The sequence below is a fragment of the Massilia sp. CCM 8734 genome (assembly GCF_011682155.1).
GTDB lineage: Bacteria > Pseudomonadota > Gammaproteobacteria > Burkholderiales > Burkholderiaceae_D > Telluria_A > Telluria_A rubra.
Genome location: NZ_WHJI01000026.1, coordinates 57,672 through 109,326 on the forward strand (window position 1 = coordinate 57,672; position 51,655 = coordinate 109,326).

The 51,655-nt window shown below is 63.1% G+C and carries 41 protein-coding genes (1 of these 41 running past the window's edge); 19 read left to right on the top strand and 22 right to left on the bottom strand.

The genetic code is table 11. The annotated features are described in order from the left end of the window. The 4 genes in view from argJ to F2P46_RS22245 are tightly spaced (at most 54 nt apart) and all read left to right on the top strand, a layout consistent with a single transcriptional unit that may run on beyond the window. Positions 1 to 881, top strand: the 3' portion of a protein-coding gene (gene argJ / locus F2P46_RS22230) for a bifunctional glutamate N-acetyltransferase/amino-acid acetyltransferase ArgJ (RefSeq protein WP_166894233.1). The gene continues 358 nt to the left of window position 1, outside the view; 881 of the gene's 1,239 nt are visible here — the last part of the coding sequence; its start codon lies beyond the left edge, outside the window; its stop codon occupies positions 879 to 881. 8 nt (positions 882 to 889) lie between these two features. After that, a complete protein-coding gene (locus tag F2P46_RS22235; RefSeq protein WP_166894234.1) occupies positions 890 to 1,768 on the top strand; it encodes an ATP-binding protein in 879 nt (292 codons plus the stop codon). After that, entirely contained in the window at positions 1,765 to 2,175 is a 411-nt protein-coding gene (locus tag F2P46_RS22240) for an NUDIX domain-containing protein (protein WP_166894236.1), read from the top strand. The genes F2P46_RS22235 and F2P46_RS22240 overlap by 4 nt, the downstream gene beginning before the upstream one ends. A gap of 54 nt (positions 2,176 to 2,229) precedes the next feature. Beyond that, positions 2,230 to 3,486 (top strand): D-amino acid dehydrogenase, encoded by a 1,257-nt coding sequence (locus F2P46_RS22245; protein WP_166894238.1) that lies wholly within the window; start codon positions 2,230 to 2,232, stop codon positions 3,484 to 3,486. A 19-nt stretch (positions 3,487 to 3,505) separates the two neighbouring features. Here the strand turns inward: F2P46_RS22245 and F2P46_RS22250 are convergent, their stop codons facing one another. The 10 genes from F2P46_RS22250 to uraH all read right to left on the bottom strand — a co-directional run bounded on the left by F2P46_RS22250 (position 3,506) and on the right by uraH (position 13,291). Beyond that, entirely contained in the window at positions 3,506 to 4,657 is a 1,152-nt protein-coding gene (locus F2P46_RS22250; RefSeq protein ID WP_166894240.1) for a HAMP domain-containing sensor histidine kinase, read from the bottom strand. 95 nt (positions 4,658 to 4,752) lie between these two features. After that, a complete protein-coding gene (gene yacG, locus F2P46_RS22255) occupies positions 4,753 to 4,938 on the bottom strand; it encodes a DNA gyrase inhibitor YacG (RefSeq protein ID WP_126074530.1) in 186 nt (61 codons plus the stop codon). A 15-nt stretch (positions 4,939 to 4,953) separates the two neighbouring features. Continuing rightward, the gene (gene zapD, locus F2P46_RS22260; RefSeq protein ID WP_166894242.1) at positions 4,954 to 5,709 is read right to left on the bottom strand and encodes a cell division protein ZapD; all 756 of its coding nucleotides are present in this window, start codon (positions 5,707 to 5,709) and stop codon (positions 4,954 to 4,956) included. Between the two features lie 79 nt (positions 5,710 to 5,788). Further along, entirely contained in the window at positions 5,789 to 6,445 is a 657-nt protein-coding gene (gene coaE / locus F2P46_RS22265; RefSeq protein WP_166894244.1) for a dephospho-CoA kinase, read from the bottom strand. Positions 6,446 to 6,447: 2 nt separating this feature from the next. After that, on the bottom strand, positions 6,448 to 7,341 hold the full coding sequence (locus F2P46_RS22270) for an A24 family peptidase (RefSeq protein ID WP_166894246.1): 894 nt from the start codon (positions 7,339 to 7,341) through the stop codon (positions 6,448 to 6,450). A gap of 315 nt (positions 7,342 to 7,656) precedes the next feature. Then, positions 7,657 to 8,877, bottom strand: coding sequence for a type II secretion system F family protein (locus F2P46_RS22275; RefSeq protein WP_166894248.1), 1,221 nt, complete (start codon positions 8,875 to 8,877; stop codon positions 7,657 to 7,659). 11 nt (positions 8,878 to 8,888) lie between these two features. Beyond that, on the bottom strand, positions 8,889 to 10,577 hold the full coding sequence (gene pilB, locus F2P46_RS22280; RefSeq protein WP_229509397.1) for a type IV-A pilus assembly ATPase PilB: 1,689 nt from the start codon (positions 10,575 to 10,577) through the stop codon (positions 8,889 to 8,891). A gap of 263 nt (positions 10,578 to 10,840) precedes the next feature. Continuing rightward, positions 10,841 to 12,121, bottom strand: coding sequence for an HlyC/CorC family transporter (locus F2P46_RS22285; protein ID WP_166894252.1), 1,281 nt, complete (start codon positions 12,119 to 12,121; stop codon positions 10,841 to 10,843). Between the two features lie 192 nt (positions 12,122 to 12,313). Further along, complete coding sequence (locus tag F2P46_RS22290; protein WP_166894254.1) at positions 12,314 to 12,874, bottom strand: ATP-dependent Clp protease proteolytic subunit; 561 nt, start codon at positions 12,872 to 12,874, stop codon at positions 12,314 to 12,316. Between the two features lie 63 nt (positions 12,875 to 12,937). Then, positions 12,938 to 13,291, bottom strand: a complete 354-nt coding sequence (gene uraH, locus F2P46_RS22295; RefSeq protein ID WP_166894256.1) for a hydroxyisourate hydrolase — start codon at positions 13,289 to 13,291, stop codon at positions 12,938 to 12,940. Between the two features lie 121 nt (positions 13,292 to 13,412). Between uraH and puuE the strand changes: the two genes are divergently transcribed. The 6 genes from puuE (at position 13,413) to F2P46_RS22325 (ending at position 22,254) form a co-directional block, all read left to right on the top strand. Then, positions 13,413 to 14,345: an allantoinase PuuE gene (puuE, locus tag F2P46_RS22300; RefSeq protein ID WP_166894258.1), complete on the top strand. Its 933-nt coding sequence runs from the start codon at positions 13,413 to 13,415 to the stop codon at positions 14,343 to 14,345. Positions 14,346 to 14,437: 92 nt separating this feature from the next. Next, on the top strand, positions 14,438 to 15,907 hold the full coding sequence (gene xdhA, locus F2P46_RS22305) for a xanthine dehydrogenase small subunit (protein WP_166894260.1): 1,470 nt from the start codon (positions 14,438 to 14,440) through the stop codon (positions 15,905 to 15,907). Positions 15,908 to 15,917: 10 nt separating this feature from the next. Further along, positions 15,918 to 18,254: a xanthine dehydrogenase molybdopterin binding subunit gene (gene xdhB / locus F2P46_RS22310; RefSeq protein ID WP_166894262.1), complete on the top strand. Its 2,337-nt coding sequence runs from the start codon at positions 15,918 to 15,920 to the stop codon at positions 18,252 to 18,254. Then, complete coding sequence (gene xdhC, locus F2P46_RS22315; RefSeq protein WP_166894264.1) at positions 18,254 to 19,273, top strand: xanthine dehydrogenase accessory protein XdhC; 1,020 nt, start codon at positions 18,254 to 18,256, stop codon at positions 19,271 to 19,273. Before xdhB ends, xdhC begins: the two co-directional genes overlap by 1 nt. After that, positions 19,273 to 20,601, top strand: a complete 1,329-nt coding sequence (guaD, locus tag F2P46_RS22320; protein WP_166894266.1) for a guanine deaminase — start codon at positions 19,273 to 19,275, stop codon at positions 20,599 to 20,601. The genes xdhC and guaD overlap by 1 nt, the downstream gene beginning before the upstream one ends. Before the next feature lie 138 nt (positions 20,602 to 20,739). Next, positions 20,740 to 22,254: an adenosine deaminase gene (locus tag F2P46_RS22325; RefSeq protein WP_166894268.1), complete on the top strand. Its 1,515-nt coding sequence runs from the start codon at positions 20,740 to 20,742 to the stop codon at positions 22,252 to 22,254. A gap of 17 nt (positions 22,255 to 22,271) precedes the next feature. On the opposite strand, the gene F2P46_RS22330 is transcribed toward F2P46_RS22325, so the two are convergent. The 6 genes from F2P46_RS22330 to F2P46_RS22355 form a co-directional block, all read right to left on the bottom strand. Beyond that, on the bottom strand, positions 22,272 to 23,357 hold the full coding sequence (locus F2P46_RS22330; RefSeq protein WP_166894270.1) for a polynucleotide adenylyltransferase PcnB: 1,086 nt from the start codon (positions 23,355 to 23,357) through the stop codon (positions 22,272 to 22,274). A 68-nt stretch (positions 23,358 to 23,425) separates the two neighbouring features. Further along, complete coding sequence (locus F2P46_RS22335; RefSeq protein ID WP_208296729.1) at positions 23,426 to 25,567, bottom strand: peptidase domain-containing ABC transporter; 2,142 nt, start codon at positions 25,565 to 25,567, stop codon at positions 23,426 to 23,428. A gap of 118 nt (positions 25,568 to 25,685) precedes the next feature. Beyond that, entirely contained in the window at positions 25,686 to 26,174 is a 489-nt protein-coding gene (locus tag F2P46_RS22340) for a hypothetical protein (RefSeq protein WP_166894274.1), read from the bottom strand. Between the two features lie 137 nt (positions 26,175 to 26,311). Continuing rightward, the gene (locus F2P46_RS22345) at positions 26,312 to 27,040 is read right to left on the bottom strand and encodes a hypothetical protein (protein ID WP_166894276.1); all 729 of its coding nucleotides are present in this window, start codon (positions 27,038 to 27,040) and stop codon (positions 26,312 to 26,314) included. Positions 27,041 to 27,059: 19 nt separating this feature from the next. Further along, entirely contained in the window at positions 27,060 to 28,307 is a 1,248-nt protein-coding gene (locus tag F2P46_RS22350; protein WP_166894278.1) for a Fic family protein, read from the bottom strand. Further along, the gene (locus tag F2P46_RS22355; RefSeq protein ID WP_166894280.1) at positions 28,307 to 29,647 is read right to left on the bottom strand and encodes an HlyD family efflux transporter periplasmic adaptor subunit; all 1,341 of its coding nucleotides are present in this window, start codon (positions 29,645 to 29,647) and stop codon (positions 28,307 to 28,309) included. Before F2P46_RS22355 ends, F2P46_RS22350 begins: the two co-directional genes overlap by 1 nt. Before the next feature lie 1,230 nt (positions 29,648 to 30,877). On the opposite strand from F2P46_RS22355, the gene F2P46_RS22360 reads away from it, so the two are divergent. From F2P46_RS22360 to F2P46_RS22380, 5 genes are all read left to right on the top strand, one after another. Further along, the gene (locus F2P46_RS22360; RefSeq protein WP_166894282.1) at positions 30,878 to 34,297 is read left to right on the top strand and encodes a TonB-dependent receptor; all 3,420 of its coding nucleotides are present in this window, start codon (positions 30,878 to 30,880) and stop codon (positions 34,295 to 34,297) included. Positions 34,298 to 34,603: 306 nt separating this feature from the next. After that, positions 34,604 to 36,292 carry a bifunctional metallophosphatase/5'-nucleotidase gene (locus tag F2P46_RS22365; RefSeq protein WP_166894284.1) on the top strand — a complete coding sequence of 563 codons (1,689 nt, stop codon included), beginning with the start codon at positions 34,604 to 34,606 and terminating at the stop codon, positions 36,290 to 36,292. Continuing rightward, a complete protein-coding gene (locus F2P46_RS22370; RefSeq protein WP_166894287.1) occupies positions 36,289 to 37,503 on the top strand; it encodes a phospholipase D-like domain-containing protein in 1,215 nt (404 codons plus the stop codon). The genes F2P46_RS22365 and F2P46_RS22370 overlap by 4 nt, the downstream gene beginning before the upstream one ends. Continuing rightward, entirely contained in the window at positions 37,500 to 38,555 is a 1,056-nt protein-coding gene (locus F2P46_RS22375) for a S1/P1 nuclease (protein WP_306667703.1), read from the top strand. The genes F2P46_RS22370 and F2P46_RS22375 overlap by 4 nt, the downstream gene beginning before the upstream one ends. Before the next feature lie 87 nt (positions 38,556 to 38,642). Continuing rightward, positions 38,643 to 39,473, top strand: coding sequence for a MipA/OmpV family protein (locus F2P46_RS22380; protein WP_166894288.1), 831 nt, complete (start codon positions 38,643 to 38,645; stop codon positions 39,471 to 39,473). Here F2P46_RS22380 and F2P46_RS22385 read toward each other — a convergent pair. The 6 genes from F2P46_RS22385 to tal form a co-directional block, all read right to left on the bottom strand. Then, positions 39,450 to 40,331 (bottom strand): alpha/beta hydrolase, encoded by an 882-nt coding sequence (locus tag F2P46_RS22385; RefSeq protein WP_166894290.1) that lies wholly within the window; start codon positions 40,329 to 40,331, stop codon positions 39,450 to 39,452. The two genes, F2P46_RS22380 and F2P46_RS22385, sit on opposite strands and share 24 nt — an antisense overlap. A gap of 16 nt (positions 40,332 to 40,347) precedes the next feature. Next, positions 40,348 to 41,316, bottom strand: coding sequence for an ABC transporter permease (locus F2P46_RS22390; protein WP_166894292.1), 969 nt, complete (start codon positions 41,314 to 41,316; stop codon positions 40,348 to 40,350). A 3-nt stretch (positions 41,317 to 41,319) separates the two neighbouring features. Continuing rightward, on the bottom strand, positions 41,320 to 42,402 hold the full coding sequence (locus F2P46_RS22395) for an ABC transporter permease (protein ID WP_166894293.1): 1,083 nt from the start codon (positions 42,400 to 42,402) through the stop codon (positions 41,320 to 41,322). Next, a complete protein-coding gene (locus F2P46_RS22400) occupies positions 42,399 to 43,928 on the bottom strand; it encodes an ABC transporter ATP-binding protein (protein ID WP_166894295.1) in 1,530 nt (509 codons plus the stop codon). The genes F2P46_RS22395 and F2P46_RS22400 overlap by 4 nt, the downstream gene beginning before the upstream one ends. Before the next feature lie 97 nt (positions 43,929 to 44,025). After that, positions 44,026 to 45,021: a BMP family ABC transporter substrate-binding protein gene (locus tag F2P46_RS22405; RefSeq protein WP_166894297.1), complete on the bottom strand. Its 996-nt coding sequence runs from the start codon at positions 45,019 to 45,021 to the stop codon at positions 44,026 to 44,028. A 79-nt stretch (positions 45,022 to 45,100) separates the two neighbouring features. Further along, positions 45,101 to 46,180 (bottom strand): transaldolase, encoded by a 1,080-nt coding sequence (tal, locus tag F2P46_RS22410; RefSeq protein WP_166894299.1) that lies wholly within the window; start codon positions 46,178 to 46,180, stop codon positions 45,101 to 45,103. A gap of 476 nt (positions 46,181 to 46,656) precedes the next feature. Between tal and F2P46_RS22415 the strand changes: the two genes are divergently transcribed. The 4 genes from F2P46_RS22415 (at position 46,657) to pcp (ending at position 51,407) form a co-directional block, all read left to right on the top strand. Beyond that, on the top strand, positions 46,657 to 48,948 hold the full coding sequence (locus F2P46_RS22415) for a TonB-dependent receptor (protein ID WP_229509398.1): 2,292 nt from the start codon (positions 46,657 to 46,659) through the stop codon (positions 48,946 to 48,948). Between the two features lie 169 nt (positions 48,949 to 49,117). Further along, entirely contained in the window at positions 49,118 to 49,810 is a 693-nt protein-coding gene (locus F2P46_RS22420) for a DUF969 domain-containing protein (RefSeq protein ID WP_166894301.1), read from the top strand. Further along, positions 49,807 to 50,766, top strand: coding sequence for a DUF979 domain-containing protein (locus F2P46_RS22425; protein WP_166894303.1), 960 nt, complete (start codon positions 49,807 to 49,809; stop codon positions 50,764 to 50,766). Before F2P46_RS22420 ends, F2P46_RS22425 begins: the two co-directional genes overlap by 4 nt. After that, positions 50,763 to 51,407: a pyroglutamyl-peptidase I gene (gene pcp, locus F2P46_RS22430; protein ID WP_166894304.1), complete on the top strand. Its 645-nt coding sequence runs from the start codon at positions 50,763 to 50,765 to the stop codon at positions 51,405 to 51,407. The genes F2P46_RS22425 and pcp overlap by 4 nt, the downstream gene beginning before the upstream one ends. Positions 51,408 to 51,655 lie beyond the last annotated feature (248 nt).

Genomic DNA, 51,655 nt, shown 5'->3' on the forward strand with positions numbered 1-51,655 from the left:
CGTTTTCGACCGGCGTGATCCTCGAGCCGCTCCCGGTCGACAAAGTCGTCGGCGCGCTGCCGGCGGCCATCGGGAACCTGAAAGCGGACAACTGGTTCAACGCCGCCGAGGCGATCATGACCACCGACACCCAGCCGAAAGCGGCCTCGCGCACGGTCGACATCTGCGGCCACAGCGTGACCATGACCGGCATCAGCAAAGGCGCCGGCATGATCCGCCCGAACATGGCCACCATGCTCGGCTACCTGGCGATCGACGCCAAAGTGTCGCAGGACGTCTTGAATGAACTGGTCAAGCATGCGGCCGACCATTCGTTCAACTGCATTACCATCGACGGCGACACCTCGACCAACGATTCGTTCATGCTGATCGCCACCGGCACCGGCAGCCTGGCCATCGCCAACACCGATTCGACCGAATACGCCGAACTGAAAACCGCGGTGACCGAGATCGCCCGTTCGCTGGCGCAGATGATCATCCGCGACGGCGAAGGCGCCACCAAGTTCATCACCGTCACGGTGGAAGAGGGCGGCAACATGGAAGAGTGCCGCAAGATCGCCTATTCGATCGCCCATTCGCCGCTGGTGAAAACCGCGTTCTTCGCGTCCGACCCGAACCTGGGCCGCATCCTGTGCGCGATCGGCTACGCCGGCGTGGACGACCTCGATGTCACCAAGCTCGATCTGTACCTCGACGACGTGCTGGTGGCCAAAAGCGGCGGGCGCAATCCGGCCTACCAGGAAGCCGACGGCCAGCGCGTGATGCAAAAGAGCGAAATCACGGTGCGCGTGCGCCTCGGACGCGGCGCCCACAGCGCCACCGTCTGGACCTGCGACCTGTCGCACGAGTACGTGACCATCAACGCCGACTACCGTTCCTGAGTCGCGCCTTGACGACGCCACTCGAACAATTCCTGCGCCGCGCCGAGGCGCTGTTGCAGCGGGTCGAGGCGGTGCTGCCGCCGGCCTATCCGCGCATGCCCGACTGGCGCTCGGGCACCGCGTTCCGCTGGCGCAAGCGCCCCGGCAGCACCGTCAATTACCTGCAGCCGGTGCTGCATGCGGCCACCATCGCCCTGTCTGACCTGCACAACGTGGGGACGCAAAAACAGCAGATCGAGCGCAATACGCGCCAGTTCGTGCAGGGGCGCCCGGCCAACAATGTGTTGCTGACCGGCGCGCGCGGGACCGGCAAGTCGTCGCTGATCAAGGCGTGCCTGAACCAGTTCGCCGCCGACGGCCTGCGCCTGATCGAAGTCGACAAGGCCGACCTGGCCGAACTGCCCGACATCGTCGACCTGGTGGCCGGACGCCCCGAACGCTTCATCATCTTTTGCGACGACCTCTCGTTCGAAGAAGGCGAGGCCGGTTACAAGGCGCTCAAGGTGGCGCTGGACGGCTCGATCGCGGCGCAGTCGGACAATGTGCTGATCTACGCCACCTCGAACCGGCGCCACCTGCTGCCGGAAAAAACCAGCGACAACGCCAGCTACAAGCACGGTGACGACGGCGACCTGCATCCCGGCGAAACGGTGGAAGAGCGCATTTCGCTGTCCGAGCGCTTCGGCCTGTGGCTGTCGTTCTATCCGTTCAAGCAGGACGACTACCTCGACATCGCGGCGCACTGGCTGGCCAGTTTCGGCTGCAGCGCGCAGCAGATCGAGCAAGCGCGCCCCGAGGCCTTGCAATGGGCCTTGCAGCGCGGTTCGCGTTCGGGCCGGGTGGCGTGGCAGTTCGCGCGCGATTACGCGGGAAGGCTGCCCGAATGACTGAATCGACCAGTAAAAAACCGATCGATGTCGCGGTCGGCATTTTGATGAAACCCAATGGCGACGTGCTGCTTGGCCAGCGTCCCGCCGGCAAACCGTACGACGGCTATTGGGAATTCCCGGGTGGGAAAGTGGAAACCGGCGAAGCCATACTCGACGCGCTCAAACGCGAATTCGTCGAGGAGCTTGGCGTTCATATCCTGAGCGCGAGCGAATGGTGCGGGGTCGAGCACGTGTACGAACACGCGCACGTGCGCCTGCACTTCTTTATCTGCCGCCAGTGGCGGGGCGAACCGCAAAGCCTCGAAGGGCAGGCCTTTGCGTGGCAGGGCGTGGTCGGCGTGTCGCCGCTGCTGCCGGCCACCATTCCGCTGCTCGCATGCCTCGACCAGGTGCGCTACCCGTAAGCTTTTTCACCTGTATTTGCCGCTTCGGCAAACCAACGCACCGCAAGGAAGTCCGTGAAAATTATCGTGCTCGGTAGTGGCGTGGTCGGTACCACGTCGGCCTATTTCCTGGCCAGGGCCGGCCATGAAGTGACCGTCATCGAGCGCCAGGACGGCGCCGCGCTGGAGACCAGTTTCGCCAACGCCGGCGAAGTCTCGTCGGGCATGGCCGCGCCGTGGGCCGCGCCGGGAATCCCGCTCAAGGCCTTGCGCTGGCTGGCCATGCGACACAGTCCGCTGGTGGTGCGCCCCTCGTTCGATCCGCGCATGTGGCGCTGGCTGTTGCAGATGCTGGGCAACTGCAATCCGGCCAGCTACGCCGTCAACAAGAGCCGCATGGTGCGCCTGGCCGAGTACAGCCGCGATTGCCTGATCGCGCTGCGCGAGGAGACCGGCATCGCCTACGACCATCGCAGCAAGGGCACCTTGCAGGTGTTCCGCAATCCGCGCCAGCTCGACGAAGCCCAGGACGACATCGCGGTGCTCAAGCGCTACGGCGTGCCGTATGCGCTGTTCGACGCCGCCGGCTGCGAAGCGGTGGAACCGGCCCTGGCGCGCGTGCGCGGCAAGATCGTCGGCGGCCTGCACCTGCCTTGTGACGAAACCGGCGACTGCTTCAAGTTCACCCAGGCGCTGGCGCAGATGGCGGCCGGCCTGGGCGTGGTTTTCCGTAACAAGGTCGAGATCCGGCGCCTGCTGCACGAAGGCGGCGCGGTCACGGCGGTCGACACCTCGCTGGGCGAATTAAGAGCGGACGCCTTTGTGATGGCGCTGGGGAGTTACTCGCCGCTGATGCTCGCGCCTTTGGGGATCAAGCTCCCGGTGTATCCGGTCAAAGGTTATTCGATCACCTTGCCGGTCATCGACCCGGCCAGCGCACCCGAATCGACCATCATGGAAGAGACCTACAAGGTCGGCATCACGCGCCTGGGCGAGCGGATCCGGGTGGGCGGCACGGCCGAAATCGCCGGCTACGACCTGCGCCTGCACGACGCGCGCCGCGCCACCCTGGTACATGCGGTGAGCGAGTTGTTTCCGGGCGGGGGCGATGTGCAGAAGGCGACGTTCTGGTGCGGGCTGCGTCCGATGACGCCGGACGGCACGCCGGTGATCGGGCCGACCCGCTATCGCAAGCTGTTTCTCAATACCGGGCACGGGACGCTGGGATGGACCATGTCGTGCGGTTCGGCGCGGGTGCTGGCCGATCTGGTGTCGGGACGCGCGCCCGAAATCGATACCGAGGGATTGTTCATGAGCCGCTACGGCGCTTGACGCGCGCGACGGCGCCTGCTCAGGCGTTGGCCAGCTGCGCCTTGGGCGCGCGCGGCAAGTGGGCCGTGAAGGTGGTGCCGCACTCCGCGCTGGAGGTGACGGTCAGGGTTCCGCCATGGGCCGCGGCGATTTCGCGCGCGACGAACAAACCCAGTCCCAGGCTGGTGCGCGGGCGTTCCTCGGCTTCGCCGTCGCCCGGCAACTGGATCAGCGGACTGAAAATACTCTCCAGCGCCGAGGGCGGAATCACCGGGCCGTCATTGGTCACGGCCACCGTCACCGCGTCTGGATGGGCGCGCGCGACGATGCGCACGGCGGCGCCGCGCGTGCCGTACTGGGCGGCGTTGACCATCAGGTTGGTCAATAACTGGTGCAGGCGCACGGCGTCATACTGGCCTTTGATCGCCTCGTCGGCCTCGATCTCGAAGCGCGTGGCCGGATGGGTGGCGTGGGCGTCGGCCAGCGCGGCGCGGCAGACGTCGCCCAGGTCGACCTCGCGCAGCACGGTCGGCATGCCGCCGCCGAGCTGGGTGCGGGTGTAGCCGATCAGGTCATCGACCATGCTGCTCATCAGGCGCGCACCGCGCTTGACCCTTCCGCCGATTTCGCCGGCCTGGGCGGCGTCGACCTGTTTGCGGCTGAGCAGCTCGCCCGCCATCGACATGCTCGACAGCGGCGCGCGCAGGTCGTGCCCGAGGATGGCCAGGAACAGTTCGCGCATGTGGTCGGCGCGCGCCGAATACGTCACCACCGATTCGGCCAGGGCCTGGTCGATGGCTTCGTTAAAGCGCACCATTTCGTCGGCCACGTCGGACGTCATGCGTTGTACCTGCGGCAGCCACAGGCGCAGCACGGTGGCGCGCAGGGCGCGGAATTCGGCGCTGAGCTGGAGCAGGGAAAAATTGCTGGCCTGGCGCAGCGCGCCGTGGATCGAGGCGGCGCTCTCGCCCTCGACCGTGTCGGGCCCGAGGCCCTGCGACTTGGCGATCTGCTGTTGCGGGTTCTGCGAGGTTTCGATGTCAAGCGCGATCGCCTGCAGGATCTGGCGCGCGTGGTCGCGCAGCGCCAGGTCGGTCATCTGGCTGGCGGCCGGCAGCAGGGTCTGCGCGAACGCCTCCCACTCCGTCAGGATTGCTTCCATGCGCTCTTTGATGAAACGGTCGAGTCTCATCGGTATGCCTGTGGCATTGACATGGCGTTGCATCCTTTGCAAGTGGGAAGGTTAGTCATTGTAAGCGTTTTGCCGCCGCAATGGCGGACACGACGCTACTGTGGCAGGTTGTCGTCGTCGAGCAAGGGGTCGGACGGGGCGGCGCCGGGAATGGTGTATTTTTCCTCGGCCCAGGCGCCCAGGTCGATCTGTTTGCAACGTTCGGAACAGAAGGGACGGAATTTGTTGGCCTCGGTCCATTCGACTTTCTTGGCGCAGGTGGGGCAGCTGACGACGGTCATGGCAACATCAAACAGTTAAAAATTACAGAGCGTGAGCTCGAACGGGACGTCTTCTTCCAGCGGCTTGGGCTTCAAATCCCCGCCCTGCGTGGTGAAACGGACCCACAACATGTACTTGTTGGCGGAAATCTCGGGGATCGCCCCCATCGACTCATCCATGGTCAGGCGCAACATCTGATAGACCTTGCCTTGGAGCATTTGCTGATAGCTGCCGGCGATGGCGATCATCTTGACCGGTCCGCCCGAGTCGCGCAGCAGGCGCAGCACCAGGGCCAGGGCGTCGAACAGGGGCGCCAGCGGGGCGAACCAGTTGACGATATCGTTGAAGCGCTGTTCGGCCGGGCGTTTTTGCCAGGCGTAGTAAGACGGCAGGTCGAATTCGCAGGCGCCGCCGGGAATGATGGTGCGCCCGCGGATGCTCATCAGCCATTCGTTGTCGCGCACGTTCTGGCCGGTCTTGCCCTGGGCCGCGACCAGCGCGGCGCTGACCGTTTCGACCTCGAGCAGGACGGCGTCGAGCATGTCGGCCGCCACGTTCGGATTCGACCGGTAGCTCAGCAAGCTTTGCTTCTGGCGTTCGAGTTCCTGCAGCAAGTCGCTCTTGAGATCGGCGCGGCCGGCCACTTCGAGCATGTCGAAAATGGTGGCCAGGGCAACGTGATGCTGCATTGCATGTTCCTGATGCACAAAGAACTTGAACTTCTCATACAGGTCTTCCAGCCGTAACAACGTGCGTATGCGCTCGTTGAAAGGGTATTCGTAGACGATCAAAATGACATCCCTTTACATGGCAGGAGAAGAATCCCGTGATTCTGAACCAAGCGAGGCAAAATTACAAACGCCGCACCGGTTATCGTGCCATTCTCCCGCAAAATGCCAGATATTGGGCATGCAATAGAGCAATTTGACGGTCCAGGGCCGCCAGGTCGTCATCGTTGGACAGCACATCGTCGGCTTGCGCCAGCCGTTCGGCGCGGCTGGCCTGGGTGGCCATGATGGCGCGCACCTGGGCTTCGCTCATGGCGTTGCGGCGCATTACGCGCGCGATTTGCATTTCTTCTGGGCAATCGATGACCAGCACGCGGTCGACCCGCTCGCGCCAGCCGCCGGACTCGACCAGCAGCGGTACCACGTAGATCAGATAGGGACCGCTGGCAACAAGCGCCGCCGCCGCGGTGGCGGCGCGGATGCGCGGATGCAGGATCGCTTCCAGGCGCGCCTTGGCGGGCGGCTCGGAAAACACCAGTTCGCGCATGCGCACGCGGTCGAGGGCGCCGTCGGCGGTCACGAAGGCCGCGCCGAATTCGTGTAGCAGGGCATCCATGGCGGCGCCGCCGGGGGCGGTGAGGGCGTGCGCGATGACGTCGGTATCGATGACGCTCGCGCCGAGCGCGGCGAACCGGTCCGACACGGCCGTCTTGCCGCAGCCGATGCCGCCGGTCAGGCCGACGCTGAACTTGCCGCGCTGTGCGGCGCTATGCGATGCCCCAGGCGACGCGCTAGTCATTGTTACTGGACCCAGTGTTTGATGACGACATCGGTCACGGCGGCGATTTGTTTGCCGTATACCATCACGATGAGGCCGGCCGCCGCCAGGTAGGGACCGAAGGGAATCTTAACGTTGCGCTCGCGCCCGCCGAACACGATCAGGCAGATCCCGACCACCGAGCCGACCGCCGACGAAATCAGGATCACGCTCGGCAGCATGCTCCAGCCCATCCAGGCGCCGAGCGCGGCCAGCAGCTTGAAGTCGCCATGGCCCATGCCAACCTGGCCGCGCAGCTTCTCGTACAGGGTCGCCACCGACCACAGCGCCAGATAGCCGACCGCAGCGCCGATGACGGCGTCCTGCAGCGGCACGAAGCGGCCCTGGATATTGAGCAACAGGCCGATCCACAGCAGCGGATAGGTCAGCTCGTCGGGCAGCAGTTGGGTGTCGGCGTCGATGAAGGTCATCGCGATCAGCAGGTACAGGAAGACCAAGGTGGCCAGCCCGGTATAGTCGCTGCCGAAGGTCCAGATCAGCAGGGCCGAGAGCAGGCCGCTGGCCAGTTCGATGAGCGGATAGCGCGGCGAAATGTTGGCCTTGCAGTCTTTGCACTTGCCGCCCAACATCAGGTAGCTGATCACCGGAATGTTTTCCAGCGCGCCGATTTTATGGCCGCAATGCGGGCAGGCCGAGCGCGGCACCATCAGGTTGAAGGTGTCGGTGTGCGCCTTGCGGGTGCCGCAGCCGCAGCCGTATTCGCCGGCCAGGTAATCGTTATAGTCGCGCTCCATCATCTTGGGAAGGCGGTAGATGACGACATTGAGGAAGCTGCCGATCAGCAGGCCGAACAGGCCGGCGACGAGGGCCGGGCCCAGGGAGCCGGGGGCGGCGAACAAAAGTGTTTCCGGTAGCATGATGCTCCACGTTATGAATTGATCAAGCAGTTCTGTACAACAATCTATTTTAGGGGGTTCAGCCGCTTTGGGGAAGGCCGATGGCCTTCTGACCCGGCGCCAGGCCAATGTTGTCGCATTTGGACCGCCGCCGGCGTCGCGCGCCATCTCGCATCGTCTGTAGCCGGACAATGGTGATGCATGCGCAAGCCAGCGGGAAGGACCGGGCATATGTGAAAACGGACCGCAGCTTGCTGCGATCCGTCATGCGATGTCACCGTCTCCGGGACCCGGTGAGCGCTCGGGAAGGCTGGCCTTCCCGACTTGGCCGGGCGATTACACCACCGCGCCCAGTTTGAAGATCGGCAGGTACATGGCAACGACCAGGCCGCCGATGATCACGCCCAGGATCACCATGATCAGCGGTTCCATCAGCGAAGCGAGCGAGGCCACCGCTTCGTCGACTTCATCTTCGAAGAAGCCGGCGACCTTGCCCAGCATCGAATCGAGCGCGCCCGATTCTTCCCCGATGGCGACCATCTGGGTGACCATCGGCGGGAACACATTGGCGTTCTGCATCGCCACCGTCAGGCTGGTGCCGGTGCTGACCTCGTTCTGGATTTTCTTGGTCGCTTCCAGGTACAGGGCATTGCCGGCCGCGCCGCCGACCGAGTCGAGCGCTTCGACCAGCGGCACGCCGGCCGCGAACATGGTGGCCAGGGTACGCGTCCAGCGCGCAATCGCCGCCTTGCGGACCACGGAACCGAAAATCGGCGCCTTGAGCAGGGCCAGGTCCATGAAGCGCTGCATCTTGGCCGAGCGTTGCCAGGCCTGGAAGAAGAAGTACAGGCCGGCGAACAGGGAGCCGAAAATCGCCCACCAGTACGAGACGAAGAAGTCCGAGATATCCATCACGATGACGGTCGGGGTCGGCAAGTTCGCGCCGAAGCTCTCGAACACCGTCTTAAATGCCGGCACCACCCAGATCATGATCACCGCCGTGACGATGAACGCGATCCCCAGGATCGACACCGGATAAATCAGCGCCGAGCGGATCTTGGCCTTGATGGCCAGGGTCTTTTCCTTGTAGATCGCCAGGCGCGTGAGCAAGTCTTCCAGAATACCGGCCTGTTCGCCCGCGCCGACCAGATTGCAGAACAGCGGGTCGAAATACAGCGGATACTTGCGGAAAGCATTGTTCAGGCTGGTACCGGTTTCGATATCGCCGCGCAGTTCCATGATCAGCTTGGACATCGACGGATTCGAGTGGCCCTTGCCGACGATGTCGAACGATTGCAGCAGCGGCACGCCGGCCTTCATCATTGTGGCCAGCTGGCGCGTGAACAGGGAAATATCCTTGTCGGTAATTTTCTTACCGCTGCGATAGCGCTTTTTCTTGACCTTGGTCACCATCACGCCCTGGCGCCGCAAGGTCACGTTGACCACGGCTTCGCCGCCGGCGCGCAGTTCGCCGCGAACTGTCTTGCCGGTCTTGTCCTTGCCTTCCCAGGCGTAGACCGACTCCTTGGCGGCGGTTTTGGTTTGAGCGAGTGCCATACTGTATTTTCCTATTCGTTGGTGCAGCCGAGAACTTCTTCAAGACTGGTCAAGCCTTGCTTTACTTTCATCAGGCCGGAGCGGCGCAGGGACTTGACGCCCTCCAGCTCCGATTGCGCGGCAATTTCCATCGAATTGCCGTGCGCCAGAATGATTTTTTCGATCGCCGGGGTGATCGGCATGATCTGGTAGATACCGACCCGTCCCTTGTAGCCGCCACCCATGCAGCGGTCGCAGCCGACCGGACCGTAGGGCTTCCAGCCGCCTTCCAGTTCGTCGTCCTTGAAGCCGGCCGCGAGCAAGATTTCGCGGCTGGTCTCGACCGGTTTCTTGCAGGTGCACAAGCGTCGCGCCAGGCGCTGCGCCGTGATCATGATCACCGACGAGGCGATGTTGAAGGGCGCCACGCCCATGTTCATCAGGCGCGTCAGGGTCGATGGCGCATCGTTGGTGTGCAGGGTCGAGAACACCATGTGGCCCGTTTGCGCGGCCTTGATGGCGATGTCGGCCGTTTCCAGGTCGCGGATCTCGCCGACCATGATGATGTCCGGATCCTGGCGCAGGAAGGACTTGAGCGCGACCGGGAAGGTCAGGCCGGAGCGGTCGTTGATGTTGACCTGGTTCACGCCGGGCAAGTTGATCTCGGCCGGGTCTTCCGCGGTCGAAATATTGATGCCTGGCTTGTTGATCACGTTCAGGCAGGTGTACAGCGACACCGTCTTGCCGGAACCGGTCGGGCCGGTCACCAGCACCATGCCGTACGGGCGCTGGATCGCTTCGAGCAGCAACTCTTTCTGGTCCGGATCGTAGCCGAGCGCGTCGATGCCCATCTGGGCTTGGGTGGCGTCCAGGATCCGCATCACGGTCTTTTCGCCGAACAGGGTAGGGCAGGTGCTGACCCGGAAGTCGATCGCCTTGGTGGGCGAGAGGATCAGGCGCATGCGGCCATCCTGCGGCACGCGTTTTTCGGAAATGTCGAGCTTGGAGAGCACCTTGATGCGCGAGACCAGCTTGTCGCGGATGGTGATCGGCGGCTGCGCATGCTCGCGCAGCATGCCATCCACGCGCAGGCGGATGCGGTAGAATTTTTCGAACGGTTCGAAGTGAATATCGGACGCGCCCAAGTTGATCGCGTCGGTCAGGATCTTGTTGAGGAACTTGACGATCGGTGCGTCTTCGATTTCGGCCGCGCCCGTGTCGATCACGGTGGTGGGCGCGTCGTCCTCGCCGAACTGGATTTCTTCCTGGTCGCCCACCATGTCGGCGAGACTGGTTTCGGCGTTGCGGCCCAGATTGGCCAGCAGCGCCAGCAGCACGTCGTGCAGCACGATCACCGGCTCGACCGAGGCTTCGCTCTGGAACTTGATCTGGTCCAGGGCCTGGATATTGGTCGGGTCGGAAATGGCCACCGACATCTTGTTGCCGCGCTTGGCCAGGGCGATCACGCGCTGGCTCTGCATCAGCTTGCCGTCGATGGCGTTGGCCGGCAGCACGTCGACATTAAAGCTCTGCAAGTCCATCAGCGGGTAGCCGAAGGTTTCCGCGCAAAAGGCGGCCAGCGTGCGCGAGTCGAAGGTGCCGGTCAGCAGCAGGGTATCGATGAAGGGGCTCTTGTCCGCCAGCGACTTCTTGTGCAGCGAATCGGCCTGCTGCGCACTGAGGCGGCCCGCCTGCATCAAGGCGCGGGCCAGGCCCGGCATCGGGGTTCCGGGGGTCGTATTGGGGAGGACTGCAGCCATATGCGCGCTTGGTTTAAAGAGTACGGGGGAACGACAAAGCGCCGTCCAGTAGTGACTGTTGCGGCGAACTGCCTTGGATCATGCCTCCGGGCATCACATTTGTAAAGTGTTTGCTGCATGGGGGAGGCAACCATACCACGTAGCCAAAATGGAACGTTATTTTGCGTTCTGGAACTTCTATGGTTGGAGTGGAATTGTTGGTGACAGTCTGATTAGGGACTGTCTCAGCGCGCCGGAGGGCGGGTCAGCTTGACCAGCTTGATCGCCTGGTTTTGCACCTGGATGACTTCGATCGCCACGTTGCCGATTTTCATGCTGATCGGGGCCTCGGGAATTTCCTGCAATTGCTCCAGCATGAGGCCGTTGACGGTCTTGGGACCGTCCAGTGGAAACGCCAGTCCCAGCCGTTTATTGATCTCGCGCAGGGGCGCCGTGCCTTCCAACAAACATTCGCCGCGCGCATCCCAGCAGACGTTGTCGCCGGGCGCCGCGCCGGGTGCCGAGGTGGTGAAGTCGCCGATCATTTCTTCGATGATATCGTCGAGGGTGACCAGGCCCTGCACTTCGCCGTACTCGTCGACAATGATGCCCAGGCGTTCTTTGTTTTCTTGAAAATATTGTAGCTGAGTAAAGACGCTGGTGTCTTGCGGGATGAAATACGGTGTTGTCAGCAAACCACGGAAATGCGCGATGGTCAGTTCCTCTTCCTCGTTGAGCAGGGCGATCGCATGGCGCACGTGCAAGATCCCGATGATGTGGTTGATCTCGCCTTCATACACGGGCAGCTTGTTGTGGTAGCACCTGGTCAGCTGGGCCTTGAGCTCGGCGACCGGGACGGCCAGGTTGAGCGCCTCGATCTGGGCGCGCGGGGTCATGATGTCTTCGATCGACGTGGTGTCGAGGTCGAACAGGTTGAGCAAGATGCTTTTATGCTTTTGCGGAATGAAATTGCCGCCTTCGAGCACGATGGCGCGCAATTCGTCGGGCGAGACACGGTTCTGGGCGGCGCTGTCGGCCGGCTTGACGCGCAAAATAGCCAAGAACAGGCGCACGAACAGGTTGACGAACCAGATCAGCGGCTTGGCCGCCGCCATCATCGGCTTGAGCAGGGTGCTGGCGACCAGCGAAATGGTTTCGGGATAGGTGGCGCCGATGAACTTGGGCGCGATTTCGGCGAACACGATCAGCACGAACACCAGCAGCGCGATGGCGATCGCAATCACGCTCTCTTCATAGCCGAACAGCAAAATCGCAATGGCGGTGGCCAGCACCGTCGCCATGGCGTTGACCAGGGTATTGGCGATGAGGATCAGCGAGAGCAGCTTGTCGGTGCGCTCGAGCAGCCACAGCGTAGTGATGGCGCCGCGGTGGCCGCGCTTGGCCAGGCTGCGCAGGCGGAATTTGTTGGCGGCCATGAGCGCCGTTTCCGCCATGGCGAAAAAGGCTGAACACAGGATCAGCAAGACCAGCGCGGCGACAAGCACCCAGGGTGACACGGTATCCAAGGGTCAGCGTGCGGCAGCGGTAGAAGAACAGGGGAGCATCGAAAGCGGGCCAAGCCCAGAATGGTGCGTCGCCGGAACGGCAACCGCAGAGCTGCTGATTTTAAGTCAAGGTCCGTTTCCGTGCAAGTTTGACCAGAATTATGTGCGTCACGTAGTGCGCCAACTATTCGCCCTGCATCAGCGCAGGTGCCGTCAGCCGTTCCACCAGTGCGAAGTGGTTCCCGCAGCCGGCAGGCGCGCCTGCACGGCCTTGTGGATGATGCCGGCCTCGAGCGCCTGGGTGGCGTCGTAGATGCGCGCGTTGCCGAACAGATTGGTGCGGATATTGTCCTGCACCCCGGCCGACCTGGTCGCTTCCTCGAAGATGCAGGCATAGCGTTCGGCATCGAAATCGAGGCAGTCGCGCCACTCGCTCACGCGCGAGTGGTCGGCGGCGACCAGGCTGCCGAAGCCCCAGTGCAGGGGATGGACCAGGAAACGCGTGCCGGGACAGGCATAGCGCTTGGCGCCGGCCAGGAAAATCACCACCCCGACCGATTCGACGCTGCCGATGTTATGGGTGGTCAGCGGCAGGGGCAGCGACTTGAGGAAGAAATACAGCGCGAAGCCGGCGGTCATGTTGCCGCCTTCGGTCGACATGTGCAGCTCGATCTCGCTGGCCCCGCTTTGCAGGGCTTGCAGGCAGAGGTTGCGGACCGCGCACACCGCGCTATGGTTGATGGGGCCGATAAAGTGAACGATGTGCAGCGACATTATCTCTCCTGTAGCTCGTCGCCCAAGAATAGCAAGTTTTTGCCCGCCGCATGGTTTTGTTGTTCAACTGCCCCGGTAAGTGGAATACGACCACGGCGTCACCACCAGCGGCACATGATAATTCTGGGCCGGATCGGCGATGCCGAAGGCCAAGGTCACCTGGTCGATGAAGCGCGGTTCCGGCAGCTTCACGCCCTGGGCGGCAAAATAATCGCCGGCGGCAAACACCAGTTCGTAGCGCCCGGCCAGCATGGCCTCGCCTTCGAGCAGGGGCGTGTCGACCCGGCCGTCGCGGTTGGTGGTGACGGTCTTGAGCAGGGTGCGCGCGCCCGGAGTGAGCGCATACAGTTCGACTACCACGCCGTTCCCGGGCTTGCCTTGCGTTGTGTCAAGCACGTGCGTACTAAGTTTTCCCATCATCGTTCCTATATGATCAAAGTGCGGCATGTTATCTGGCTGATCATATACCGGCGCGCGAACGCCGCTATATGATGCGAACTATACCCCCCATGCATTCACTTCCATCCCGAGCCCATTCATGACGACTTACGACAACTATCCACGCGACCTGAACGGCTACGGGCGCACGCCGCCCCATCCCCACTGGCCGGGCCAGGCGCGGGTGGCGCTGCAGTTCGTGCTCAACTATGAAGAGGGCGGCGAAAACAATGTGCTGCATGGCGACGCCGCCTCCGAAACCTTTCTTTCCGAGATCATCGGCGCGGCGGCCTTTCCCATGCGCCACATGAGCATGGAGTCGCTCTACGAATACGGCTCGCGCGCCGGCCTGTGGCGCCTGCTGCGCATGTTCGAAGAGCGCAAGCTCCCGCTGACCGTGTTCGGCGTGGCCATGGCGCTCAAGCGCAATCCGGAGGCGGTGGCGGCCTTTCAGCAACTGGGCCACGAAATCGCCTGCCATGGCCTGAAGTGGATTTCCTATCAAAACGTGGATGAAGCAACGGAGCGCGCCCACATGCGCGAGGCCGTGCAGATCGTGCGCGAGCTGACCGGGTCCGCGCCGCTGGGCTGGTACACCGGGCGCGACTCGCCCAACACGCGCCGCCTGGTGGTCGAGCATGGCGGTTTTGCCTACGACGCCGATCACTACGGCGACGACCTGCCGTTCTGGCAGCAGGTCGAGCACGCGGGCGGCGTCACGCCGCACCTGGTGGTGCCGTACACGCTCGACACCAACGACATGCGCTTTTGCGCCATGCAGGGATTTAACTCCGGCACCCAGTTCTTCGATTATCTGAAAGACGCCTTCGACGTGCTGTACGCGGAAGGCGACCCGGATGGCCTGAACCAGCCGAAAATGCTCTCCATCGGCCTGCATTGCCGCATCGTCGGCCGCCCCGGGCGCTCGGCGGCGCTGGCGCGCTTTCTCGATTATGTGCAGAGCCACGACAAGGTCTGGATCACGCGCCGCATCGATATCGCCGAGCATTGGAAGGCGGTCCACCCGGCATAGTGCTTTTGGGTGATAACAGACATCTCCAAATAGATATAATTGCGGATGCCTTGGGTGTTAACCTTGCATACTGGGATAAAGCCGAGGCAAGAATGTCAACACCGATCCGTTTTTACTATCAGGGCGCCGTGCGCGAAGTCACGCAGGCCGCGCCGACGCAGACCATCCTCCAGCATTTGCGCGAGCACCTGCACTGCACCGGCACCAAGGAAGGCTGCGCCGAAGGCGACTGCGGCGCCTGCACGGTCGTCATTGGCACGCTCGGCGCCGACGGCCAGGTCGAGATGAAGGCGGTGAACTCCTGCATCCAGTTGACCCCCACGCTCGACGGCAAGGCCCTGTTTACAGTCGAAGATGTCCAGCAGCCGAACGGCCTGCTGCACCCGGTGCAGCAAGCCATGCTTGAATGCCACGGCTCCCAGTGCGGCTTCTGCACCCCCGGTTTCGTCATGTCCCTGTGGGGCATGTACCTCAAGCAGGAGGGGCAAGCGCCATCGCGTTGCCAGATCGACGACGCCCTGTCCGGTAACCTGTGCCGCTGCACCGGGTACCGCCCGATCATTGACGCCGCCCGGCGCATGGGCGAACTGCCGCCCGTGAATTTCGACCGCGCCGCGCTGGCGGCCCAGCTGGCGCCCCTGCAACGCGGCGCCATGGCCACCTACAGCGCCGGCGGCGCCTCCTTCTTCGCTCCGCGCACGCTCGATGAACTGGTGCGCATCCGCGCCGACAAACCCGACGCCGTGCTGCTGGCCGGCTCCACCGACATCGGCCTGTGGGTCACCAAGCAGATGCGCGAGCTGGGCGACATCATCTACCTCGGCCACGTCGATTCGCTCAAGCACGTCACGCAGCGCGACGGCATGATCGACATCGGCGCCGGCGTCACCCTGGAACAGGCCTACAAGGCGGTTGCCGCGCACTATCCGGCCGAACTCTCAAGCATGTGGCAGCGCTTTGCCTCGCTCCCGATCCGCAACGCCGGCACCCTGGGCGGCAACGTCGCCAACGGCTCGCCCATCGGCGACTCGATGCCGTGGCTGATCGCACTCGGCGCGCGCGTGGTGCTGCGCGGCGCCGCCGGCGAACGCGAGCTGGCGCTGGAAGAGCTGTACCTCGGCTACCAGAAAAAGGACCTGCAAGCGGGCGAATTCGTCCAGGCGGTGCGCGTGCCGCTGCCGCGTGCCGGTGTGCGCTTTCGCACCTACAAACTGGCCAAGCGCTTCGACCAGGATATTTCCGCCGTGTGCGCCGCCTTTGCGCTGCGCTTCGACGGCGACGTGGTGAGCGAAGCGCGCATCGCCTTCGGCGGCATGGCCGCCACGCCCAAGCGCGCCGCGCGGACCGAAGCGATGCTGGTCGGCCAGGCGTGGAGCGAGGCGACCGTGGATGCGGCCATGGCCATGCTGGCGCAGGATTACGCGCCGCTGTCGGACATGCGCGCGTCCAGCCAATACCGTATGAAGACGGCGCAGAACCTGCTGCGCCGCTACTGGTTCGAGACCCGTCAACACAACCCGCTGGCGGCCGATGCCGTCAACGCCTTTGCCGTGCGCGCGTAAGGAGAACACCATGAACGACGCAGCTACCCCAGCGCTCAAAGCGGCGGCGTGGACCGGCGTGGGCGTCTCGCGCGCCCACGAATCGGCCGCGCTGCACGTGCTCGGCCAGGCCACCTACACCGACGACATCCCGGAAGTGCAGGGCACCCTGCACGCGGCGCTCGGATTATCGAGCAAGGCGCACGCCAATATTAGCGCCATCGACCTGGCCGCCGTGCGCGCCAGCGTGGGCGTGGTGGCGGTGCTGACGGTGGCCGACATCCCCGGCACCAACGACTGCGGCCCGATCATCCACGACGACCCGATCCTGGCCGATGGCCTGGTCATGTACGTCGGCCAGCCGATCTTCATTGTCGTCGCCGACACCCACGACCATGCGCGCCGCGCCGCGCGCCTGGGCCAGGTGACGTACGAAGAACTGCCCGCCATCCTCACGCCGCAAGCTGCGCGCGCCGCACAATCGTACGTGCTGCCGCCGATGCGCCTGGCACGCGGCGACTATCAAGCCGCCTTTGAAAAAGCGCCGCGCTCGGTCAAGGGCGAGCTGTATGTGGGCGGGCAGGAGCAGTTCTACCTGGAAGGGCAGATCTCCTACGCGATCCCCAAGGAAGACAAGGGCATGCTGGTGCTCTGCTCGACCCAGCACCCGAGCGAAATGCAGCACGTGGTGGCGCATGCGCTCGGCCTGCACTCGCATAACATCGTCGTCGAATGCCGCCGCATGGGTGGTGGCTTCGGCGGCAAGGAGTCGCAATCGGCGCTGTGGGCGGCAGCTTCCGCCATCGCCGCCTCGAAACTCAAGCGCCCGGTCAAGCTGCGCGCCGACCGCGACGACGACATGCTCGTCACCGGCAAGCGCCACTGCTTCCATTACGAATACGAAGTCGGCTACGACGACGACGGCCGCATTCTCGCCGCCAAGGTCGACATGGTGACGCGCGCCGGCTATTCGGCCGACTTGTCGGGGCCGGTGGCCACGCGCGCGGTCTGCCACTTCGACAACACCTATTATTTGTCGGACGTGGATATCCGCGCCGCCTGCGGCAAGACCAACACGCAATCGAATACGGCCTTCCGCGGCTTCGGCGGCCCGCAGGGCGCGATCGCCATCGAATATGTGATCGACAACATCGCCCGTGAGCTCGGGCGCGACGCGCTCGATATCCGGCGCATCAATTTCTACGGCCGTGACGATCGCAACGTCACCCCGTACGGCCAGGTGGTGGTCGACAACGTGATCCACGCGCTGTCCTTTGAGCTGGAACAGACCAGCGAATACCGCGCACGGCGCGCGGCGATTGCCGCTTTCAACGCCGCCAGCCCGGTGCTCAAGAAAGGCCTGGCGCTCACGCCGGTCAAATTCGGGATTGCGTTTAACGTCACGCACCTGAACCAGGCCGGCGCGCTGGCGCACGTGTACGTCGATGGTTCGATCATCGTCAACCACGGCGGCACCGAAATGGGGCAGGGCATCAACACCAAGGTGATGCAGGTGGTTGCGCATGAACTGGGCGTGGACCTCGTCAACGTGCGCGCCACCGCCACCGACACCAGCAAGGTATCGAACACCTCGGCCACGGCCGCATCGACCGGGGCCGACCTGAACGGCAAGGCGGCGCAGGACGCGGCGCGCCAGATCCGCGAACGCCTGGCCGGGTACGCGGTCAAGCTGTATGGCGGCGAAGCGGGCGAGGTGGTGTTCGCCAACGACACGGTGTTCGTCAACGGCCACGAAGTCGCTTTTCCGGTGCTCGTGCAAAAAGCCTATCTGGCGCGCGTGCAGCTGTGGTCCGACGGCTTTTACGCCACGCCGGGCCTGCACTGGGACCCGAAAACCATGAACGGCCGGCCGTTCTCGTACTACGCCTACGGCGCCGCCGTGGCCGAAGTGGTGGTCGATACGCTCACCGGCGAATGGAAGCTGCTGCGCGCCGACGCGCTGTACGACGCCGGCAAGTCGCTCAACCCGGCCATCGACATCGGCCAGGTCGAAGGCGCCTTCATCCAGGGCATGGGCTGGCTCACCACCGAAGAACTGTGGTGGAACCCGGCCGGTAAACTCATGACGCACGCGCCATCGACCTACAAGATCCCCGGCGTATCGGACTGCCCGGAAGACTTCCGCGTGCGCCTGTTCGACAACCGCAACGTCGAAGACAGCATCCACCGTTCCAAGGCGGTGGGCGAGCCACCGTTGCTGCTGCCGTTCTCGGTGTTCTTTGCCATCCGCGATGCCGTTTCCAGCGTCGGCGGGCACAAGGTCAACCCGCCGCTCAATGCGCCGGCCACCAGCGAAGAAATCCTCAAATCGATTTCCGCTGTCGAAGCGGCGCTCAAGGCGGCGTGATGGACGACTGGCTCAGCGCCGGCGCCTGCGCGCCCGCCATCCTGGTGACCGTGGCCATCGTCGAAGGCTCCGGCCCGCGCGAATGCGGCGCCAAAATGCTGGTCGACGCGACCCGGGTGCTGGACACCATCGGCGGCGGCCACCTGGAGCACCGCGCCATCGAGACCGCGCGCGCCATGCTGGCCGGTGACCGTGCGCGCCATTTCGAGCGCTATGCGCTCGGTCCGAGCCTGGGCCAGTGCTGCGGCGGCGTGGTGCATCTGTCGTTCGAACTGTTCGATGCGGCGCAGGCCGCGCTGCTCGGCCAGCGCCGCCAGCACGACAGCTGGCGCGTGAGCGCCATCGACGGCGCGCCAGAGACCGCGCTGTTCGATGGCGACGGCCGCTGGCTGGCGGGCCAGCATCCGCCCGTATTCGCGCGCGACCGTGGCGCCTACGTCATGCAGGAGCCGGACGGGCGGCGCTGGCTGGTCGATCCGGTGTTCGCGCCACGTGCGCACCTGGTGCTGTTCGGCGCCGGCCACGTAGGCACGGCCATCGTGCGCGCTTTGGCGCACCTGCCGTGCCACGTCACCTGGGTGGACGAGCGCGACGACATGTTCCCCCAACAGGTGCCGGCCAACGTCACCATCGAAGCGACCGACCTGCCCGAGGCGCTGGTGGCGGCCGCGCCGGCCAATGCCAGTTACCTCGTCATGACGCACAGCCACGCGCTCGACCAGCGCCTGACGGAGGCGATCATGGCGCGGCCTGACGTGGGCTGGTTCGGCCTGATCGGATCGAAAACCAAGCGCCGCCAGTTCGAACACCGCCTGCTTGCGCGCGGCGTGGACGCGGCGCGGATTGATACAATGGTTTGCCCGATCGGCCTGGCCGGCATCACCAACAAAGCGCCGGCGGTTATCGCCGCTTCCGTCTGCGCGCAATTACTGACCGTGTGGGAAGCCATGCAAGGAACGCCCAGCGCGTTCACGCCCATCATGGCAAGACCGTCGGCCGCAATCACCGAAAGAACCTGATGTCTACCGTACCACCAAGCACCGTGCAAGCCTACCGAGCCAGCTTGCTGCATTTTCACGCCGACCCGGCCTTCAGCAAAGACGCCTGCCTGTGGCACGAAGATGGGCTGTTGATCGTGGCCGACGGCAAAGTCCGGGCGGCCGGCGACTACGCGCAGCTGTTTGCGACGCTCCCTGGCGACGTGCAGGTGCGCGATTATCGCGGCAAGGTGATCATGCCCGGCTTTATCGACACCCACCTGCATTTTCCGCAGACCGACATGATCGCCTCGCCGGCGCCGGGCCTGCTGCCGTGGCTGGAGACCTACACCTTCCCGACCGAGCGCCAGTTCGGCGACCCGGCGCACGCGCGCGAAGTGGCCGACTTCTTCCTCGACGAGCTGCTGCGCTGCGGGACCACCACGGCCATGGTGTACTGCACCGTGCACCGCGAGTCGGTCGACGCGTTTTTTGAAGCCAGCGCGGCGCGCAACCTGCGCATGGCGGCGGGCAAGGTGCTGATGGACCGCAACTGCCCCGAGTTCCTGCGCGATACCGCCGAGGGCGGGGTGCGCGACAGCGAGGACCTGATCAAAAAATGGCACAACAAGGGCCGCGCCATGTATGCGATTACCCCGCGCTTCGCGCCCACGTCCAGCGACGCGCAGCTGCGCTTGAGCGGCGAGCTGGCGGCGGCATACCCGGACACGTACATACAGACCCACGTGTCGGAGAATGCGGACGAATGCAGCTGGGTCAAGTCGCTGTTTCCGGACGCGCGCAGCTATCTGGACGTGTACGACCACTATGGACTGATGCGCGAGCGCGCCATGTTCGGCCACTGCATCTGGCTCGACGATGCCGATTTTGCACGGATGGCCGACACCGGGTCGGCGGCGGCGATCTGCCCGACCTCCAACTTCTTCCTCGGCAGCGGCTTGTTCGATTTTGAAAAGGCCGACGCGGCGCGGGTATCGCTGTCGCTGGCGACCGACGTGGGGGCGGGGACTTCCTTCTCCATGTTGCAAACTATGAATGAAGCCTATAAAGTAGCGCGCTTAAAAGGTAGTTACCTGCCGGCCGCGCGCATGTTTTACCTGGCGACGCTGGGCGCGGCGCGCAGCATGCGACTCGAAGGGACCATCGGCAGCTTTGTCGCGGGAGCGGAAGCCGATTTCATCGTGCTCGACCCGAAAGCGACGCCTTTGCTGGCGCGCCGCACGGAGCGTTGCAATAACCTCGAGGAGCTGCTGTTCGCGCTGGCGCTGCTGGGCGACGACCGGTGCGTGGGTGCGACGTATGCGGCTGGCCGCAAGGTGCATGAGCGCGCAGGCGGGACAACCTTGTAAGTACGACCACCCGACAAACCGTCGCTCCCGCGAAGGCGGGAGTCCAAGTTGTGCGCTCAGTCTGCGGCACGTACTTGGGGGGAACGCATGCGTTCCCGCCTTCGCGGGAGCGACGCCAATTACTGAGAGAAGAAATCCATGATCCGTAAAACGAGCAGCCTGTTGATCGCCCTGGCGCTGGCAGCCAATGCGCATGCCGACGCGCCCACCGCCACGTCCAAGGCCAACGAAGCGGCCACCGCGCGCCACCTCGCGGGCCTGATCGCCGGCGCCGAGCCGAAGTTGTCCGAACTGACCCTGTTCTTCTCGCAGATGCCCAAGGGCGCCGACCTGCACCACCACTATTCGGGCGCCCTCTACGCCGAACAATACGTCGACTTCCTCGACAAGCAGGGCCTGTGCGTCAACAAGCAGACCTACCGCGTCGAAACCAGCAAAGCCGTCATCGACGCCCAGCGCGCGCTGCCCGCCGCCGAGCGCACCTGCCTGTCGTCGGCCGAGGTGCTGGCCGACGACTTGACCTACCGCGAACTGCTGAAGCGCTGGTCGAGCAAGGACTTCTCCAACCACGGCACGATCCAGCCGCCGCCGGACCGCCACTTCTTCCAGACTTTCGGCTTTTTCGGCCCGGTCTCGAACGCCAACTATAACGAAGGCTTGCTGGAGCTGAAAAAGCGCGCCATCGCCGAAAACGTCGGCTACATCGAAACCATGTTCAAGCTCGCGCCGATGACCGGCAGCGCCGACGCCGATACGGCCATGTGGAAGGCCGCCGACGATGCCGCACTCACCGCCGCCATGCGCAACTGGATGGAAAAGCTCGACAAAGACCCCGCCTTCAACCAGGGCCTGATTGATTACGTCGCGCGCATCGAGACCAACCACGCCAATATCGACGACGCGCAGTTCACCATGCGCTACCAGGCGTATGTACTGCGCCTGGTCAACCCGTCGCTGGTGTTTTCGTCGATGCTGGCCGGCTTCAAGGCCGCCAGCCGGAGCGAGTTGATCGTCGGCGTCAATATCGTCGGCCAGGAAAGCCTGGCGCCGTCGATGCGGGACTATGAACTGCACATGAAGATGTTCCGCTTCCTGAAGACCCAGTATCCGAAAGTGAAGCTGGCGCTGCACGCGGGCGAACTGGCGCTGGGCGACGTGCCGCCGGAAGGGCTCAAGTTCCATATCGAGCAAGCCCTGAACGTGGCCGGCGCCGACCGCATCGGCCACGGCATCGACCTGGCGCACGAGTCGAATGCGATCGCGATCATGAAGACCATGCGCGAGAAGGATATTCCGGTCGAGATCAACCTGACCAGCAATGCCTTCATCTCCGGCATCGAAGGCGCCAATCATCCGGTGACCTTGTACCGCAAGTTCGGCGTGCCGTATGTGATTTCGACCGACGACGCCGGTGTCACGCGCCACAACCTGTCGCAGGAGTACACGCTGTTCGCCACCCGCTACCAGCCCTCGTACGCCGAAATCAAGAAGGTTTCATACAACGGCGTGCGCTATGCCTTCTTGCCGGAGCAGCAAAAGCAGCGCCTGACGCGCCAGCTCGACGAGCGCTTTGCGCGCTTTGAAGCGCAGGTGGCAAGCTGGCCGTCGCAGCCGCTCATGAAGCCGGTCCCGGCACGCCGCCCCGTGCGCTGATCGTTCGGCCGCAACGGTCAACGCCGGCGCTGCGCGCTCCACGCGTTCGCCAGCTCCGGATCGACTTCCTGCGCCGCGCAGCGCAGCTGGAACAGGTTGTAGCCGGCCCTGAAGCGCGGGTGCTGGTCCAGATCGGCGCCGGCACGGTGCGGGCCGATGGCGAAGTAGGCCTGGGTCGACCAGATCGCGTGTATGTCGCCCGCCACGCGTTCGCGTATGCCCAGGCACGCGCTCTGGGCGCTGCACACATCGTGCGCCGCGCGTTCCAGTGCGGGCATGACGCCCCATCCGTTCTTCTGTAGCGCGTCCCATGCGCGCTTGAGCTGCGGCCACAGGAGGGCGGCAAACACAAAGCTGGCCGACATGCGTGTTCCGCGTGCCAGGCTGTCGTCGACCGATTGCAGCGCCAGGCCTGTAAAGGACGACTGTGAGTCAAGCAAGTCCTTCCTGAGTTCAGGCAGCAGCGCCGCATGCAGCCTGTGGCGGCACAGGTCGCGCATGCAGCCTGCGGCCTGGCCGGATGTGAGCTGGCGCGCGACTTCCGCGAACAGGCGCTCGGGCGACACCTTTGCGATCAGCGCGGCATGCCGATCGATGCTCGCCACCGCTTCTGACGCGATGGAGAACCCGAGGCGATGGGCAAAACGGATTGCGCGCAGCATGATCATCGGGTCATCGCGAAAGCGCTCGTCCGGGTTGCCGATGGTGCGCAGAACCTTGTCCTGCAAGTCGGCCATGCCGCCGTGAAAATCGGTAAGCCGCTCCTGCCCCGGATCGTAGTACAGCGCATTGATCGTGAAGTCGCGCTGGGCCGCATCCTCGGCCGGCGAGCCTGCAATGTGCGGGCAATGCTGGCGCGATGCCGAATCGGCGCTTGCGGGACGCAACGTGGCGATCTCGATTCTCTGGCCGTCGATCGGAACGAGTACGATACGGAACCGCCCGCCCGCTTCAACGGCGCCGGGGAACAGTGCAATGATATCGGCGGTCGTCGCACTGGTCGCCAGGTCGACATCGTGCGCGGGAATCGACAACAGCATGTCGCGCACCGCACCCCCGGTCACGTAGGCGCTGAAGCCGGCATGCTGCAAGGTGCGGGCCAAGCGCCGCGCATTGTCCGCAATACCATGCGCGAGAGACGCTGGCGCGGGGCTGGAAAAGCTGGCGTGCATCACGCCGCGATCGCGCTCATCGCGCTGGCCTCGTCTGCTCCCTTGTCCAGTGCCGCAGGCATGGGCGGCCTGATGGCGCGTTGCGGCGGGCCGTCGTAGGTGATTTTGCCGTTATCGAGACAGATTACCCGATCGGCTGCGGCGATGGTTTCGCTTCTGTGCGCGACGATCACGCGGGTGATGGGCAGCCCCCGCAACACGGTGTTGATTTCACTTTCCCGGGCCAGGTCGAGATGGGAGGTGGCCTCGTCCAGGATCAGGATCTGCGGGCGGCGGTACAGGGCCCGCGCCAGCAGCAGGCGCTGTTTCTGGCCGCCCGACAGGCTGGTGCCCATGTCGCCGATCATGGTTTCGGCGCGCTGCGCCATGCCCATGATGTCCTTGCTCAGCGCCGCCTGGCGCAAGCATTCCCACATGTGGTCCATGTCGATGTGATCGTCGAAGAAGGCGACGTTTTCAGCCACGGTTCCGTGGAGTAGTTCGTCATCCTGCATGACCGCCCCGAGCGACTGGCGGAACAGTTTCGGCCCCCAGTCCGACAGCGGCCGGCCGTCGATCCTGATCTCGCCTTGCGACGCCGGATACAGCCCGCACATGACTTTCAACAGGGTCGACTTGCCCGCGCCCGAGGGGCCGACAATGGCGACGAATTCTCCCGGCTCGATCTTGAACGAAATTCCCCGGAAAATTGCTTGCTCCTGCGCCGAGTAGGCAAAGGCGATGTTCGCGCATTCGATGCGGCCGACGATCTTTTCGGGCATGTGGATGCTCTGGTCGATTCCGCTCTCCTTGGGCGTAAGCACAATGTCGGCCAACCTGTGCGAATACATGTCGGTCATGCGCCAGTTGATGATCTGCTCGAACAAGGCGCCCGCTTTGCCGGAGAACTGGGTTTGGTAGGTCAGGAACGCGTAGAACATGCCGACGCTCATATTGCCGTCAATAATAGCGCCCGCGCCCAGATAGATCAGCACCACGCGCACCATGGCGTCGGCCAAGCCTTGAATCGATGAAAACGCGAGATTGGCGCAAGCGACCTTCTGGTCGGCCCGGACTACGCTGGCGAAGCGGTTGGCCCAGTCGCCTTCCACCGAACTTTCCGCGCCCATCACCTTGACGGTCTGGATGGCGCGGATGCTCTCGATGCGTTTGCCGTTTTCGGAAATGCGCGCCGTGATGGAGTCCATCCCGAGGCGCATGTTTACTGGCAGGGCGCACAGCCGCACCAAGACGTAGGCGACAAAACCGCCGACCACCAGCAGCGCCAGGGATGGCGCGATGACGATCATCATGACCAGCGTGGCGATCGCCAGCAGGCCGTCCACCAGGGTGGCGACCAGGGCGCCGGAGAGCAGGTCGCGCACCGGTCCGATGGCATCGAAGCGCGAGAGGATATCGGCGAGCTTGCGTCGCTGGAACCAAGGCAAGGGCAGGCGCAGCATGTGGGTGTACAGGCGCAAGGTCATGTCCCAATTGAGCAGTGCCGTGAGCTTGACGGTGACGATCCCGCGCAGGAAGCTGGCGCCGGCGTTGAACACGCAGAACAGGCCGAAACCCAGGGCGAGCGCCTTGAGAATGTCGCTGTCGCCCTTGAGCGCGGCCTGGTCGACCGCCAGTTGCATATAGAACGGGACGGCGATCACGTAGACTTGCATGAACACCGACAGCAGCAGGATCTGGGCCAGCGCGCCGTACATGGCGGGGCCGATGCGGAACCAGGACGACATGCTCAGCGGACTGGCTTCGCGTCGCTTGACGAAAGCGGTGGTGGGTGTGAGCTCCAGCGCGATGCCGGTAAATTTGGCCGACATTTCCTTCAGCCCCAGCGTGCGCTCACCGATTGCGGGGTCATGGATCTTGAATTTGCTGCCTTTGACGGCAGTGAGGACCACGAAATGCTGGAAGCCCCAGTGCAGGATGGCCGGTGTCTTCAAGGCGGCCAGTTCCTCGATTTCGCAGCGGATAGCGCGCCCGGCCATGCCCATGTCGACGGCGATCTCCTTGATCTGTTTCAGGGTCAGGCCGCGGGTGGACAATTGATACTTGCGACGCAAGACCGCGATGTCTGTTTTAGAGCCGTGGGAGGCGGCCACGATCGCCAGGCAGACCAGCCCGCATTCCGCGCTTTCTGTTTGTCGCAAGATCGGTTTCCTTTCAATGAATCTGTTTCTTCTGTACACACTGCGCTTGCAGGCGGATAGGCGAGCCAGGCCGCGCGAAGTGCATGCATGTGCACCCACAAACATGCTGCATGTCGTGCTATTTCGCGGGAAGCGGGCGCAGTTTCATGACCTGCGGCTTGCCGATGGCATTGACCTCGTTGTGCTGAACGCCTTTGTCGGAGCGAACACGGCCATCGTCGTTGATGGTGGCAAGGTACTTGATTCCTTTTGGCGGGCCGTCTGGAAAGACTTCGATGCCGTCAAATGTCAAACCCAAAGCGTCTTTGGGGCAATCGAAGGCGTAACGCCCGAGCAACGCGCTGGCGGTGACACGTTGGCCAAAGTCGGTAGCGGACAGGTCGGCAATGAGCTTGTCGTTGCGCGACACGGTCAGGGTGCGCGCCTGCTTCGACGACGCCAGGGTGTAGATTGCAGCGTCGCACTGCACGGTATGCGACTCGGTGACCGCGCTCGGCTGTGGAATGTGGGTTGACATGGTCAATATGACGGTTTCCGCTGTCGCCGGAGAGATGCTCAAGGCCGCAATGAGGGCGAGGTGAGCGGACACAAGCGCGATTTTTTTCATGGAGTTTTCTCAAGAGATTAGTCTGTTTGCGATGTTGAACCGGGAACGTCCGATCGAGCCAGGCTCCCGGGCCTGTTGATGTCAGTCACTGACCCGGCGCCGGGTCAGTGAACAGTTACTCTACCTGCGCTTGCCTATCAGCCGGGGATGGTATCGCGGCTGATATTGGCGCCAACCGGCATGGCGTCAGGACCGTGCCCGACGTACTCGTACACATCGCCGCTCTTATTGTCCAAAATGTACATCACGGCGCCCGGGTCGACGGCCGGGTGGGAAGTCAGATTTCGTCCCGCCTCGGTATCGGGGGTTTCACCCGGGTTCACTTGGCCCGGAGCTGAGGGGAAGCGTTGATCCAAGCCATTTTTACCATCGGGATGGGAATGGATCCAGGCGACGATCTTGGCCCCTTCCGGCACGTCCACGGCAAGCCTGAATGTACCGGTGTCGCTGGTGGTGATTTCCGATGGACGCAGGGTTCCGTCAGCCATTCTCAGCACTGCCGCCGACTGCTCCTTGTTTGCGTCCATGGTCTTGATTTGCCCTGCGATGATGACGATCGTATCGCGCAGTCCCTCAAGATCGACATTGGCCGGCGCCCTCGCTGGCGCTGGCGACGTATGCCTGGTGTCGTGTTCGGACGGCGGTGGCGGGTTCGTATTACCGCCGCCCTGGTCAATCGGCGTGCCGGGATAATTGTAGCTGCCGCCGGTGTTATTGCCCCACCACCAGGGAACGCCACCATCGCCGCCACCGTAGTTGCCACCGTCGCCACCGCCATACCAGCCGGGGCTGCTATGACCATGGATGGTTACAACATCATTGCCACCGGCGATCAGTTCAAGCACATCATCTTCGATAAGACGCATAAATTTTCCGATTTCTTAGTTAAGGATTGGTTTTAGAAGCAAGTTGGTCGAGATCGTGCAAAATGACCGTGCAGCGGGGTTCGCCATCAACACCTTTAGCGTGTTGGCCAGCGAGACACACCAGCACTTTTGCATCGAGCACAAGGTCGCCAGTTGCCATGGACAACTGAATCTTTGTTACGGGCCTATACCGCTGCCGTATATGCCGAAGACGTACTAGCAATTCCTCCTTTCTGTTTACTTTGATAAAGAATGCAACCACCGTGTCGGAAGGCGCTTCGTGTCCAAGCAGGCTTTCCAGGCTCGTCATTGCAAATGTCATGTCCCCGTAGTCCCCAAGTTCCCTGCCGATGTCGGCGATGGCGCCGGCCAGCGCCGCGTTGATCGTGCCTGTGCGGGCCTCGTCGATCACGCTCGTCATCGATACCGGATAGGGCGCCAGGGCGTTGATGTTCTTTGGTGCCGCGCCCGGATGACGGCTTTCGGCCCAGCAGCGACTGGCGATGCGCAGGTCGCTCTCCACGCCTGGCGCCGCAGGCCGGCACGCCAGTGCCGCGTAATCGTCCAGCAAGTCCAGCAGATGGGACATCAGGTCGCCGTACAGGCCGTTTTCATTGGCACGGGCGAGGAGTTCTTCGTAGACACCCCCGGTGGCGCGGGTCAGCTCCGCCATGGGGATGTGATGCGCCAGCTTGTCCAGCCCACTTTGCAGCAGAACACTGAGCATCACGCGCGCGGTGCGGCCATTCCCATCCGTAAAAGGGTGGGCGGAGATCACCACCAGGTAGGCATTGAGCGCGTCGAACAGCCTTGGCCCCCCGCGTTTGCCTTTCAACGGGCCGAACAGCGGGTCGCACCTTGCCGGGGGACCGATGCGAAGCTGCGGGGAATGCGCGATAGACACGTTGCCCCGTTCCTGCCGCTGCGCATGGCCAAGCACGAGCGTGTGAATTCGCTTTGCCAGCGTATATATAGTGGCGCCATCCCTGGCCCGGGAAGCCAAAGCGCGCTGCGCCACGATTTTCTCGGCGGTGATGGTGTAATTGCTGCCCTGGCGCGTCGCCACGCTCGCCCGGATGCTATCGCGCGGTACCAGGCCATGCCCGTGGCGAAACACATAGGCCTGCAACTCGGCATAACCAGGCGCGCGCTTGGCAAATGCCTTTTCTAACGATTTCTGCGTGCCGATCAGACGCGCGGCGAGCGTTGCATTAAGCGCCGTCCACGCTTGCGGGAAATACGGTTTGGAATCAATCATCATCATCATCAGCTCGAACGTTTCTGCATGGCGCGCAGTGGGTTTAATAACCAGTCGAGCAGGGATTGGTCTTCCAGGATCAGATCGGCCGACAGGCGCATTCCCGGTACCAGACCCCATTCCCGTTCGTAGGCCGACAAGCTGTTCTTTTTCAGCGACACCCGGATGCGGAATAGCTGCTCCCTGGATTCAATCGGAATATTCAGTTCGCTCGGCATGACCGGTGCGCCAGAAATATCTTTCACCACGCCTTCGCCAACACCAAAGGTTTGATAAGGGAAAGCGTCGTACATCAGGCGCACCCGCGCTCCCGGTTTGACAAAACCTATCGCTTTCGACGGCGCCCATAATTCCACCTCCAATTGGTTGTGCGTCGTTGCGCCGGACTGGGGAACAATGATCGCCAGGGTTTGTCCGACGGCGATTGCGCTGCCGCTGCGGATTTGCAGCGCGGTCACTGTTCCGTTAATCGGCGCAATCAGCTTTCTCGACAATTGCGCATCCGATGTGAGCTGGCGCTCGCTCATTTGCGCCTTGAGTGCCGCCGCTTCGGATCGGGCGAAATCGGCTTCCGCCGACAGGCGCAACAGCTGCGGCACGGTCTGCGCCACCTGGTTTTTTTGCAGTGCCGCGGATCGTTCCGCCTGCTGGATCTGCTGGTCGATCCCCAGCAAGGCATCTTCGTGATGGCGGACGGCGGCGGCCGAAACCATTCCCTGCGCTTGCAGCGAACGGTTCGCTTCCAGGTTCTGTACTTGCAGGGCGCGCCGGCGTTCAAGCAGTGTTACCGCATCGCTCAGACGTGCGAGATCGACGTTCAAGCCATCGCGCCGTGCCACCGCTTCTTCCGTCTGGCGCTCGATTTGCTGCAAGCGCGCACTGGCTTGCCGTTCCTGGGCCTGCCGCTGCGATAATTGAATTGTTTTCAATCCGGCCGCCAAGTATTCGCCACTCTCCATCATCGGATTTGACGAGATCGATATGAGCGGGTCTCCGGCTTTTACAATGTCGCCTTCCTTGATTAATAATTGAGCCGCTATTCCCGCATTTTGTGCGGTAATGCGAAATGATCCGGCCACCGGCGTTATCTGGCCAAATACTGTTTCTTTCCGCGCATAGCGATTCGTCACAAGGAATACCAGAGTTGCCGCCAAAGCGGAAATGAAGAAGCCGGTCAAGGCCCAGCCGCCGACGCTGAAAACGCGTACCGGGGAACCAAATCGTTGATTCAGGGATTGCACCGCTTCGCTGCGAAACAGCCCTTCTGGCGGAGCGTGCGCGCGATCCGGGTTGTGCGCGCACACCTGATCGTCGCCATGCTGGTCCAACCTTGATTCGGCTTGATTCATTGTGCGCACTCTCCGTAAAAGTGTGTTATTTCCGACGCGACCAGATAAGGCGCAGCCATTTCCATGTTCATATCGTTTCTTTTGGACGATATAATCCGCAATTCGCGTATTCGCGCTCGGGTGTAATTCCGCCATGTCAAGGGCGTTTATTTGATTTCCCTTGGCCGCGTTATTCGTTATAGTTTATAAATGATATTCAGCGGCAAAAAACCCGTCAATCAAATTCAAACATTTGAAAAAGATGGGAATCGACAATGTGAATTGCACGCGAAGCATTAATTCATTTCATTCGGAAACGAGGATTTCACGCGTCATCGGTGTGCGGCCCGCCATGCATGCAGGTGGCATAAAAGGGGCGGGATGCGTTTGTGTGGCCGGGGCAGTGCCGGCGCGCAGACTCCTAGCAGCCTGTCGGACTTGGGGAGTCGAAGCGAAAAAATAGCTGGGCGAGGCCAGATTTTGACGATTTCGCAGTGCCAATAGCGAGCTATTGGCCGAGAAAGCGGCGAAATATGGACCGTCCCACATATTTTTGCAGCCGACAATCCCAAGTCCGACAGGCTGCTAGAGCTACCAGGCCCTGATAGCTCCGCCGCAGGGGCGGATGGGACTCCATCCACGGTGCGTTCGGCCCGGCAGCAGGCCAGGTGAAGATTGTCGGCGTCGGGAAAATATGCTGTCTTTAATTTTTTGACATCAAAAAGACTTAACGTAATGGAAAGTGTGTGGCCGTCCCGCTACACATTTGCGCGTCCGGGCAAACGTTTGTCGAAATTCTGTATGAAAGGATTTCACCTCAGAACGTAGGATTTATAATCCCGCCAAGGCCACAAGCCCGGAAACACGCCTCAGGAACCCCTTCTAGCACTACTTTATGCATGAATTTATATGATCGATATATAAATGCATAAATGAAATGGTATTTGTCAGCCGCGCAGCCAGTGCTGCATAGTTGCCTGAGGATGATCCACGAAGCAATCTTGCCAGTCGCCACTTGGTCATGCTGGTGACATATTCAGTCAGTAGACTTGCGCGCTGCGCAGGACATTGTCGCGGTCGAGCGCGCTCGCTTGACGGACCTGGCCGATGAGAATAAGAACGGCATCGCGTTGATGCGACTGGTTTTTCGTGGCGGCGCCACCCGCGCCGCCAGCGCAGATTTGCAACAAAGTACAGAGGGAAAGCATCGCCGCTTTCCCACCATAACATGTCTTTTTTTGGGGTTACACAATGATCAAACATAATCGGATGCAGGTCACCAAGCTGGCGCTGGCGCTATCGATCGCGCTGGCGACCTTGCCGGCCATGGCGCAGAACACCACGTCGGCCATCGGCGGGCGCATTTCCGCCGCCGACGGCAAGCCGGCCAGCGGCGCGACCGTATCCATCGTCCACGCCGAATCCGGTTCCGTCAGCAATGTCGTCACCGATGGCGAAGGGCGCTATGTGGCGCGCGGCCTGCGTTCGGGCGGCCCGTACACGATCATCATCACCAAAGACGGCATCACCGAAAAACGCGAAGGCGTGTTTATCCAGCTGGCCGAGACCGCTTCCATCGACGCCACCCTGGGCGCGCCGATGCAGACCGTGACCATCGCCGGTTCGGCTGCCCGTTCCGAAAAATTCTCGAAAACCAACATGGGCTCGGGCACCAGCCTCGGTTCGACCGAAATCGCCACCCAGGCATCGATCCAGCGCAACCTGCAGGACTACGCCCGCGCCGACCCGCGCGTGGCCCAGACCGACAAGGAACGCGGCGAAATCTCCGTGGCCGGCCAGAACTCGCGCTACAACTCGCTGACCATCGACGGCGTGGCCGTGAACGACACCTTCGGCCTCGAATCGAACGGCAGCCCGACCGCCAAGCAGCCGATCTCGATCGAAGCGATCCAGACCGTGCAGGTCAACGTCGCCAACTACGACGTCACGCAAAAGGGCTACACCGGCGGCAACATCAATGCCGTCACCAAGTCGGGCACCAACACCCTCAAGGGCAGCCTGTATTACGTGTTCCGTAACGACAAGATGTCGGGCGACCGCTACAACAACGCCAACGACACCTACTACGCGCCGCCATCGTCGAAGGACACCACCGCCGGCTTCACCCTGGGCGGCCCGCTGATCCAGGACAAGCTGTTCATTTTCGCTAACTACGAAAAGCTCGAGTCGAGCCGCGCCGCGCCGGCCTTCGGCCCGCTGGGCAGCTCGCTGACCAACGTCGGCATTTCGCCGCTGCTGATCTCGTCGGCCCAAAGCATTGCCAAGGACCGTTACGGCCTCAATGCCGGCACCACCGACGTGCCGAGCGGCGCCAAGCTGAATGTGGAAGATGCGCTGGTCAAGGTCGACTGGAACATCAACGACGACCACCGCGCCATGTTCCGCTACTCGAAGACGTCGCAGTCCGAGCCGCAATTTGCCGGTATTTCCGCCACCGGCCTGTCGCTCAATTCGCAGTGGTATGCGCAAGACAAGTCGATCGAAACCTTCGTGGCCCAGCTGACGTCCGACTGGAGCCCGAACTTCTCGACCGAATTCAAGATTTCGCAGCGCGACTACGACAGCGTGCCGACCCTGAACTCGCGCCTGCCGTCGATCAACCTGTCGATGACAGGGGCGAACCCGGCCGGTACCCCGGCATCGGTGCCAAGCACCAACCGCTCGCTCGCCTTCGGCACCGAGAACAGCCGTCACCGCAACGTTCTCGGCACCAAGACCGACGACATTTACCTGGGCGCAAACTGGGCCCTGGGCGATCACGAAATCAAGTTCGGCACCGACTACAGCAACAACAAGGTCTACAACGCTTTCCAGCAAAACATTTTCGGCAATTACTCGTTCAGCTGCCAGAACAGCAGCGATACCTGGACCTACAGCTTCGGCAAGATCACCTGCGGCAGCGCGACCCCGGCCCAGGTTGAACAGGCGATCCTGGAAAACTTCAGCAAAGGCCGTCCAAGTTCGTACCAGGTGCAGGTTGCCGCACCTGGCGTGAACCTGGCCGACGCTGTCGCCGACTTCTCGCTGAAAAACTACGGCGCGTTTGTGCAGGATACCTGGACCCTCAGCCCACGCCTGACCGTGACCGCCGGCGTGCGTCTCGACGCCGCCCGCATCAGCGACCGTCCGCGCCGCAACAACGCAGTCGCCTTGCCTAAAATCGAAGGCAATTTCGCCAAGAACATCCGCGAAACGGGTGGTTATGGCATGGACAACACCAACACCTTCGACGGCCAGAACCTGGTGCAGCCGCGTTTCGGCATCAACTACCAGCTCGACACCACCCGCAAGATGCAAATTCGCGGTGGCGCCGGCCTGTTCCAGGGTAACGCTGCCGCTGTATGGCTGTCGAATCCGTTCTCGAATCCTGGCGTGGCAACCACCACGGTCGGTTGCGGCACCGGTAACTTCGCGTCGTGCAACGGCGCGACCATCTTCAACGCCGATCCAGACCAGCAAAAGACCAACTTCGTCGGCGTGACCACGCCAGCGGCCAACGTCGACATCCTGGCGCAAGGCTTGCGCCAGCCGTCGGTGTGGAAAGCCAACGTCGCCTTCGACATGGAACTGCCATGGTACGGCCTGGTGTTCAGCGCGGAATACCTGCACGTCAAGTCCAAAGATGCGATCTACTACCAGAACTTGAACCTCGGCGCCGCCACCCGTAAAGGCAGCGACGGCCGCGACCTGTTCTACACCAACCAGGCTTACAACCCGCTGTGCTGGAGTGCGACCGGTAACGTGATCAACAGCGGCACCGTTTGCGGCGGCCTGCGTTCTAAAGCACTGAGCAACGAATCGTTCGCCAACGTGCTGCTGGCGCAAAAGACCGACAAGGGCGGCAGCGGCATGGCCACCATGTCGATCAGCCGTCCGATGACCTCGGGCCTGGGTTGGTCGATGGCGTACACCTACACCGACGCCAAGGAAGTCTCGCCACTGACCTCGTCGACCTCGAACTCGAACTTCACCGGCCGTTCGGTGTTCAATCCGAATGAAGAAGTCAACGCCAATTCGAGCTACCTGGTCAAGAACCGCGTGAACGCCATCGTCAACTTCCAGAAGAACTTCTTCGGTGCTTACAAGACGCGCTTCGGCATGTTCTACGAAGGCCGTTCGGGTAAACCTTACAGCTGGACCATCAACAACGACTTGAACGGCGACGGCTCCGGTGGTAACGACCTGATGTACATCCCGTCGGCGCCAGGTTCGGGCGAGGTGGTGTTCGCGGGCGACACGGCGACCAATCATGCCAACGAAGACAAATTCTGGGGCGTGGTCAACAGCAACAGCGTACTGAAAAAAGCCGCTGGCGGCGTGGTTGGCCGTAACACGGATTTCTCGCCATGGAGCAACAGCTTCGACATGCGCATCGCTCAGGAACTGCCAGGTCTGTTCTCGAAAAACAAGGCCGTGTTCAGCCTCGACTTCTTCAACGTGGGCAACCTGCTGAACAAGAAATGGGGCCGTATCAACGAAGTCGCTTTCCAGTCAGCTGGCGCGCAGGCGCGCAGCTTCGTCGACTACGTCGGCATGGAAAACGGCAAGTACATCTACAAAGTACGCGACAACGTCGAATCGCTCGACGTTCGCCAGACCAAGGGCGAATCGCAGTGGGCCATCCAGGCGACCGTCAAGTACGAATTCTGATGCGTAGCTAAGTAAGTGTGCAGAAATTATTGTAATTTATAGCGAACAGAAGCGGATGCCTTGCAAGGCATCCGCCGCTAGCAGTGCTAGCGGTGGGCAACGCAGCAAGGCGCCGCTTATGGAAGCTAGAAATTACAAGAATTTATGCGCACTTACTTAAGTAATTCAAGGAGCGGCCGGTGGCGACACTGGCCGTTTTTTTTCGTCCCGCGCGTGTGGTTTTTTGCGCCGCCCGATACATTCCCGATACATTTCGCCGGGCCTCGCGTCCGCTGCGGCGTGCGCTCTTCGGTTATCCTACTACCTATGACACTATTCTCAAGGCCCCTCTGCGCCGCGCTCGCCGCGGCCTTCCTGTCGGCGGGCTGCGCCACGCGCCCGACGGCCCAGATCGAGATCAACCTGGTTGCGCTGAACGACTTCCACGGCCACCTCGACGCCACCAAATTCCAGTACAACAGCATCCACGCCAGCGGCCAGCAAACCGTGCAAGCGGGCGGGGTCGACACCATCGCCGCCGCCGTGCAAGCCTGGCGCCGCGAGGACAAGGAGCTGTTGTTCGTCGGCGCCGGCGACCTGATTGGCGCCTCGCCCGCCATGTCGTCGATGTGGGCGGACGAACCGGCGCTGGAAGCTTTGACCATGGCCGGCATGCGCATCTCATCGGTCGGCAATCACGAATTCGATAACGGCCGCGCCGAACTGCTGCGCCAGCAGCGCGGCGGCTGCGAGTCGGTGCGCCCCGAAAAAGCCTGCCAGTTCACCAAGGACTTCCGTGGCGCCGGCTTTACCTACCTGGCCGCCAACGTGATCGACGATGCCACCGGCAAGCCGTTCCTGCCGGCTTACCGGATCGAAGACGTCAAGGGCATCAAGGTCGGCCTGATCGGCGCCGTGCTGCGCAACACCGCCTCCGTGGTGCTGGCCTCGGGTATCGTCGGTCTGACGTTCGAAGATGAAGCGACTGCGATTAATCGCGTCATCCCCGCCATGCGCGCGCAGGGAGCGCAGGTGTTCGTGGTGCTCATTCACGAAGGCGGCACCACGCCGGAACCGTTCGACAAGCCCGATTGCAGCAAGCTTAAAGGCCCGGTGGTCGATATCGTCAAGAAGCTCGACCCGGCCATTCGCGTGATCGTCAGCGGCCACTCGCACACGGGCTTCCAGTGCAAGGTCGACGGACGCGTGGTGACCCAGGGCGAGATGGGCGGCCATGTCCTCTCGCGCATCAAGATGATGGTCGACCCGGCCAGCGGCGCGGTGGGCGACATCGCGGTGCGCAACGTGATCATGAAACCGGGCCAGTATCCACCGGATGAACGCGTCTCGGCTTTCCTCAAGCAAGCGAAGGATCGCAGCGAGCAGGCCCTTGGGCGCCCGGTCGCGCGCGTGGCTGTGCGCTCGATCCACCGCAAGGAAAGCGCGGGCGGCGAAACCGTGTTGGGTGGCCTGATCGCCGACGCGGTGCTGTCCGCCACCCAATCGCAGGGCGTGCAGATCGGCTTCATGAACATGGGCGGCATGCGCCAGGATCTCGACGTCGGAGCCAATCTCACCGCCACCTACGGCGACGTGCAGATCGTGCTCCCGTTCGGGAACACCATCGTGGTCATGGACATGACCGGCGCTCAACTGCGCGCGCTGCTCGAACAGCAATGGGCGCGCCCGGGCGCGAGCAGCGTCTCGGTGCTGCAGGTGTCGGATGGCTTCAGCTATCGCTGGAACAAGGCCGCGCCGAAAGGACAGCGCGTCGTGCGCGACAGCGTCACCCTGAACGGCAAGGCGATCGACGATGCCGCCATCTATCGCGTGGCCGGGAATAACTTCCTGGCCGAAGGCGGCGACAGCTTCCCCGCCTTTGCCGCCGCCACCAACAAGCGCGATACGCAGATCCGCGATATCGACGCCGTGGTGCAATTCCTGGTCAAGCAGGACAAAGCCGGCAAGCCGGCTGGCAGCGACACGCCGCCGGGTCGCATCGGGACGGTCCAATGACGCCCCTTCGGCGCGGCCTGGCCGCACTGCTTGCGCTGGTCCTGGGACCGCATGCGCAGGCCGGCTTTTCCATCCCCGGCTATGAACTGGTGCAGACGGCGCCGGTGGAAACGACGCTCGTCAACGCCGACCTGCGCAGCAGCGCCGCGGTCTGGACGCAGCTGTTCGACGAAGCGCGCAGCGAGATCATGATCGGCCAGTTCTACGCCATCAGCAAGGCCGGCACGCCGTTCGACAAGGTGGTGGAGCGCCTGGAGGCGGCCGGCGCGCGCGGCGTGAAGATCCGCTTTTTGCTCGACAAGAAAGGCATCGGCCTGTCAGATCCGGCCACCCTGGAGCGGCTGCGCAAGATCCCCAATCTGGAGATGCGCGTGCTGGACTACGCGCAGCTGACCGGCACCGGCATCATCCACGCCAAGTACCTGGCGGTGGACAAGAAAGCCGCCTTTATCGGCAGCCAGAACTTCGACTGGCGCGCCTTTACCCACATCCACGAAACGGGCCTGTTGATTACCGACGCGGCCATGGTGGCGCAGGTGTACGCCGTCTTCGAACGTGACTGGCAGGCGCAGTCGCTGCTGGCTACCAAGCTGGCGGTGCCGCGCGCGCTGGCCGTTGCGGTATCGCCGCAAGCTGCGCAACTGGTCGCCAGCCCGGCGGCGTACAACCCGCCCGGCGTGGCCGATTCCGAAGTGGTGCTGCCGGCGCTGCTGGCCGATGCGCGCAGCGAGGTGCGTATCCAGCTGCTCGACTATGCGCCGCTCGGCTACGGACCTGACAACACGCGCCCGTACTATGGCGTGATCGACAATGCGGTGCGCGCGGCCGCAGCGCGCGGCGTGAAAATCAAGCTGATGGTATCGAACTGGAACACCGACCAACCCGGCATCGCCTACCTCAAAAGCCTGGCGCTGCTGCCGAACGTGGAGGTGCGCATCGTCACCTTGCCGGTGGCGTCGAGCGGGCCGATTCCGTTCGCGCGCGTCATCCACAGCAAGACCATGACGATCGACGGCAAGCTGGCCTGGGTCGGCACCAGCAATTGGGCCGGCGGCTACTTCGACAAGTCGCGCAATCTCGAAGTCGTGCTGCGCAACGAGAAAATGGCGCAGCGCCTCGGCGCGCTGCACGAGCAGGCGTGGAGTTCCTCGTACGCGGCGCCGATCGAGATTGGCAAAGACTATCCCAAACCGAACAAGGGAAATGAATGATGAAGAAACTGGCTTGTGTACTGGCGCTGTCCGCCGCCTTCGTGTCGGCCGAGGCGCTGGCTTGGGGTGCCGAGGGGCACCGCGCGGTCGGCGCCATCGCCGAAAAACTGATCAAGGGCAGCAACGCCGAAAAGCAGGTGGCGGCCTTGCTGCTGCCGGGCGAGAGCCTCGAATCGATCACGGTATGGGCCGACAGCGCCAAGGGCGGCGTCGGCTACACGCCGCCGACCGCCGAGATGAACGCCTACACGGCGGTCAATCCGCGCCACAGCGAATACCACTACACCGACATCCCGTTCCAGAACGAGCACTATCATGACGGTGCGGTGGGCACGGCCGATGTCGACATCGTGCAAACGCTCAAGCAGGCCATCGCCGTCTTGCAGGGCAAGACCGATCCGGCGCTCAATCCCAACAAACTGACCCGACGCCAGGCCCTGCTGCTGGTGGCGCACATGACCGGCGACATCCACCAGCCGCTGCACGTTGGCGCGGCGTTTGTCGGCAAGGATGGCAAGTTCGTCGTGCCGAAAAAGCACGAGGATGTCGACAGCCTGAATATCTACGATTCGCGCGGCGGCAACAGCCTGCTGCTCGACGACGACAAGCTGACCTCCCTGAGCGCGAAGCTGATCGAGGGCGAAGCCAAGCCCCTGCCGCCAGGTGCGCAGAAGTGGACCACGCGGCCGTTCCACTCGTACTGGGACAGCACCGTGGTCGATTACGCGATGCGCCGCATCAGCACCAAGACGCCGGAGCAGTTCGCGCAGAAGGTCATCGACGGCAAACCGGTGGTGGCGATGAACACGGGCGATGCGACCAGTTGGCCGTACCAGTGGGCGGACGACGCGCTGGCCGCGTCCAAGCTGGCGTATTCGGATGTAACGCCGGGTGCGATCGGCAAGCAGACCAACCGCAAAGGCGAGACCTACTACACCTTCGGGCTGGAGATGGGATCGAACTACCCGGTGCCGAGTTCCGCGCTGGCCAAGACGCAGCTGATCAAAGGCGGCTACCATCTGGCGTCGCTGCTGCAAACCATCTGGCCGTAAGAGTCTTAGTTCAGTCATTCCCAGCCCCTGCCTCGTCATCCCCGCGCAGGCGGGGATCCAAGTTCTGATCCACCCGTGAGTATCCTCATGAAACCAGCCGCAATAGTCGCCGTCGTCTTCCTGGCCCTCCCCATTGCGGCCTGCGCCGCACCCGCCGAAAGCAAACCGCTCCCCTTGTGGGAAGCCGGCGTCCTCGGCGGCGTCGCCTCCACCCCAGCCTACCCCGGCGCGGCCGACCGCTCCACGCGCGGCTTGCTGCTGCCGTTCCTGATCTACCGCGGCAAGGTATTTCGCGCCGACCAATCCGGCATCGGCGCACGCCTGGTCAAGCGCGAAGCGGTCGAACTCGACGTCGGCCTGGCCGCCTCGCTGCCGGCCCGCTCCGACGACGTGGCGGCGCGCGCCGGCATGCCCAACCTCGGCACCTTGCTCGAATTCGGGCCGCGCCTGAAAGTGCGCATCGCCGAGCCGGGCGCGTCGAGCCGGATCCGCCTCGACATCCCGCTGCGCGCCGTGATCGAAGCGCGTGCCGGTGTGCGCACGCAGGGTTTCACGTTCGAACCGAAAGTGGTGTACGAGATGCGCAGCGCCGATGGCCTGTGGACGTTCGATGCCAACGCGGGCGTCGTCATCGGCGACAAAAAAGTGAACCGCTACTTCTACGAAGTGCAGCCCCAATACGCCACGTCCTGGCGGCCTGCTTATCGGTCCGACGCGGGACTGATGCTCACGCGTGTGGGCGCAAGCGCCTCGCGCATGATCAACGAGGATGTGCGCGTGTTCGGCTTTGTGCGCCTTGAAAGTTATGCGGGCGCTGCCAACGAAGACAGTCCGCTGATGAAGAAAAAATCCGGCGCCTCGGCCGGGGTGGCGTTTGCATGGACCCTGGGCCGCTCAACGCGCCTGGCCGGCGACTGACGCTAACCGCAAATGTCGTTCCATGAACTGGCCTATCCGTGTTTCATACTCGTGCTTCGCCAGTCCATGAAAGTCGGTGTGCGCCGCTCCGGGCACGATCCACAGCTGCTTTGGTTCCGGTACGGCGGCGTAGATGCGGCGTGTCTCCGCGTCGCTGGTATGCCGGTCGGACTCTCCGCCCACCACGAGGGTAGGGCAGGCTAGCGCGCCGACGGCGTCGATCGGCCGCAGCTGCTCCAGGGTCAGGTCCAGCCGCAGCGGCACCTGCCATAGCAACAGCGGCGCCAGCTTGCCGCCCGCGCTGCCCAGATACAGGCGCAGGCGATTGTCGATGGCTTCTTCAATCGTCGGATACATCGCCTCGATCACCAGCGCGTCGATGGCGCGTCCGGGTCTGGACAGCACCAGCGCAGCGGCGCCGAGCGACATGCCGATGACGCCGATTCGCTCTCCCGGCTGTTCGCGCCTGAGGTACGCCAACGCTGCGCGCACCCCGTCTGCCTCGCGCACGCCGAAACTGATGCGCTCACCGGCGCTTTCGCCATGCGCCTGCTGGTCGATCAGCAGCACGCCGTAGCCCAGACGCGAGAGAAAGCGCGCCCGGTCCAGCATCTGCAGGCGGTTGCCGCGCACGCCGTGCAGCAGCAGGACCGCGCCGGCGCCGGGCATGCCGCGCACCATCCAGCCGCGCACCGGACCGGCGGCGCTGGGAATGGTGACTGAGACAGCGGGGAAGTCGGGCGGCGCGGCGCCGATCTGGCGCCGCGCGGGAGAACTGAGGTATTCGCCAGCGCCGAACAGCGCCCCGAATCCCAATGAAAGCGAACAGGCGAAGGCGACCAGGCCGCGCTTCGCCATGCGCCTTGTCAGCACGTTACCGCGATTTGACGAACGGTTTGCCGATCGCTTTCGGCGCCACCGACTTGGCCATCAGGCCGGCCAGCACGATCACGGTGACCACGTACGGCACCATCTGGATCAGCGAGCCCGGAATGCGGCCGATACCCGGCAAGTCCACGCCTTCGATCTGGATCTGCACCGCGCTGAAAAAGCCGAACATCATGCAGCCGAGCGCCGTGTACATCGGACGCCAGTTCCCGAACACCAGCGCCGTCAGCGCCAGGTAGCCAGCACCGGCCGACATATCGCGCAGGAAGAAACCACTTTGCACAATCGCCAGGTAAGCACCCGAGAACGAGCACAGGATGCCGGCCACCAGCATCGCCATGTAGCGCGTGGTGGCGACACTGACGCCGGCCGCGTCGGCCGCGTGCGGGTTTTCTCCACAGGCGCGCAGGCGCAGGCCAAAGCGGCTGTGGTAGATCACCCAGTGCACCAGCGGGATCAGCGCGAACGCCAGGTACACCAGCGCCGAATGGCCGCCGATCACGTGCCCGTAGAACCAGCCGATGAAAGGAATGCCTTCGAGCGCCTGGGTGCCAGGCAAGACGATGTCGAACAGGCGCGCCTGGCCCAGGTCCGGCGTGCGGCCACCCTGCTGGTAGAAGAACTGCGCCAGCACGAAAGTCAGGCCGCTCATGGCGATGTTGATCGCAATGCCGCCCACCAGCTGGTTGCCCTTCTGGGTGATGCTCACGTAACCCTGCAGCAGCGCCAGTGCGGCCGATACGGCCACGCCGGCAGCCACGCCATACCAGGCGTTCTGCGTGGTGAAGGCGACAGCGGCCGAGACGAACGCGCTGGCGAGGATTTTTCCCTCTAACGCGATGTCGACCACGCCGCTGCGTTCGGCGAACAGGCCGGCCATGGCGGCGAAAATCAGGACGGGTGCATTGCGGATCGTGGAGACGACAATGCTGGCTAAATGGAGGTCTTCGAACATGGCTTATCCTTTGCGAATGTTAAGCAGCTTCAGGACAGCGGGCGCATACAGGTTTTCCATCGCGCCGCAGAACAAGATGATCAGCCCCTGGATGAAGATGAAGGTCTCCTGCGGGATGTTCGGTTTTTCCAGCGACAGGTCGAAGCCGCCCTGGATCAGTGCACCGAACAAGACGCTCGACAGGAAAATGCCGACCGGGTGCTGGCGTCCCATCAGCGCGATCGCGATGCCGATAAAACCGGCGCCGGCCGGGAAGTTCAGGCTCAGGTAATGGGTCGAGCCCATGACCGAATTGACCGCGGCCAGGCCGGCCAGCGCGCCCGAAATGAGCATCGCCACGATGATCATGCGGCTGATCGACACGCCCGCATAATGCGCCGCGCTTTGATTCAGACCGGTGGCGCGCAGCTGGTAGCCCCACGAGGAGCGCCACACCATCACGCCGTAGATGACCAGGGCGGCAATGGCGATCAGGAAGCTGACGTTGAGCGGAGTATCGCCCAGGACCGGGAACCATTCGTTCAGGCGCGGCATGGCGCCGGCGTCCGAGAATACGCGGCTGGCCGGGTTTTGCTGGCCTTCCGGGATCAGGTATTTGACGATGATGAAGTTCATCAGGCTGGCCGCGATGAAGTTGAACATGATCGTCGTGACCACCACATGGCTGCCGCGCTTGGCCTGCAGATAGCCGGGCAGCCAGGCCCAGGCCGCGCCGAACACCGCGCTGCCGAGCATGGCGGCGGGAATCAGGAGCCAGGCGGGCAGGGAGTGGTCGAGCGTGAGCATGACCACGGTCAGCCCCAGGCCGCCGACGTACATCTGGCCTTCGCTGCCGATGTTGAACAGGCCCGCCTTCATGGCGATCGATACCGACAGGCCGGTAAAGATGAAGGTACTGGCGTAGAACAGCGTGTAGCTCAGGCCCTCCGGGTTGATAACGGCGGAATCGATCAGGATGCGCAGCGATTCGGTCGGGCTTTCGCCGAGCAGGTGGATCACTAGCGCGGCCACCAGCAGTGCCGATAGCAGGTTCAGTACAGGCAGGACAAACGCGCTTGCCCAGCGTGGGAGTTCGGTCGTTTTCATGTTTTGTGCATCCCGCCCATCAGCAGCCCGATGCGGGTAGTGTCGAATTCTTCAATCTTGAGTTCACCGGTAATGCGTCCGCCGGACATGACGATGATGCGGTCGGCCAGCGCCCGCACTTCTTCCAGTTCCACCGATACCAGCAGGATCGCCACGCCTTCGTCGCGCATCTTGAGCAACTGGGTGTGGATGCTTTCGATGGTGCCGATGTCGACGCCGCGGGTCGGCTGGCCGACCAGCATCAGCTTCGGCTTGGCCGATACTTCGCGCGCGATCACCACCTTTTGCTGGTTGCCGCCCGAGAGCAGGCCGATACGCAGGTCCGGATTGGCCGGACGCACGTCGAAGGCCTTGAGCAGGCCGGCGCAGCGCGCCGCGATGGCCTTGAAGTCGAACAGGCCCCAGCGGTTGCGGACCCGGTCCTGGTAGCCGAACACGGTGTTCTGCATGACCGAAAAATCCTTGATCACGCCGTCGCGCAGGCGGTCTTCCGGCACATGGCCGATCCCGAGCTTGCGGAACGTGGCCGGCAAGCCGTCGGCGTCGGAGCGCCTGGCGTACGGCAGTTCGGCGCCGAGGAAGGCGACCTTGCCGCCGCTCGGCAGGCGCATGCCCGACAAAATCTGCATCAATTCGCTCTGGCCGTTGCCCGACACGCCGGCAATGGCCACGATTTCGCCCGCGCGCAGGGTGAAGTCGATATCGGCCAGCAGGCGCACGCCAGCGGCGTCCTGCAACTGCAGGCCGGCCACTTCCAGCACGGTGGCGCCGGGATTGTAGGGGGCGCGCGGCAGTTCGCCCTGGATCGGGCGGCCCACCATCATGTTGGCCAGTTCCTCTTTCGAGGTCGTCGCGGTTTGTACCGCGCCCACCACGCGCCCGGCGCGCATCACGGTTACCTGGTCGGTAATGTCCATGATTTCGCCCAGCTTGTGGGTGATCAGGACGATGGTCTTGCCCTGTTCCTTGAACAGGCGCAGGATTTCGAACAACGACGCGGTCTCCTGCGCGGTCAGCACGGCGGTCGGCTCGTCCAGGATCAGGATATTGGCGCTGCGGTAGATCTGCTTGAGGATCTCGACGCGCTGCTGTGCGCCGACCGACAGGTCTTCGATCTTGGCCAGCGGGTCGACGTCGAGGCGGTAGCGGGTGCAGATCTCGCGCAGCTTCGCTTCGACGGCGGCGCGCTGCGAGGCCAGCTTGAAGCCGCCTTCAGCGCCCAGCATGACGTTGTCGAGCACCGTGAAATTCTCGACCAGCATGAAGTGCTGGTGCACCATGCCGATACCGAGGGCGATCGCCTGTTGGCTGGTGCGGATATCCTGCGCCTGGCCGTCGATCAGCAGTTCGCCGCTGTCGGCATTGTAGTAGCCGTACAGGATGCTCATGAGGGTCGACTTGCCGGCGCCGTTCTCGCCGATCACGCCATGGATCGAGCCCTTGGCGATGGAGAAGCTGACGTCGGCGTTCGCCTGCACGGCCCCGAAGGCTTTGCAGATATTGCGAAATTCTACAGCTGGCTGCATAGCGGTCAGTGGTAAGAGATAAAGGTAAATGAGTTCAAAAGCGCGCCGGACCAGTCAAGACTGGTGCGGCGCGCTTTTCTGAGAAGCGGGGGAGAATCTAGACCGGGCAGCTGCTGCCAACGCGGTAGTCGACCACTTTGACCTTGCCGCTGATGATATTGGCCTTGGCTTCGTTGACGCGCTTTTCGATTTCCGGCGTGACGACCGCACGGTTATCCTTGTCCAGCGCCCAATCGACGCCGCCTTCTTTCAGGCCTTTGTGGGTCACGCCGGCTTTCCAGGTGCCGTTCTTCACTTGCATGAACGAGTCGTAGATGGCCAGGTCGACGCGCTTGACCATCGAGGTCAGCATGGTACCTGGATGCAGGTAGTTCTGGTTCGAGTCGACGCCGATGGCCAGCTTGCCTTTTTCCTTGGCTGTCTGCAGGGTGCCCATGCCGCTGCCGCCAGCAACGGCGAACACCACGTCCACGCCGCGGTCGAACTGCGCGCGCGCCAGCTCACCGCCCTTGGCCGGGTCGTTCCAGGCTGCGGCGGTGGTGCCGACCATGTTCTGCATGGTCTCGACTTTCGGATTGGTCGCTTTCGCGCCCTGGGCGTAGCCGCAGGCGAAGGTGCGAATCAGCGGAATGTCCATGCCGCCGACGAAGCCGATTTTCTTCGACTTCGATGCGATGGCGGCGGCCACGCCGGCCAGGTACGAGCCTTCTTCTTCCTTGAACAGGATCGAGTTGACGTTCGCGCCCTTGGCAACGGCGTCGATCAGCACGAAGCGCACGTTCGGGAATTCCTGCGCGACCTTCTGCACGGCCTGCGTCTGCGAGAAGCCGACGGCGGCGATCAGGTCGAGCTTTTTGCGCGCCAGGCCGCGCAGCACTTGCTCGGCCTGGGTATCGCTGCTGGCCTGCGCCTCGATGTATTTGATGTTGGTCTCTTTCTTGAAGCGCTCGGCGCCTTCGAAAGCGGACTGGTTGAACGACTTGTCGAACTTGCCGCCGGCGTCGTACACGATGCCCAGTTTCGGGTCGGCAGCCGTGGCGCTGGCGGCGACGCACAGCGCCGCGATCGTGATACTAAGTTGCTTTAATTTCATGACTTAACTCCTGGAAAGCGATATTGTACCCGGCACACCGGCTGCGATGGGGCGAAAGGAATGCGTAAGCTTAACGACACTAAGCAAGCAAAGCCAGCAAATTGGCGTGTGCTTGCTCGAATTGTGTCAGGCCGGCGCGCAAGAGGTCGTTACCAATTGTATCGAGTGCGATGCCGTGCCGGCCCAGTTGCGTCAATACGGCGCGCGCCTGGTCGACGTCCTCAATGAGCGACAGGCGCGCTTCGCCGTGCTCGCGAAAGGCCGCCAGGGTTGCATCGGGCACCGTATTGACGGTGTCCGCGCCGATCAATTCTTCAACGTAGGTCACGTCGCGCATGGCCGGATCCTTGACGCCGGTGCTGGCCCACAGCAGCCATTGCGGCGTGGCGCCGAAAGCGGTGAAGATGGCAAAGCCGGCGTCGTTCCTGAACTCGTGATACGCCACGCGCGCCGCCGCAATCGCCGCCTTGCCGCGCAGGGCCGCTGCGGCTGGCGGCAGCAGTGCGTCGACGGCGGCGTCGACCCGGCTGATAAACATGCTGGCCACGCTGGCGATGCGCTGCACCGACAGTTTCGCTTCCAGGCGGCGCGCCAGAGCGCGCCGGTGCGCCGCGCGCACGGCGGCCAGCTGGGTGGCGCTGAAAATCAGGGTGACGTTGACGTTGATGCCGGCATAGATCACTTCTTCGAGCGCCGCGATGCCCGCTTCGGTGGCGGGAATCTTGATCATCGCATTCGGCCGGTCGATCGCGGCCCACAGGCGCACCGCATCGGCCACGGTGCCGGCGCAATCGTGCGCCAGGCGCGGCGCGACTTCAAAGCTCACAAAACCGGCGCGGCCGCCGCTGGCGGCGTACAGAGGCGCGAACAGGTCGCACGCGGCCCGCACGTCGGGCAGCGCCAGCGCTTCGAAACGCGCTTCCGGCTCAGGGAAGGCCGCGCGCAGCGCCGGCAGCGCGGCCCGGTAGGCGGGGTCGCTGCGGATCGCGTTATAGAAAATGGCGGGATTCGAGGTCACGCCCTGCACGCCGTCGTCGGCAATCCAGCGCGCCAGTTGGCCCGAGGCGATCAAATCGCGACTGAGGTTGTCGAGCCAGATTTGCTGGCCGAGGCCGGCCACGGCCTTCAGGCGGCTGGCGGATGCACTAAGTTGGTTCATGGCAATTTTCCTGGCGAACTATGTCGTATTGTTGCAACAACTCATGTGGCGAAAATTACGCGTCTTTTTGTGCAGAACCTTGCTCGCCAGGCCCCCTCTGGCCGGGCCGGTGGTATCGCCATGTTCGCTATGCCCGGGATTGCGTATGGCTAGGGAATATTGCGCTGCGCCAAATGGCACAGGCACAGTTTTAGAACTATGCATCAGCACTAATATGTATGGCAAATACGATTTTGCTTCGTCATTTATATGATCGAAATATAAATGAAAACGCAATTACCATGATTTCGGGTCAATTCTTTTCATGCTACGATGCCCAAGCAGCAACAAAATACGGACGGGAGCGCAGTCGCAGCAGGGTGATCAGGGCCATTTTGTGCGCTGCAAGGCGCTTGATAAGCCAGGGTTGGTCCATGCCGATGCGAACCGGGACGCAGGTTTCATCAAATGGTTCATCGACCTAAGGAATTACCTACATGACAATCAAGAGCAAGCAGTTCGCCACCCGTTCGCTGATCGCCCTGGCCGTCGCCAGCGCCTTTCCGTTGCACGTTGCGATGGCACAGGACAAGCCAGCCGAACAAGCCAGGCCGCAAGCCGGCCAGCTGGAAACCGTCATCGTGACCGCGCAGCGCCGTTCCGAGAACATCAAGGATGTGCCGATGGCGATCACCACGCTCAAAGGCGAAAAGCTCGACGTGCTGACCTCGGGCGGGCAGGACATCCGCTTCCTGTCGGGCCGCACGCCAAGCCTGAACATCGAATCCGACTACGGCCGTTCGTTCCCGCGCTTTTACATCCGTGGCCAGGGCAATACCGACTTTGACCTGAACGCATCGCAGCCGGTCGGCCTGGTGGTCGACGACATCGTGCAGGAAAGCCCGATGTTGAAGGGCTTCCCGGTGTTCGACGTCGACCAGGTCGAAGTGCTGCGCGGCCCGCAGGGCACCCTGTTCGGCCGTAACTCGCCGGCCGGCGTGATCAAGTTCGACTCGGCCAAGCCGCAGATCGGCAAGTCCGACGGCTACGCCACCATCGGCATCGGCAACTACCGCGCACGCAACCTGGAAGGCGCGGTCAACCTGCCGATCAGCGACACTGTCGCCGCGCGCATCTCGGTGCAGTCGCAGAACCGCGACGACCGCGTTCACAACGGCCGTCCGGGCAACGGCACCAAGAATTTCGAAGGCTACCACGACGACGCGCTGCGCCTGCAAGTGCTGGTCAAGCCGACCAGCGCCTTCAGCGCCCTGTTCAACGTGCACGCGCGCGACATGGATGGCAGCGCCACCCTGTTCCGCTCGAACATCCTCAAAAAGGGCAGCAATGAACTGGTCGACGGCTTCGAATACGGCCGTTACGACACCGACGGCGTGAACGAGCAGCGCCTCAGCACCGAAGGCGCCAGCATGCGCCTGCGCCTGGACCTCTCCGGCGTGACGCTGCACTCGATCACCGGTTACGAGTCGGCCGACTTCTACAGCCGCGCCGACGTCGACGGCGGCTACGGCGCCGTGTACGCGCAGCCAATGGGTCCGAGCTACGCCAACCAGGCCGCGTTCATCCCGTTCGTGGTCGAAACCGCGGACGTGCTGCCGAAGCACCGCCAGTTCACCCAGGAGTTCCGCGCGGAGTCGGTCAACAGCGGCCCGCTGCAGTGGATCGCCGGCCTGTTCTACTTCAACGAAGACATCCAGATCGACAGCATCAGCTTCGACTCGCTGGCGCCCGGCAATCCGCAGAACCCGTTCTTCGCGACCCAGACCCAGGACACCAAATCGTGGGCGGCTTTCGGTTCGCTGAACTACACCGTGTCCGACAAGTTCAAGCTGCGCAGCGGCCTGCGCTACACCAACGACAAGAAGAACTTCGCCGCCAAGCGCGTCGAGTTGACCACTGCCGGTCCTTTCGGCATCAGCAACGATTCGAAGAACGTCAGCTGGGATATGTCCGGCACCTACGCCCTCAGCGCCGATTCCAACCTGTTCGCCCGCATCGCCACCGGCTATCGCGCACCGAGCATGCAGGGTCGCCTGAACGGCCTGGCCGATCGTCCATCGTTCGCCGAAGCCGAAAAAGTGTTGTCGTACGAAGCCGGTATCAAGCAGGACCTGTTCAACCGCCGCGCGCGTTTGTCGGCCAGCGTGTTCCAGTACCGCGTCAAGGACAAGCAACTGACCGCCGGTTCGGGCCAGATCAACATGAACCAGTTGATCAATGCCGACAAGGTGACCGGGCAGGGCGTGGAGCTGGACTTCCAGGCCAATCTGTCGGACGCATTGCGCATGACCCTGGGCGGCAGCTACAACAACACCGAGATCAAGGATTCGGACCTGTTCGTCCAGACTTGCGGCAATGAGCCGAACACCAAAGGTGTGAACGGTTGCACCCCGACCGGCGTGGCAGGCCCGTTCGCGTACACGCAAAAACTGAACGGCAACCCGCTGCCGCGCGCACCGAAGTGGCAGGGTAACTTCACCTTGCGCTACAGCGTGCCGGTGGCCGATGGCGAATTCTTTGCTTACACCGACTGGGCGTACCGCAGCACCTACAATATGTTCCTGTACGAAGCCAAGGAATACAAAGCCAAGTCGCTGGTCGAAGGTGGCCTGCGCATGGGCTACAAGTGGGATAACTACGAAGTGGCGGCTTTCGCGCGCAACATCACCGACAAGGTGCAGTCGGTCGGCGCGATCGACTTCGACAACCTGACCGGTATCGTCAACGAGCCACGCACCCTGGGCGTGCAGGTTAAGGCGACGTTCTAAGCGTCACCGTAGTCATAGCAGCCCCGCACATCGCAAGGTGTGCGGGGTTTTCTTTTTTGTGCGCACTTCGGGTAAGATTGCCCGGCCCCCTTTGAGGCGCTATCCCCACCGCCGTCGTTCCCGCCGAGGGCCGCCTTGGCGCGGGAACGACGGGTCACTCGGAGAATCCATGCAAACAGCTGTCAACCTGTGGCCGCTCATCGGCGTCGCCGTCATCATCGTCGGCTTCGTGCTGCGCGTGCATCCCGTGCTGGTTGTCGTCGCCGCGTGCGGGGTCACCGGCCTGGCCGTGTCGATGCCGGTCGAAGCGTTGCTCGCCTCGCTCGGCACCGCCTTCATCAAAACGCGCAACCTGCCCATGATCCTGCTGCTGCCGCTGGCGGCCATCGGCCTGCTCGAACGCTTCGGCCTCAAGGAACACGCGCAGGCCAGCATCGCCAAGATCAAATCGGCCACCACCGGCCGCCTGCTGATCGTCTACCTGTTCGTGCGCGAAGTCTCGGCCGCGTTCGGGCTGACCAGTCTTGGCGGCCACCCGTCGATGGTGCGCCCGCTGGTCGCGCCCATGGCCGAAGCGGCCGCCGAAACGCGCAAGGGCAGCATCAGCGACAAGCTGCGCTACCGCATCCGCGCCATGTCGGCCGCCACCGACAACGTTGGCCTGTTCTTCGGCGAAGATGTCTTTGTCGCCTTCGGGGCCATCGTGCTGATGCAAACCATCCTCGCGGCCGAAGGCATCCTGGTCAATCCGCTGCACATGGCGCTGTGGGGCATTCCGACCGCAATCACCGCCTTCATCATTCACGCCTGGCGCCTGCACCGCTTCGACGCCGAGATCGCGCGCGACGGAGGGGCCGCATGATCATCCTGCTCGACTACTTTTACCTGGCGCTGGGCGCCATGCTGGCCGCGTCGGCTGTCATGTCCCTGCGCGACAGGGACAATCCGCGCCGCTATTCGAGTGCGTTGTTCTGGGGCCTGTACGCTGCGGTCTACCTGGTTGGCGAACGGCTGCCGCCGGCGCTGGTGGGCGTGATCATGATCGCGATGGCGCTGATCGCCGGCTTCGGCGGCGTCACCCTCGGCAAATACGGCGTGCGCACGACCGAGGAAAAGACCACCAGCGCGCGCCGCCTCGGTCACCTGCTGTTCATCCCCGCGCTGATCATCCCGGTCGTGACCATGATCGGTTCGACCCTTCTCAAGGATGTGCAGATCGGCGGCCTGCTGCTGCTCGAAACCAAGCACATTACGCTGGTCAGCCTGGGTTGCGCCTCGGTGCTGGCGGTCGGCGCGGCCTGCTGGCTGACCCGTTCCACGCCGCTGCAGGGCATGCGCGAATGGCGCCGCCTGACCGATGCCGTCGGCTGGGCGGTGGTGCTGCCGCATATGCTGGCCGTGCTCGGGCTGCTGTTCGCCGAAGCGGGCGTGGGCAAGGCGGTCGCGCACATCACCACGTCCTACATCAACATGGATTCGCGGTTTGTCGCGGTGGTGGTGTTCTGCGTCGGCATGGCGCTGTTTACCATCATCATGGGCAATGGCTTCGCGGCCTTTCCGGTGATGGCGGGCGGCATCGGCATTCCGGTCCTGGTCCAGCAGTACGGCGCCAACCCGGCGGTGATGGCCGCCATCGGCATGTTCAGCGCCTACTGCGGCACGTTGATGACGCCCATGGCGGCCAACTTCAACGTGGTGCCGGTGGTGCTGCTCGAACTGCCCGACAAGCATGCGGTGATCAAGGCGCAGATACCGACCGCGCTGCCGCTGTTGGTGGCAAATATCTTCCTGCTGTATTTTTTGATGGATCAGAAATGACGAGAACAGTGCTGCTGACGGGCTTCGAGCCGTTCAATAAAGAGACCATCAACCCGGCGTGGGAGGCGGTGCGCACGCTGGCCGGAGTCGAGGGCGATGGCTACCGCGTCGAAGTGCGCCAGTTGCCCTGCGTGTTCGGCGTCGCCGGCGAGGTGCTGCGCGCGGCCATCGACGAGCTGCGGCCGGCGGTGGTGATTGCGGTCGGGCAGGCCGGGGGCAGGGTGGACCTGTCGGTCGAACGCATTGCTATCAATATCGACGACGCGCCCATTCCCGACAACGCCCAGTGCCAGCTGGTCGACCAGCCGGTGGTCGAAGGCGGACCGGCGGCGTACTTTTCGACCCTGCCGATCAAGGCCATCGTGGCGCGCTTGCGCGACAGTGGTCTGCCGGCGTCGGTGTCGCAGACGGCCGGCACTTTTGTATGCAATCACGTTTTCTATAGCCTGATGCACCAGACGGTGGGCCGCGATATCCGGGCCGGCTTCATTCACATTCCGTATTTGCCGCAGCAGGCGGCAGCGCACCCGGGTGCGCCCAGCATGGCGCTGGCCGAGGTGGTGCGGGGGTTGACGATGGCGCTGGAAGTGGCGCTGGCTCCTGGCGCCGACCTGTGTGAAGCCGGCGGCGCAGTCGCCTAGCCTGAATGTTTCATGAACTGCCAGTGCGTTGCTGGCTGGACGATACGAAACCTCGTCGGCAGTGTTTTCGATGGTCGCGGGTAATGGATGCCCTACCCGATTGAACGGGGCATCGAATGGCGCAGTATGCGGTTGAAGGTTGGCGGGTTGGTGGTCAGTTCTCGGCAGACCGGACGTGGCTTGCTCAGGACGAGTTGAGGGACCTGGCCGGTGTCGACAGGTACAGTCGTTCGGTCAAGGTCCGGAGC

What these genes read in the sequence shown, in the direction of transcription:
- F2P46_RS22240 (WP_166894236.1), top strand. Translation starts at nt 1,765, where the DNA reads ATGACTGAATCGACCAGTAAAAAACCGATCGATGTCGCGGTCGGCATT.
- F2P46_RS22250 (WP_166894240.1), bottom strand. Translation starts at nt 4,657, where the DNA reads ATGAGACTCGACCGTTTCATCAAAGAGCGCATGGAAGCAATCCTGACG.
- yacG (WP_126074530.1), bottom strand. Translation starts at nt 4,938, where the DNA reads ATGACCGTCGTCAGCTGCCCCACCTGCGCCAAGAAAGTCGAATGGACC.
- coaE (WP_166894244.1), bottom strand. Translation starts at nt 6,445, where the DNA reads ATGACTAGCGCGTCGCCTGGGGCATCGCATAGCGCCGCACAGCGCGGC.
- F2P46_RS22270 (WP_166894246.1), bottom strand. Translation starts at nt 7,341, where the DNA reads ATGCTACCGGAAACACTTTTGTTCGCCGCCCCCGGCTCCCTGGGCCCG.
- F2P46_RS22275 (WP_166894248.1), bottom strand. Translation starts at nt 8,877, where the DNA reads ATGGCACTCGCTCAAACCAAAACCGCCGCCAAGGAGTCGGTCTACGCC.
- pilB (WP_229509397.1), bottom strand. Translation starts at nt 10,577, where the DNA reads ATGCCGGGCCTGGCCCGCGCCTTGATGCAGGCGGGCCGCCTCAGTGCG.
- F2P46_RS22290 (WP_166894254.1), bottom strand. Translation starts at nt 12,874, where the DNA reads ATGTCGCTGCACATCGTTCACTTTATCGGCCCCATCAACCATAGCGCG.
- uraH (WP_166894256.1), bottom strand. Translation starts at nt 13,291, where the DNA reads ATGGGAAAACTTAGTACGCACGTGCTTGACACAACGCAAGGCAAGCCC.
- puuE (WP_166894258.1), top strand. Translation starts at nt 13,413, where the DNA reads ATGACGACTTACGACAACTATCCACGCGACCTGAACGGCTACGGGCGC.
- xdhA (WP_166894260.1), top strand. Translation starts at nt 14,438, where the DNA reads ATGTCAACACCGATCCGTTTTTACTATCAGGGCGCCGTGCGCGAAGTC.
- xdhB (WP_166894262.1), top strand. Translation starts at nt 15,918, where the DNA reads ATGAACGACGCAGCTACCCCAGCGCTCAAAGCGGCGGCGTGGACCGGC.
- xdhC (WP_166894264.1), top strand. Translation starts at nt 18,254, where the DNA reads ATGGACGACTGGCTCAGCGCCGGCGCCTGCGCGCCCGCCATCCTGGTG.
- guaD (WP_166894266.1), top strand. Translation starts at nt 19,273, where the DNA reads ATGTCTACCGTACCACCAAGCACCGTGCAAGCCTACCGAGCCAGCTTG.
- F2P46_RS22325 (WP_166894268.1), top strand. Translation starts at nt 20,740, where the DNA reads ATGATCCGTAAAACGAGCAGCCTGTTGATCGCCCTGGCGCTGGCAGCC.
- F2P46_RS22340 (WP_166894274.1), bottom strand. Translation starts at nt 26,174, where the DNA reads ATGAAAAAAATCGCGCTTGTGTCCGCTCACCTCGCCCTCATTGCGGCC.
- F2P46_RS22345 (WP_166894276.1), bottom strand. Translation starts at nt 27,040, where the DNA reads ATGCGTCTTATCGAAGATGATGTGCTTGAACTGATCGCCGGTGGCAAT.
- F2P46_RS22350 (WP_166894278.1), bottom strand. Translation starts at nt 28,307, where the DNA reads ATGATGATGATGATTGATTCCAAACCGTATTTCCCGCAAGCGTGGACG.
- F2P46_RS22355 (WP_166894280.1), bottom strand. Translation starts at nt 29,647, where the DNA reads ATGAATCAAGCCGAATCAAGGTTGGACCAGCATGGCGACGATCAGGTG.
- F2P46_RS22360 (WP_166894282.1), top strand. Translation starts at nt 30,878, where the DNA reads ATGATCAAACATAATCGGATGCAGGTCACCAAGCTGGCGCTGGCGCTA.
- F2P46_RS22365 (WP_166894284.1), top strand. Translation starts at nt 34,604, where the DNA reads ATGACACTATTCTCAAGGCCCCTCTGCGCCGCGCTCGCCGCGGCCTTC.
- F2P46_RS22370 (WP_166894287.1), top strand. Translation starts at nt 36,289, where the DNA reads ATGACGCCCCTTCGGCGCGGCCTGGCCGCACTGCTTGCGCTGGTCCTG.
- F2P46_RS22375 (WP_306667703.1), top strand. Translation starts at nt 37,500, where the DNA reads ATGATGAAGAAACTGGCTTGTGTACTGGCGCTGTCCGCCGCCTTCGTG.
- F2P46_RS22380 (WP_166894288.1), top strand. Translation starts at nt 38,643, where the DNA reads ATGAAACCAGCCGCAATAGTCGCCGTCGTCTTCCTGGCCCTCCCCATT.
- F2P46_RS22385 (WP_166894290.1), bottom strand. Translation starts at nt 40,331, where the DNA reads ATGGCGAAGCGCGGCCTGGTCGCCTTCGCCTGTTCGCTTTCATTGGGA.
- F2P46_RS22390 (WP_166894292.1), bottom strand. Translation starts at nt 41,316, where the DNA reads ATGTTCGAAGACCTCCATTTAGCCAGCATTGTCGTCTCCACGATCCGC.
- F2P46_RS22395 (WP_166894293.1), bottom strand. Translation starts at nt 42,402, where the DNA reads ATGAAAACGACCGAACTCCCACGCTGGGCAAGCGCGTTTGTCCTGCCT.
- F2P46_RS22400 (WP_166894295.1), bottom strand. Translation starts at nt 43,928, where the DNA reads ATGCAGCCAGCTGTAGAATTTCGCAATATCTGCAAAGCCTTCGGGGCC.
- F2P46_RS22405 (WP_166894297.1), bottom strand. Translation starts at nt 45,021, where the DNA reads ATGAAATTAAAGCAACTTAGTATCACGATCGCGGCGCTGTGCGTCGCC.
- tal (WP_166894299.1), bottom strand. Translation starts at nt 46,180, where the DNA reads ATGAACCAACTTAGTGCATCCGCCAGCCGCCTGAAGGCCGTGGCCGGC.
- F2P46_RS22415 (WP_229509398.1), top strand. Translation starts at nt 46,657, where the DNA reads ATGACAATCAAGAGCAAGCAGTTCGCCACCCGTTCGCTGATCGCCCTG.
- F2P46_RS22420 (WP_166894301.1), top strand. Translation starts at nt 49,118, where the DNA reads ATGCAAACAGCTGTCAACCTGTGGCCGCTCATCGGCGTCGCCGTCATC.
- F2P46_RS22425 (WP_166894303.1), top strand. Translation starts at nt 49,807, where the DNA reads ATGATCATCCTGCTCGACTACTTTTACCTGGCGCTGGGCGCCATGCTG.
- pcp (WP_166894304.1), top strand. Translation starts at nt 50,763, where the DNA reads ATGACGAGAACAGTGCTGCTGACGGGCTTCGAGCCGTTCAATAAAGAG.